Here is a 57,671-nt window from a genome sequence, read left to right on the forward strand (position 1 = left end):
AGACGAAAGCGGGACACAATCTTCCAGAAATAAGTTCCTTAACGGTTATCTGCAAAAGCTTTCGAGCATCGAAGAAGTCACTGGCGACGCTACGATGTTACTCGATTCTCTAGATACCAGTGATGAAAAACAGGTGCTGTTGTATGAAAGAGCTTACGCGGATCTTACAAACAGACTTGCTGAAATCGCAGGATTCAAGGTTAATTATGTAAAATACTCCAATCGTGAAAGAATAACCGGCATCTGGGAAGCTGGAAACGACTTTAAATTGAAGGTTGCGGCTTTCATTCCATTTGAGGCGTCTCAAGGGCGGGGAATTTCCAGGCATGCGCTTCTCGTGCTACCGGAACCCGTTGATTTTCAGAGACCCTTTGTGACGTTTATGAAACTTGCTGAATTTTTGAATATGGTGGTACAGATAAACCTTCCGCTTTCCACCATTGCAGGAGTGCTGTCCATAGACGATAACTATGATAAAAAGCTAGCTCCTGTAATGGAATTGAGTATATTAGCCTTCAAAAGTAAATTAGCGCCTTTCAAACGTACAGCAACGCTTCAAAGCGAATGGGATAAAGAGGAGATCCAGACACTTCTGAATAAACTAAAACCAGCTACAAGGGTATTTCTCACTATACTGCTGGATAAAGAATCCAACGCTTCCGAAATTTATGCTAAAATGAATCCCATTTTGACAGAAATGGGAGAACCAGAAGTGAAAAGTCCCATGGCGGTGGGTGCAATCATGGGTGCCCTCTCAAAACATTATGCAGGCATAAAAGAACCCCTTGTTTTTAGAAAGAATCGCCGCTATTTTATCAATGAAAAGTACCGTGAGCTACTATCGGAATTGCTAAGCAGCTTGTGAAGCTGTGTTTGGAGTGAAAGGTGTTAGAATCGATTTTGAGGCCATTGTTTCTTAGTTGAAGAGAAATTATACGTGAATCCGAAAATAATGGCCTTAAAATCGAATATAAAAGGCGCCGTCTGTAAGCTTTAATACAAGCCGTGTTTAGAAACCGTTGTTTTGGTGATGAAATATGATACAATAAAGTGGAGACATAATGTATATTACGTCTCCACTTTTGACTATTTTCAGGGGGGAACGTCATGGATTTTGAAGATGCTGTGGAAAGGTTCGCAGAATATCTGGAGTTCGTGAGAAACCTGTCGAAAAATACCGTCGAGTCATATACCCGGGATCTCAAACATTTCGGCCAGTACCTGGAAGAATACTCCCTGGATTACCGGCAGGTTAAGAGGCGTGATATCGAAAAGTTCATGAAAGAGCTGTCCCAGGGCAATTTCTCTGATTCAAGGCTCTCACCCTCTTCAGTGGCCAGACATCTCTCCACCCTCAAAACCTTCTACATGTTCCTCTACGTAAGCGGTACAGTGAATAAAATACCAACAGATCTTGTAAAAGCCCCGAAAACGCGTCGGCGCATACCTGAATACATAAGCTACGAAGAGGTCCAGAAAATACTGGAAGCCTTCCCAGAAACCCATCTTGGAAAGCGTAACAGAGCCATCGTTGCCCTGATGTATTACTGCGGGCTGCGGGTCAGCGAGGTTTGCTCCCTCACGCTCAGGGATATCTCTTTGGAGAGCGATCCCCTTGTCCGCGTCAAAAGTGGTAAAGGAGACAAAGACAGGATCGTCCCACTCACGCCCGACGCGGTTCGGATAATCTCAGATTATCTGAAACACAGGGATAGATTTCCCGACGCAAACAGGCATATTAAGCTCTTTGTAGGAATTCGTGGTGAGCCCATTACCAGAAAATCCGTGAACAAAATGCTCCAGAACCACGTGAAAAAAATATTTCCGGATAAGCACTTGCATCCGCACATCTTCCGCCACAGCTGCGCTACACACTTGCTACAACGCGGTGCAAGCATAAAAATTGTGCAGGAAATCCTTGGCCACGCCAATATATCCACCACAAGCATCTATCTCCATATCACCGACAGAGAAAAGCGCGAAGCGGTGAGGTTGCTCTCAAACGGGGAAAAGGCAGGCAAATGATCGCCGAAGAAAATATTGTACAAAATATGCAATCGATAAAACAGAACATACAGAATGTACAAGGATATAAAAGCACTATTAGTATGAGTCAAGTATTGTAGTTGATATACTAATTAGTATTATATAACGAGTACATACGAGTATAAACACAGTATACAATGTACCAAGAGAGTAAACGTGTATATTCAGCGTAGAGATAGCACGTTTTCATTTCTTCTGAACAGTGTTGAGCGCTTCGAGCTTTTTCCTGGTATCTTTGTAAAGCTTCGGTACGAAGCTGTCAGGATTTGAATTTGTTGAGGTGAATTCAATAACGTACCTGGCTTTTTCTTTGCGGTAGCGGACGATTTCACCTGTCCTCGCGATCGTTGAGAGCATCATATAGTCAAGGGCGTTTCTTGGAACAGCGTTCTGGGGCATATTGAGCAAAAAGAGAATGTCTCCTTCGGGAACTCCATAAACATTCGCACCGGAAACATGGTCTTTGTAAGCTCCAAACTGGATCGGGAAGGCAAGCGTCATCTTCATCGCTTCTCTCAGACTACCGCTGATCATTTCATCGTCATAGGTTTTAATATTAAAAGCGTGGATCTTCAGACGCGGGACCTTGTCGGTGGTTATGTCTGGAAAGTATTTATCGACAAAATCTTCCAGAGTCTTTATGGGTATTACACCATGCATCGATTTACCGAGCCTGTAAAGCGTTTTTACAAGCTCAACCGTTTTAACAAGTTTATTCCCGTCCGGATGGTGGAATGTTTTATCAATATCCTTCCAGATATGTCTCATGACACTGAACGCTCTATCTGCTGATTTGTAATATTCCGAGAAAAACAAAGGGATACAGGAAAATCCTACGCAGTGAATTTCATCTATATCAATCGTGCTTTCATTCAATGCTTTTATTGCTCCAGGTAAAGAAAGGTAAAGAATCGAATCACCGCCGAAAGCTAATCTCATTTGCCTTCCTCCTTTTGCAAAGTGCCTGCCACGCTTCTTTGTAGATTTCTCTGTAATTTTCAAAGGCGTGCCACGGGTAATTCACCCTGTGGCTGAACACAAGATCGGCATTTTCAAGCTCCTTTGATTTTATGTATTTCTCTTTCCAGCTATCCAGAAACAGAAGCAGTTCCATCTGGTCCTGAGGTTCCTTCGGCTCCTCTTTCTCAAAATTGCTGGCTACAACATAGTCTGCACCGAGCGATCGGGCCTCATCTACCGGCACCGGCCTCAACACACCACCATCAACAGTCTGGGTTCCTCCCAGCCATACCGGAGAAAAAACACCCGGAACGGAAGAACTTGCCATAACCGCTTCAACAAGATATCCCTCCGTTACCAGCATAGATTCGAGCGATACGGCATCAAAAGCCACCACCCCGAGCGGGATTTTACAGTCTGAAAAGGTCTTCTTACCGAATAAAGCTCTGAAGAAAGGGTAGTAATCTTCAAGGGTAACAAGGGACCTATGTATTATGCTCCATATGTTTGGACCTTCTATCTTCTTTAAGTATTTCTTCATCGCGGGCAATTGCTCATCTACGGCGCTGGAAAATTCCTTTAGCACCTTTTCCCAGTCCTCATAGAGCGCATATAATGCCGCGACAATTGCCCCGGCGGATGACCCGGTAACAACATCGATCTTGAAGTCGTTCTCCTGAAGCAGTCTTAATACAGCTACGTGTGCAAACCCCTTTACCCCTCCAGCAGCTAAAGCCAAACCATTCATCCAATCACCTCTTGTCAACTTTACCATTTTTGCCCTTTTTTGTCCTAAGACGTTTGATGATAATAGTAGGGGCGGGTCAATTTTCTATGGTTCACATGGGGCGAAATATATAAGAGGGTGAAAAATATGGTAGGAACTAAAAAAGACTTATTTTAAAAGCGGGAGAGTTATCGGTCTAATTCCAACTTTTGTGAGTACTAAATTATAATTTCTTCTTGACTGATTTTTTTATGCCTATGTTCCCAATTGTTCAGGCTTTCAGATATCAACAAATTCAAGAATTCCTTCGGTGTCAGACCTTCTTTATTAGCAAGCTCGTCAACTCTTTCCCTAAGTTCAGTCGGTACAACAACAGCATAATCTCCGTTTAGCGTTATCATTAATTTACCGCCAAGTGCTTCAGAAATCCTTTTAATGAACTCATATCCGGGTTTCCTTCCCATATTCTCAAAGCGCGAAATTACTGACTGGGTGGTCCCCAGTATCTTGGCGAGTTTTTTCTGACTGATTTTAAGCTCCGCTCTGCGCTCTATTACTTCGAGAATAAACTCCTCAAGAGCGTCTTCTTCAGCGGAAGGAACATATTCTTCAAGTTCAGGTTTTTCAGAAAGCTTTTCGAGCTTTTGTTTCATTTTCTTAAGTTCATTGAGTTTTTTCATTTCTGTTGCCTCCTTAATGATTTCAGAACATCTTTCTGACGGGTCAATGCCGTTTTAGTCGAAGCGGAATCCTGCTTCTTCAACTCTGCATCAAGTAAAATAAGCGCCTCTTCTTCCCATGGGCTAAACATAAAATATAGCCTTACAACACCACCCTTAGCTCTTTTGGGAACTCTCAGCTCATACAGCCCATCTCCAAGGGGGTAAATATTCTTATTCTTAATCATTTCATTAAAGATAAAGATATTTGCACGCATTAGCTTTTTGATCTGAAGATCCACCTTTTTATGAAGAGCTGGTCGCTTCTTTTTAAGATCATTCAAAAAGAATTTAACTGGTTTTCTCCTTCTATCTAAAAGTGGTTCTGGGTAGTAATAAATCTTCAGCCCCCTCACCCTTTCTCACCTAGTATATAGCCACGCGGCTATATTTGTCAAGTTAAAATTTTTCACAAGAGCTGGCACACATATTACCTAGTTAATTAATAGTGATTCCACCCTTATTTGCTTTGACTATCAGGTAATTAACAAATGCTGAACAGGAAACGAGCATAAATCTTGCATCTTCTTGATCGAGCTCTGAATCTTTATCAAGCAAAGAATGCCTTATCCCATGTTCATCGCTTGTATAACCGTATATCTTTTCGAATCCAGCTTTTAATGAGCCATGAATCTTGCATTTGCCACTTTCTTCTATGATTTTTAATGCCTTTCCTAAAGTAGCTTTGTCATCTTTAGATATCAAACGACAAAGAGCTTCAATAGCACTTATAGACTCCTTTATAGAATTTCTGTAATCGGGATTCTTTTTGTCTGAAAACAATTTAAGGGCACTTTTTAAATGAGTATTTACGCCTTCCAAGTGGCTGGTTGATTCTAAAGCGTGTTCAATCTCAGAAATTTCTATTTCGTTAGTTATCGGGGTAATAACTCCATCTACAAAGCGATATGCGGATAATTCTTCTTTCAATACCTCATTGCATAAGTCGATAAATCCTTCGTTTTGTTTTCCTTTGGGACCTTTGTCGCCAAAATTATCTACTATAAATTCTATGAAATCATATACTTCGTACCAGGGAAAACTGAAATATATTTTCCTAATTTCGCTGTATAGTTTTGGCCAATAGGTCGGCATTTCATCTATCGGTTTTTTTAGGAAATAGAACCACATTTTCCTGAAGAGGATAAATAAAGCATATTCATTTTCATATCCTCGCAATTTTTCTTTTATTAAATAACTTCTTTTCTCTGGCTCTTCCATAATTCCCCAATAAAATGAGTAAAGTAAACTCCATATTCTGTTTCTAAGATCGTCATCCATTGATTCGTATTGAATTTCTGTTTTTGGTTTTTTATATCCCATTCTTTCTGAAAATCTCATTGAAATCCCCCCTGTTTTTATTTGAGGTGTGCGTCACTTCAATTTTGGTATTTAATGATCGATCGCATCTTGCCAGTAACGACGACGACAAGAATACAAAGGAGTATTCCGATCGAAAGCGAATTTATCTGTTGACCAACTATTTCCGGCAATACTCTTAAACGATATATAATAGCGCTCACATTTCCTGCTGCATGAAGTAAAATAGCAATCATCAATCCCATAACTCCTGGTCTCTTTATACTTTTCCCAAAGCCTGTAAGCGCTACCACTGTTAATCCAGCATGTATAAAACTCACTATGAATCGTTCTCCCATGAACCCGCCAAAATAATAAAAAGGAGTACTCTGCATTCCAGGATCCTTTGCAACATTATAGGCAATATACCATATCTCGCCAAGTCCGAATCCAAAGCCAAGCATGTATGCTACCCTGAATAATGTTTTGTTGTCCATCTCCCGGATTTTCATGAATAGCGCCGGCACTATCTTCACGATTTCTTCCGTGACAGGCGGTATGAAAAGAAAGATCAAAAGAAAACTCAACGGAGTACCAAGGTCAATAGCACCCTGAATATTGAAGAGGTCTTTCAAAACTTTCAACAAAGGCATTTTAACGAAAAGATTCACTATCGGACATGACATAGCTCCTAAGGGTAAAAGAAATAAATACCTATCTAGTTTGAGGTTGAGTTCAAGAAAGTAATAATACAGTCCACCCCAAACTACTATGGAAGAAAGGGTTGTTATGATAGCCGCGATATAAATGGAGTGCATTTTCTCACTCCTTTTCGGTCAATCCCGCTTTTTGCATTAAGAACTCTTTAAATCCTTCCATATCTTTGGGCGTAATCCCAACCTTTTCTCCATTTTTCAAATACAGCAACAAGATCCTCCTATTCACTCTTCTTGCACACATGTAAACTTTTCCTTTATCCAGATATTGCACACGGCCTAAAGCGTAACCAGGAAACTTTATGAAACCCTCAGTGGAAGCCAGGGGATAAACTCTCATATTTTCAATTGCAATTTTTTCAATTTCACTGTATGGAATATCCTTTTTGTACCACCCGCATCTCAAAAGAAGATGAGTATCCGTACAAATATATTTCATTTTAAAGTAGACGATCACATATAACAAAAAGAAGATACCAAATCCACAGCCACTCAATATCGCTGGAAGAAGTGCCAGAAACAAGCGCATTGAAGGTTGAAAAAATAGAAGTATCCAAAGTGGCGTTAAGCAAATTATTGCTAATCCCAAAACAATGATCCATCCCAGAGAGGGAGGGGGTTTCACAACAAGAGTCTGTTCTTTCACAGATACACCTCCTCAAAAACGCTGAGATTCTCACGTTAAAAAGTTTTTTACACAAGGGAGTGTAATACTCTCCGAAAAACTGGACAAAAATCAAACAGATACTGAATAATATACTTGCCTTTTCTGAATGCAGGGATCTACCTCCATTTTTTTCTGTAATTCATCAATGTACCCACAGTCACTATCCCATCTCAGATCTACGTATCCTATTGCACGACAACAAGCTTTATGGTAGAGAAGCAATTTACTAATTCCTCTTTTGATTTTTGGTTCGTAAATCAGGGTTCCCCATTATCTGATGTTTGCTTCTTACATAAAATGTCGCTTTGTATCATCTATAACAAAGAACCTAAAAGACTATTTTAGTTCAGCTGTTTCGTCGCGGTTCTTTAATTACGAGGACTTTTGGTCGAATGAATAACATTTCGTTCATCTGATTAAGTAAAAAAATATCTCTGGTTGTGAAATGTCTGCAACGAAGAATAATCACAACAAACATCTATTTCGATCTGGTTCGCGTCTGTGCTACGTTTAGTTCATCAATATCTTTTATCATACTCTTAAGCATATCAAATTCATTTAGCTTAGTTCTTTTGTTGACCAAATCTTTCCTAATTTCCAATAAGAGTTTTCCCCATAAATTGAGCAATTTAACATCGTCTTTTTCTTCTTTACTTGATTCAATGTTGTAAATATACTGCATTAATGAATTCAAAGAGCGTATTACATCGTCAGAACCAACAAAGTTAAATTCAAAAGAAATCTTTCTGTAGTTTACAGATTTTATTTCCTTTATTGCTTGATTTACGTTATTAGGATTCGAAAAAGTTTTTATATATGGAGAAAGTATTTCCATATATAGCTTTCTTCGTTCTTCCCTTAGCTTTTCTTGAATGTTTTTGATCTCTTCGATTCTTGCTTTTATAAACCATACAACGGCACCGCCTAATATTGGAGGTACAAGCACCTTAACAAGTTCCAAAAATATTTCCAAAGAGTTCACCCCCATTTTTTTAAAGATTACCAAGACATTCTTCAACCAAAAGTTTATATAACGGAAGTCTTTCGAAATTAGAAAGAATACCTAAAGGAAATCCCACATTGTCGTCATCCTTTTTCAACGGGGCTAGAATCTACTTGCACGAACAGTTTCTTGCTTTTTAAGAATCATTTTTGTGTTTTTCGGCTATGTATAATAATCGAGTAGAAAATTCGGAAAGCATGTTTATTAAATTTTCTATTTCAAGTTTTCTAAGAGGGTATTTTTTGTTCAGCATGTGGGACTTTTCAGGTACCCTTTTTATGAATTCTTCATCAATTACCCCTAAGTTATGCTGAATGATGTGTCTCACTTGAAACATTTTGATTAGTTCAGTTCTATCTGAATAGGATATAATCTCAGCAACTGGGAAACAAAGCTTATTTTCAATGTGGCCAAAAAGGACTTCTAAATTTTGGAAAAGGTTTTTTGGTTTTTCTGGGAAAACACCTGGATACTTCTTCTTAAGTGATTTTCCAAATCCATCAAAAGCTGAAATAATACTGCATAAAGTGTCCTTTAGTATTGCTTCTTTCAAGTCCTCATCTTCAATTAGTTCAACGAGTTTAAGACGTTTCGAAGACACCTCTAACGATTTTTGAAATACGCTCAGGGAGTTTATCCTGCCACAATCGGGACAAGTAGCAAAAACTCCGTAGATGGCAAATTCTAATCCACAATTATCACATACTAAGTACGTCTCAACTTCCTTTCCACTGTAGTGGGATATTTCATAGTTAAGCTCATCAATATTTGAGGATACTTTCAATCTAATCAAACTATTCTTTGTTTTTTTTTTCCAAAGATTTGAGATATTCTTCTATCTTTTTCAGGCCAGGTTTTATAATTTTTTCAAAAGCCTCTTTACGGACAATAGACTCGAAATAATCTAATTGTTCTTTTGTTATAAAAGATCCTATTTCTGATTCATATTCACAGTAAGGACATTTGCAATTTCTATTTTCTTTCAAGCCCGTACCAGGTTTTATCTTGAAGTACATTCCACATTCTGGACATTGTCTATCTATATAACCATTCTCATCTTGTGGAACTGAGAGTTGGATACTAAAAGTCATGTTTTACCACCCCTTATATGTTTCAAAAAATTGTTTTTATTACTTTACTAACTCCATCGATAAGCTCTCTTACTTCATCTTTTGTTGGCTCTCGGCCTTTTGAGTGAACGCATAGATTCCTGATATCTCCAAGTCTTTGGATAAGTCTCCAATCTGGTACATCATAAATTCCGCTGTTCTTCAAAGCATCATTATAGTCAGAAATAGAAGGCTTTTTCTTGCTAAGCTTCAAATTATGTTTGTCTGAAACATGTGCCAAATGACGTTCAAGAGTAACACCAGCAAGAACACCAGGTGCTCTTACGTGTCCTTTTTCAAGTAGTTCCTTAGCAGCTTCAAGTTCGTTATCAAACAAATCAGCCTGCAGAACACCAGAAATATCTTTTAGTTTTAAATCGAGGACGGGCATTATAGATTCTAAGATCCCAATTTGGTTATTAAATTTAGTTATAAATACGGCAAACGAGTCGAAAGCTTCTTTTCCCGAAGGGTATTTTTTTGTTATACCTAAAATAAAATCGCTAATCGTGTATGAAAGAACATTAAGTTCTTTTCTTTTGCTACTTGGTTCAAAATAGCTGACAAATTCATTGTGTCTAAATGGCAAAGTTTGTTCAACCACAAGTGCTGCTTTCGAGTACCAGATATGATAGCGACTATGCAAATTCATTTTGTGTGCATCTCCTTTTTTATGGTTTTTGATGTAATCATCGAGTAGCGTTTTCCCTTCTAATATCAATTCTTCAAGTTCATCTTTTATGTCCTTTATTAGTCCCATAATGTCCTCCTTGAGTTGATGTGTTATCTTTTTTACATACCACTAGTCATTAACTGACTTAATTTGATGATTTTTCCATAGAGCCATTCCCAAAAGAAATATAGCCAACCATCTTGCTTTTGTTCCTTCTTGAAACCTACTTAAACTTTTAATCAGGTACTTTTAATCAGGTATTAGTTTTGCTCTTTCGCCGTAACTACTTTTGATTTTCTCAAAGTCAGTTCTCAATTTTGATATTATTTTTGCAGTTTGTTTTATATTGTTAATAGCTGCAGCAGTAATGTGATCTTGTTTGTAGTATCTTTCGTGAGATTTGTCAGTATTCAAGAAAACAAAAACAAGCATATGATCGGGTTCCAATGATTTCAAAATAAAGGATTCGACAATGTATTGATTCCTATATGTTTTAAAATTCCGTTTTCTTAGGCCGTAAATAAAATGATAATAAATCTTAGCACTTTCATCTAAAGCTGAAGGAGAAAAACGAACTCGTATATTATTATCAAATTCATAATCGAAATATTTATTTGTCTTATGAATCCTATCCCCGTAAAGTTTAGAATTCTTATTAACCACCAAGCCACTGAAGGTGTCAAAAACCCTTTGATTTCTAGCTATTTGCTTGTCTGAATAATTACCTACTGAGATTATCTGTTGCATCTTACTAATAGCATCAGCAAGTTTTTTTGTTTTTAAGTATGTACTGATAGCTTCTCTGGATGGATAGTATTCATTCGATCTAACAACAGTGCCACTAATAATCTTCTCGAATTCATTAACAAATGTGCCTGGAGTTGAATGCATTAGATAACCAAATTCATACGTATGAATGTCCATTCAAATCTCTCCCTCACACATGTTTTCTATCGCATTTATCTCTTTTGTTGATAAGCCGAATAGTTTGTATATAGTGTATTTCTCTACATCAGTCAGAATCTTTTTTTTATCAGAAAGTCTTTCTTCAGCAATTTTTCTTAGTTCTTTTTTCTTTGAATCCGAGATGACGGGTACCGGAATTTTGGACACATAAATTGGCTTTTGTTCCACAAATCCTCCTCGCCTTTCGATAGCAAGTTTGCGCAGAAAAAAGTCAATAACCTTTGAGTTAAGCAAGGTTAAAAGCCAGATTTCGGAGGTTGGCATTATGCATGCAGGTGCATTAACATATTTTCCGAAATTGTCGTATGCGAATGAAGCTGTTTTAGCTAGATTTCCCCATACAATCTTCGGTTTTTCGAATTCGCTGTAGTACGCGCATGGGCGAAGATTGTACCAATATTTTCCTTTGTCCCAGCGCTTTTCAAGGGCTTCTTTATATTGGCTTAAATGTTCATAAATTGCAGGATAATCATGAGGAATATCAATGCCGTCTTTTGCAAGAATTATGTACTTTCCTTTCCATTCAATTGAGTACCTCTTGATTTCTTTCCCTGTGAGGTAAGGCTTTATAATCTCTGCTGATTTGGGATCTTTCTGGATCAGCTCCTGACGTTTTGCTTCATCGATTATGAAGGCTTTGTTGTAACCAGTAACAATACCTCTGAAAATTTTTCCATTCACATATTCTCCCAGAGGGATTCCAGCAGCCTGGATTTTTTCAAGAAGTTTCAGAGAAGCCTTATCTTCCAGAACCCAACGGTCGGAATCTTTTCGAATCACAACGTTGATGCTCTTTCTTTCGATTTCTTCTCTAAGGCTTTTGTAATTAAGATCTTCGACTTTCAAATAGCGCAGGTGATTCTCTTCGCCGGGCTTGACCTTTTTCACAGTCAATATGCATGGGTAGGTTGTGGCGTCAAATACCGGGAGATCTCCGAAATCGATGATTTTCGAGATAGTGTAGTTTTTCTGAAGGAATTTGGTAAGGGCTTTTCCATATTTTGCTCTAAGAAACTTGTTTGAAGATATGTAAACAAGAATTCCACCTTCTCTGGTGAGTTCAATACCTCTTTCATAGAAGGCAACGTAGATATCTGAGGTTCCAGTCATAGTCTTGTAGTTTTTCCTGAGATATTCTTTCAGATCGGAATCAAGCGCTTCCTGCCTTATGTAGGGCGGATTGGCGATTACTATATCAAAGCCATTCTTTATACCAAACATCCATTCCGGGTCAAACCAATCGGAAGGTTTATCAGCGAATGGATCCCATTGAGAGAGTTCATGACCAAGGCTTTTTATCATCTTGGTGTTTCCCTTTTCAAAGATTTCTTTATCTATTGCTTGGGCAATTTTTTTCTGTAACTTCCTAAATTCGTCCTTCAGTCTCTCTTTTTCATCACCGTAAGAGTTAAAGAAACGTTCCATGATAGCCTTTAGTTTGAGTATGTCTTTGTCGCTGGATGTATCACCAAGTCTCTGTTGTTTATTATCTTTGCTTTCGTGTAATTTTCCGAGAGTATTCGCGCAGACGAATTTGAACTCGAGGTTGGGTAAGGGTTTTACCCCCCGGTTTTCATGAATGTTGTCGTTGACGTTGGCATCAACAATAAGGGAAAGAAAGACTCTGAGCTTTGATAGCTCGACAGCGATCTCCTGAATATCCACACCGTAGATTGAATGCTCTATTATTCCCAGTTTTCTAATGTAACTTGCGCTTTCATTCCTGAATTTTTCTTCTATAAAATTTCTGAAAACGGGATTCACAGCCCTTAGCTGGCGTTCTTTCCATTCTGTGGCATTTGGATCTAACTTATCCAGTGTGTACGCAATTTTCTGAAGTAAGCCCATCGGGAATGCGCCTGAACCGCAGGCCGGGTCGATTATTTTCAGCTCGCTTAGTGCATCAAGGATCTTTTCTTTTTCATCTTCGTTTAGGTTTAGTTCTTCATCAGCGTACGACAGCAATTTTTCGGCTTGCTTTTCTGTGATCCCGGTGCTGGAAACCAAATAATGTTTTAGACTTTCATCGACCATGTATTCAACTATTTGCCTTGGGGTATAGTAACTTCCTGTAGCTTTTCGAGCACTTTCTCCGGTTTCTGGGTTGATTTCGGCAAGAAGGTTCTCAAAGATTCTACCCAGCATTTCGGGATCAACGGAGAGCTCAACGTCAACTGGGGTGTTTTCATCTATCGTAAAGTTGAACGTTTCAAGAAGTTCAAAGAATTCTTTCAACCATTCATTAGGTACTTTGAGAGTGTTGTAGTATTGAGCATGTCTGGGATCGTCCGGTGGAACATAATAATCAAAAGTATGAGGTGAAAAAAGGCCACCATTGAGGAAGGGTATCATATCGAAAATTTTTGTTCTGAATTTAGGTTTTCTTTTATCTAATTCCGTGTTCAGCACTTCAAAAAACAGTGGTTCTATGGTGTCATGATAATAGTGTTCATTTTTCTCAATAGCTTTTTCAATAGCTACTGAAGAAAGCATTTCTTCCGGAACCAGTGGAATGCCACTTTGTGATTTTTTCTTTTTTAAAAACCAAACGAAGATAATGCGACCAATTAGCCTTACGGCAAATTCCTGGAGAATTTTGTGATCATTATGGGGATCGGTCGAAGGCAGTGTGAGGATTGGTTCGAACAGTCTATCTTTGTTGCCGATTTTCCTTTTTCCGCCAACCAGTTTGGTGAACAGCAGGGCAATCTTTTCGTAGAATTCCTTGTTCACAACCTCTACTGAGAATCTCTTTCTGAGGTCTTCAAGGTCTATTACTCTTTTTGATAGGAATTTTTCTGGAGTGTGGATCTTTGCGTCTGGACCCAGATAGAAGGAGTATCGTCTCGGATTTGAGTATTTGTTTTTGATCTTTCCATTTTCTTTGGTTAGTTCAATGGACATGTAAGAGAAACGATAATTCTCGCTGTTCGATGATTTAAATATCGCCAAAGCGTCTCGTATCCCATAGTCAGCCATTATCCTGAAGGCTTCCCTACTCAAAGAAACCCTTGGATCTTTTTCGCTATCATGTTCAAATTCGAAAACGGTTATTCCCAACGCAGGGTCTTCACCGAGTTCAAAAGCGTTCTTAATTCTGCCGTTGTTCTTTAATGCGATCTCTTCAATATTTGATACAAAGCTATCCGTAAGAAACTCTCTGCTCAGAAATTCAAGAAATTTGCTTCTGTCATATGGCTCGCTGAATTTTACATATTTCGGCATATGCTTCCCCCTACTATATGAGTTCTTCGGAAATTATAATTGTTTCGGATTGCTCACTTATTGAGTTCGCTCTGGAGATAATACTTTCCAGGTATTCATGAGGAATTTCTTTTTTGAGGAATTCTATGGATTTTCTAATTTTGTTGTCATCAGTATCCAGATTTCTGATTAGTTTTTCGTAGGCTTCGGGTAATGCACGGTAGTCAGCTATTACTTTCCTAAGGTCTTCGAGGTAATCTTTATGCGCTGGACAGTTTTCTTTAAGATAATCGATTACTTTAACAGCTTTCTGCTCGCCTTTGTTCATAGGAACTCTGTTTTTTCTCAAGAACAAGCTTTCCTTTATGCTCTGATAGATACTCTCGAAAATCTCTGAAACAGGCTCGGGTTCTTCAAACGGCTGAGCTTTAAACAATTCCAGTGCCTCTTCGCCACTTAGTACAACAGAGTTTTCAGGTGAATCTGCAAATTTGAAGATATGGTTATTGCCTTTCTTTCCAAAAACTATTACGCCCTTTTTGTCTTTTGAAACTGTTCGGCGTATTCTGGCGCGTTTGGGTATTTCTCTGGCTTTTTCAAGCAGCTCAGGTCTGGTAGCTTTAATTCTTTCAAGAAGGTCACGGTATTCGGTGTCCCAGGATTTTTCTTCGCTTTCTTTGAAAGCCTCTTTGTATTTTTCGACAAAATAGGACTTGAGTTTTTCATCTGAGGTGAGAATCTTCGTATCTTCACCGAGAACAGCATTTATCATAGCGAATTTCAGGGTGGAAATCCGCTTTATTCCTGTTTCAGCTTCTCCGGTTTCTGTGGGGAAGAAGTTATAGATATAAAGTTCGTCGAATACCTTCTTATTTATACGATTGATTCGGCCAACTCTTTGAATGACCCTTGTTGGGTTGTATGGTATGTCGTAGTTGAATATTGTTCCAGCCCTGTTGAGGTTAAACCCTTCGGAAAGAGCATCGGTGGCTATAAGGATATCGTAGTTGTTTGTTTTCTTTTTTGAGGAAGCGTCGAATTCTTCGCGTATGATTCTCTTATTTTCTTTTGTTGCGTCAGCAGCGGAATACTTGAACACTCTAAGGCGATCTTTAAGCTCTTCGTAGAGATAGTTTGCGGTGTCTGCAAACTCAGAGAAGACAACGATTTTTCTTTTCGGATCTTTTTGCAATAGTTCTTTTACGATCTTCTCGAAATGCTTTAATTTTGGATCCTCGGGGAATCCATTTTCAAACCATTTATTCTTTATCTCTTGCAGCAGTTCTATGTCTTTTATGAGATCTTTTCTGAAGTTTACACTGATTTCTTTTGCAGGGATAAAGACGTAGCCTTTTTGTCTGAGTTCATCGAGTCGGGCTTCATTGTATTCCCTGACTTCATCAGATAGCAAGGAACCATTTTCCAGTATCTGATCCACATCCGGAATGTTTCCTTTTTTGAAAATTGGGACCAATCCGGCATTATCGAACCACCCGAGTATTATTTCAGATGATTTAATCATTGTGTCCAGGGATATTTGAAAAGCTTTAATGGAACTTTCGAAACGTCTAACGAGATGCCTGCGCATGAAACTGGCCATGTTTAACTGCGATTGTCTGAAGAGTCTTTCCTCTCCGAATTGTTCCGTGATGAATTTTTTGTATTTGTCAATGTTTTTGAGATAGGCAACGGGTTTATATCTGGCACCTATGAATCCCTTTTTCTCGTCTTCAGGTGCAATTTTTTCGAGAGTCCATTTGTAGAGTTCAGTAAGGTCATCGAGTTCGTATTCAAGGAGCTCGGGATCTTTGACTTCCGGAAAGACTATTCCCTGTGCTTCGAGATCTTTCCTGTATGCTTCTATGCTCTGGAGATCAATTCGCGATCTTCTAATCATGAAGGGGGATATCAAATTTCTGATTTTGGTTGCAACGGCTTTGATTTCCCGATCTAAGGTTTCCTGATCTTTTTCGCCTTTCTTTCGACCTTTTTCGATCTCTTTATATTCTTTGATCAGCTCTTCAAATCTCAAAGAAAGGTTATCAACAGTCTGGAGCGTTGATCTTGTAGGAATCTGGAAGAGTTTTATGAGAGCAAATACATCTTGGGGCTTGTTGTTGTAGGGTGTTGCCGTTAGGAGTATGACTTTGTTTCCCTGACATAGTTTGTGTAAATTCGCATAATCTTGAGTTAGTTCGTTGCGGTATCTGTGGGCTTCATCGATTATAATTAATTTTTCTTCAGAACCAGAATGATTTTCCAGGGCGTCAGCGATCTTACCGGAGCTGTATACTCTGGCATTGAAATCGAATTCTAATCTATAATCTTCCCATTGATCTATAAGATGTGGTGGCGCTATAATCACCGTTTTCAATCTCAAAGCATGCGCAACCGAGGAAGCAACAATACTTTTTCCAAGACCGACAACATCCGATATGATTACACCGTTGTGTCTTTCGATTATTGATAGAGCCTGTGAGATTGCATCGATCTGGTATTTTAGGTTGTAGTACCTGTTGTTTGTTATTTCCGCTGGAAAGAAATAGCCATCCTGTCTTTGAACCGAGAAATACTCATCCAATACCCTCAGGTAAATAAGATAGGGCGAAGGAAGCTTGTCAAGCCAGATTTTTTGAACGACCTTTTTCTCAAAAAGATCCTTGCTTTCAATAGAAGCTATGTCAATTGATTTATCCCAGAGTTCATCAAATATGGCTTTTGCCTTTTCGTAGTTGGCATCGTCTCTCAGAATAACATCGAATTCATGGCGTCCTTTAAGGCCAGAGAATGTGAGGTTACTGGAGCCGGTTATGAGGGTCCCGGGAAAGGTGCCAGCCTGGTCATCTCTATGTTCGAAAAGATAAACTTTTGCGTGATTTGGCTTTTCAGTTTTTCTTATTTGAAGGGTTCCGTTTCTTATCTTTTCAAGGTAAATCCTGAAGGCTTCTTGTTTACGGGCGGTATCGAAGTAATCTGTTTCATTGAAGAATTCAACGAGGGTTTTGTAATAATTCTCGCGTTTTGTTTCTCTGGAACCTTCAATATCGGTTAGGAGTTCATACTCTTTAATTCTGTTCATGAAATCTCTTTCAATGTCCATTCCGACCAGTATCTTGATGTTCTTTTCTTTTATACCTTCAAAGATCTCCTCAAAGCCTGAAAAGAAGAAATACCCTACCAAGAAATAAACATTGTCACAGTAGGGAAGAACTGAATCCATAACCTCGGAAAGCAATTTTTCTTTGTTGGTTATCAGCGTTGCCAACTGTTGCCCCCCAATCCCAAAGAAATCTCACTGGTTCATTCAACAGTCTATTGTTCAATCTAATACTAACATATTCACAATTGCGCAGCAAAATTTTCAAATTAGTTTCTTTTTGTGTAAAATAAAGACAGACATGTGTGTCCAGAAGAGGCAAGCGCATTCAGTGGGAGACAACCCCACCAAGGCAAAAGCCAGAACCTTGTAGCTTGGTCAGCAAGGGGGGAGGAAAACTACTATCACGCTCTTGGGGTTGAAACAAACGATTATCTATCGAGACGAGGCGTGAGCCGGACTGTTATCTTTATTTAATCTCCAAAAGCACACTGCAGCAACTGGATGCTTAACTCCATAAAAGAAATTTCCCTTTCAATGAAAAACCTGAATTTTCTAGATAAAAGAAGAACAACGAAAAAGCAAGAAGACTAATCATAACCGTTCATATCTAGTCTTAACTGACAATATTTCCAATCCAGTGAGTTTTGGTATATGCAATTTGAGTTTTATAATGTAGATAGTTTATTCAGTGAAGAAAGAAAGTGATGGCGTGAAGAGAAGAGGTTCGAAGCATTTAATTAAGGAAATTAACGAAAAATTGATACTGAAGACTATTTATGAAAACAAAAAGATTGATAGAGCCTCCATAGCAAAATTTACCGGGCTCAGTCCCGCAGCAGTAACCAAGATAACAGCAGAACTAATAAACAGAGGTATGGTACTTGAAGCAGGTTCTGCAGAATCTTCCGGTGGGAGAAAACCTATATTGCTTTCTCTTAATCCCAAATTTGGCCAGTTTCTTGGTGTGAAAATCGGGGTCGGATATGTTGAATTGGTCATAACCGACTTTACTTGCACGATTGTTGAAAGCGCCAGATGTGACACAGAGAGTTCAGATCCTGGGACAATAGTTAACGTAATTAAAAATTGCTGGGAAAAGTGCAGACAAGAAAAACAGTCAATATTACTTGGCATAGGTATCGCTGTGTCCGGTGTTGTTGATTCAAAAGAAGGAATAGTACGGGATTCATTTTTGTTAGGCTGGAGAGATGTACCGATTGCTTCTTTATTGAAGGAAGTATTTAAATGTGAAGTTCTTGTGATGAACGATGTGGATTCATTCGCGATGAGTCATTTGTGGTTGGGAAAAGCGAAAGACCACTCTAACACCGTTGTGATTACGCTTGGTGTTGGAATCGGTGGTGCCCTGATTATAGACGGGAAAATTCACAATGCAAAGGGCGGTGTCGGGGAGATTGGCCATATGACTGTCGTCAAAGACGGTGCAAAATGTACGTGCGGAAGCAATGGCTGCCTTGAAGCTGAGGCTTCGTTCGGGGCATTGGCAAAAAAAATAAGCTCCATTACCGAAAGCAAAAAACTTAAAGAGCTATACAAGTCAGTTAAACAGTCAGAAAGCTCCGAGATAGAGTATTTAAGGGAGGCGTTGAAAAGGGATAGAAAGGCGTTTAACCATGTTTTTGAAGAATATGCTGTGCTTGTTGGTATAGCCCTGAAGAACATTATAAATATGTTGGCTCCAGATTATCTGCTTATTGGTGGCGAAGCCCTCGAATTTCAGGAAAAATTTCTCAACAAAGCTATCCAATATGCCCAAAAAAATGCATTTGGGAAATTGGGGGAAAAGGTTATGTTTAATGTTGACGACCTGGGAGAAGTAGCATGGAACCTTGGGGTAATTTTTGTACTTATGGATAATCTTTTTCTCACTACTTCTCACAATGAAAGTCGGTGAACTCAGTGAAAAGAAAAGGAGATTTAAAATACCTTATCTTCTTTTTAACTCCAAGCTTGATATTCCTATTTCTTTTCCAGATTCTTCCTATAACCTATTCATTAATGCTGAGCTTTATGCGATGGAACATAAGAACTCCTGCCGTGTGGATAGGGCTGGGTAACTATACAAATCTGTTTCATGACAAAGAGTTTTGGTTATCTGTGTGGCATACATTCCAGTATATTTTGATGTATGTTCCATTAGTTATCATCGGCGGAATGATTTTAGCTTTGTTGGTTAATAAAAAGATTAAGTTTCAAAATTTCTTTAAAGTATCTTTCTTCATTCCGGTTATTTCTTCCTGGGTCGCAGTATCACTCATTTGGAAAGGCTTACTAAATCCGAAGTACGGTTTTATAAATCAAATTCTCTCATGGTTTGGTATTAAGGGCCCTGCATGGCTCTTTGATCCTGGATGGGCTATGACCGCCATTGTTTTTGCCAGTGTGTGGAAAGATGTTGGATTTATCATGGTAATCCTTCTTGGGGGTCTTAGCAACATACCAAAGCATTTATACGAAGCCTCAGTAATAGATGGAGCTACACCCTGGAAACAGTTCTGGAGAATCACTTTACCATTGCTTACCCCAACATTATTTTTTGCTTTGATGATCACGCTTATCAATTCGTTCCAGATTTTTGATCAGGTATGGATAATGACAAATGGAGGACCTGCGGGGGCTACTTCCGTTATTGTTGAGCGAATCTATAGAAATGCTTTCAGTTACTCAAAAATGGGATATGCTGCGGCGATGTCCTGGTTTCTTTTTGCGTTAATCTTTGGCATATCTTTTCTACAAAACAGATATCAAAAGAAATGGGTGTTTTATTCATGAAAGCAAAAAAGATTGTTCTGTATGTTTTGCTATTTGCTTTTGCGATAACCACATTACTCCCTTTAGTATGGACAATATCTACATCACTAAAGACCAGATATGCTACGCTTAAATATCCTCCCGAATTTCTACCAGATGAGGTATCTTTTTCAAACTACACAACGATTTTTAACAAATATCCCTTTGGGAGATTTCTGTTTAACAGTTTTCTCGTTACCCTTTCAACTGTATTTCTTCAGGTTGTTGTTGCGGCCATGGCAGCCTATGCTTTTGCGAGATTTGACTTTAAATATAAAGAATTACTGTTTATGTTCTATATAGCCACGTTGATGTTTCCTTTTCAGGTTAAAGCTATTCCCTTATACCTTATAGTTAGAAGTTTTGGTTGGATCAATACATATCAAGGTTTAATTCTTCCCAAGGTTTTTAGTGCTTTTGGAGTTTTTCTGCTTCGACAATCTATTTTATCCACTCCAAAAGATTATGATGAATCAGCAGCGATGGATGGCGCAAATCGCATCACGATTTTTTTGAAAATTATTCTTCCACTTAATAAAGGGGCATTAGCGACATTGACTATTTTTGCATTTATGGATTCCTGGAATGATTATCTCTGGCCACTGATTGTGACTACTACTCAAGAAATGATGACAATCCCACTTGGGTTAGCGAGCTTGCAAGGAAGATGGACAACACAATGGAATTTAGTCAGTGCCGGTACTGTTGTAAGCATTATTCCTATTTTGATTGTTTATATCGTTGCTCAGAAGTGGTTTATTGAGGGCATTTCAGCAACAGGATTAAAGGGTTAATCAAACAGGAGGTGTGAGGTATGAGAAAAGTTCTTCTTTTGGCGCTTGTAATGTCATTATTGGTTGTAGCTCTTGGGGCAATAAAGATTAGTTACATGACATTCTCAGCTGTCCCAAATCATGAAGAAACTTTGAGAGAAATCGCCAAGGCTTTCGAGGCTCAGAATCAAGGGATACGGGTGAATCTGATATTTGTACCATGGAGCGACTATTTTTTGAAGTTGTCCACGATGTTTGCAGGAGGAACCCCCCCTGATGCGTTCGAGATCAACTATGAGAATTTTGTAGAATATGCAGCAGATGGACTTTTATTGCCCCTGGACGGACTAAACGAAAGCAACCAGTTCAAAGCAGTCGAAGTGTTTTCCGAAAAGGCTTATAACGCTTTTTCTTATCGAGGTAGACAGTACGGATTCCCTGAAAGTTTTTCCACAGTGGTTCTTTTCTACAACAAGGAACTCTTCGACAAAAAGGGTGTTGAGTATCCTTCACCTGATTGGAGTTGGATTGATGAATTCAATGCTGCTGTGAAATTAACGGACAAAGAAAAGGGAATATGGGGAGTCTATCAGCCAATACAATTCTGGGAATATTACAAAGTTATCGCTCAGAATGGAGGAGCAATATTCAACAGCGAAAATGAGGTCACAGTAAATAACATCGCTGGAGTAAACGCACTGAAATGGCTTATAGACAAACCAAAATACGGAATCATGCCGTCGGAAGAAGAAGCTGCCGGCCTGAGCTCAGAGGATCTTTTTGTCATGGGAAAGCTCGCAATGGTCCATACGGGAATATGGATGTTCAACAAATTTAGAGAAGAGACACGATTTGAATGGGATATAGAAGTTGAACCCGGAATGTCCACAAAGGCGACTCATTATTTCGCGAATGCAGTTGTTGCTTCTGCGAGTACTCCACACAAAGAAGCAGTGTGGAAATGGTTGAAATTCCTTACCACTGATGAATACAGCGTAAAAACAAGAATTGAAAAAGGCTGGGAATTGCCGGCAGTCAAGGATCCTGATCTCATAAGTGAGTTCCTTAAGAGTGATGTCGCACCGAGAAACAAAAAAGCCATTTTTGATTCTCTTGAATGGGCTATCGTACCACCTGTCGTTAAAGGTTGGAGTGCCCTCGCAGATGTTGTGAATAAAGAAATCGATGCAGCAAAATTCGGGATGAAGAGTCCTGAAGAAGCTTTAAATGACTTAGTAGTGTTGTTAAAGAACAAGATATCCGAATAAAGGGAGTTGAAGTTTTCATGCGGAAGATCCAGCACTTACCATTTGGAATAGATGATCCATATATAAATGCAGCATACACTGCCCAAAGGATTCCCAACGACCCTACTGATGGAGAAGATGTAATTATAAACTTCAAGACCATGCCTATGGAAGCTGGTCAGCGAGCTTGGCTTGAAGTTGTACGAAATGGCATGACTCATAGAATCAGGGCACAATATCAGTACAATGAGGGTAAATGGGCTTTGTGGAAAGCACGATTAATGCCATCATGTGCAGCATTCGAGAAAATTAAGTACAGAATCGCTTTTGGTCAGGGAAACGATTCAATGATCTTCTCCGAATGGTATTCGTTCACTGTAAAAAAATGGGTAGAAGATACATGCCTTGGATTTGATGGAAGGAACCTGTTTATCAGCCGCGAGAATGATCAAACCGAGATACCCAGGCTCATAATGTCAAGGTTTCTAACCGATGGTGAAAACATCTATGACATTGAACTTATTTTTGAAAGAAAAGAGGGCGAGAACTTGTATGGGCTTGGGGAACATTATGACTCATTGGGTCTTAGTGCTGGATCTCCGTATTATATTCATGTATTTGACCAATATAAAGTGCAGCAAAAAAGAGGATACGCGCCTATTCCATTTGTTTTCTCAAACATGGGATTTGGTTTGTTCTTAAATACCGGTTTCAGAACGAAGGTTCTCTTGAATAAAGGTGCAATAAACGTCGTTACAGAAACTCTTGGGACACCAATAAGTCCTGACAATTTCAGCGCTAAGTTATGGATTGATACAAAGCCTCTTGAGATTATTTCCGACATCTATAAAATAACATCCCCTCAGCTGCCACCAATTTGGGCGTTTGGTCCATGGGCTTCTGCAAACGAGTGGAACTCTCAAAATAAGGTAGAACAAACTCTCGAGAAGTTGAAAAAGTTCAACCTGCCAACAAGCGTGATTGTCATTGAAGCGTGGTCAGATGAACAGACATTTTATATTTTTAATGGAGCGAAATATAATCCGAAAAAAGGTAGCGATTCCTTTAGTTTTGAAGATTTTGTTTTTAAATTCCCATGGCCAGATCCAAAGGGAATGATTGATAAATTACATATGCAAGGAATTAAGTTAGTACTCTGGCAAATACCGGTTCTTAAAGATATTCCTAATCCTATTGCGCAATACAGGAATGATATCAAGTTTGCTGTCGATAATGGGTATGTCGTTTCAAAGAATGATCAACCATATAGAATTCCTGAGGGAAGATGGTTTGAAAATAGCTTTGTTGTTGATTTCTTCAATAAGGAAGCCAGAGACTGGTGGAAAAAGAAGAGAGAATACTTAGTTAATGAGCTTGGAATAGACGGATTTAAAACTGACGGCGGTGAACATCTTTGGGGGAGAAATACCTACGTATATCCAAATAAGTCCGCTGCAGAAGCCAGGAATATATATCCAGAGAAATACTTCGAATCCGCAAAGGAGATAGTGGGAGAGGATGGAGTTCTTTTCAGTCGTTCCGGGTATATAGATTCCCCGAAATTCACTCTATTCTGGGTAGGGGATGAAGATTCAGATTTTGAAGCGATGAAATCTAATCTAATTGCGGGACTTAATGTGTCTCTGTCAGGAAATCCTTTTTGGGGATGGGATATAGCAGGATTTAGTGGAGAACTCCCAGAACCGGAACTTTATAGAAGAGCGGTACAGTTGGCTACGTTTACGCCAATTTTTCAATTTCACTCAGAGGCACCTGGAGATCCTATACCAAGTGCTGAAAGATCTCCTTGGAATGTTTCCGAATATTGGGGAGCTCTAGAAATACTCAATGAGTATAGAGAACTTGTTTCTCTCAGGATGTGCCTTGTTCCATACATCTATATGGAAGCTAAGAATTCAGTGCTTAAAGGAGTTCCTTTGACGACACCGATTCAATTTAAATTCCTGGATTTAGAAATTTCTGAAGAGTCTCTTGCTTTCATGTTTGGGCAGGCATTTCTTGTAATCCCTGTGCTCGAAGCAGGGGTTAAAAACATGAAGGTTTTTTTACCAAAAGGCAGATGGGTAGATTTCTGGACAGGCAGGTGGTACGAAGGGAATACCACAATCGATATTGATGTTTCTGCTAATCGCATACCTGCCTTTGTAAAAGAAAATGCAATAATACCTTTGAGCCTTCCTGAATCTAAAAATATACTGGAACCGCATTGGGATTTCAACGTTAACGCTGTTTTGTGCATAACTGATGACATTCTCAAAGTAAGGAACAAGATTCTGAAGTTTTTGCATGAATTTTATGAAGTAAAGTGGTTTGGAATACCTGAAAGAGAGGATTCAAAAAACAAGAAGATCTTAAGTATAAAATGGCTGGATATTGAAGAAGTGCAGGGTTGAGATAATGAATAAGCTTAGCAGATCAATCAAGATTATTGAGAAGCATCAGTCTCCACAAGGAGCTTACATCGCATCACCCAATTTTTCCCAATATGGATATTGCTGGTTCCGTGATGGGTCTTTCGTTGCTGCCACAATGGCTAGAGCGGGGAAAGTAGAGTCGGCGGAAAAATTTTTTCGATGGGGATTTCAGGTAATCGCAGACCAAAAGCCGAGAATTGAAAAGCTCCTCACTACCCCAGGCGAACTAATTACCCACAAGGACTTACTACCAACTCGCTACAACCTCAACGGAACCTTGACCCAGGACGATTGGCCCAATGGACAAAGCGATGGATATGGCACATTTCTCTGGGCGCTTGGAAAATACGCGCCAAGTGAATTCATTAAAGAAAATCTAGAATTGATAGAGTTAGTCGTACGGTATCTCGAAAAGGTTTGGAAGATTCCCTGCTATGATGTCTGGGAAGAAAATCCCGATGGAATTCATACCTCCACTCTCCTTTCGATAGCAGCTGGCTTAAAGGCAGCTGAAAGGATTCTTCATAAGGAAACAGGATGGGTAGAAATCGTGAACTTCATTGAAAGAAAGCTCGTAAAGGATGGAAGGCTAAGAAAATCAACGCTCAGTGATGATGTTGACGCAAGCCTTATATGGGGTGCTGTTCCCTTCGAACTGTTTTCAATTGATGATCAGCTTGTAGTCAATACAGTAAAAGCAATTGATGAAAAGCTTTATATAAATGGTGGAGTTAAACGCTATTCTGCCGATACATATTTTGGTGGAGGCAGCTGGATTCTACTCGCGTCAAATCTTGGGCAATATTATGCTAAGACGGGTGAAAGGGAAAAAGCGGAATTTATAAAAGAGTGGGTGGAATTTCACTTCGATGCTGAAGGATTACCAGAGCAAGTGCCAGAGTTTCTCATAGACGAAAGGAAATACTCTGAATGGGTGAATCAGTGGGGAGAAATCGCTAAACCATTGTTGTGGTCGCATGCTAACTATATGGAATTGTTGCTTGACCTGAAGGGCAAAGCATGAAGAGCAGACAAGTTTTCAGCTTGATGTTTGTCGTATTACTCTCCTATTTCATACTATTTATTGAAGGGAACACATCCCTTGGGTGAAAATAGGGACATGGGTGAAAATAGGGACAGACTCTTTTTTTAACGCTCTTTTGAAAGAACGAGTAAATGACGTAGATTTGAGTAGTGGTCATATTTGAGATTTCAGGAAGTGAAAAAATATTGAGAGAGGGGTAAAAAGGGACATAATGGAGCAATAATGGGGACAACGGGGCATTAGTTGGTGTTTAATACGGAGATTAACAGAATGTAGGGGTTGGACTATGCCAAGAAAAGATAGGTGCATTCATTAATTCGAGAGCCGGTTACCGAGATTCGTAAAACCGCTTCGCGGGCGAGGCTCACGGGATTGTCAGCTGATGGAGAAATGAAATAAAACACGATACGAACCATTGCATGGTTGTTGCGAACTCTTTCAGAGTTGTCTCGAACTCCTTCTGAGTTGGAGCGAATTGCTTCGCAGTTGGCACGCGCTTTCGGTGGATAAAACTCGGAAATCGAGATCCGATGTAGGAGTAAGATAAAGGAGGCATAATGGGGACAAATGTTAGTTTATGCTGCGTTGATATGCATGCAGTTTTGTCAAAGGAAAAACGGATGCTAAAAATCATAGGTAAAACCTAGGTAATCGCACTTTAGTTGCACATCTATTGCACAGACGAATAATAGAAACAAACATGTTTCAATACATCATCCCGATCAAATACAGTGGAATAACCTGTGAATAACCACTTTCTACGCCGTCTTTCAATACAAAAGCATTCTCCTCATTTTTTATTTGCTGAAGCGTTTTTCCGGGACCACCTATTTCGAATACAATCCGTTTTCCATTAAACCTTATGGAAAAATCGCCAATGTCCGGCACAGCAATTGAATAGGAAGAAAACTGGCTGACAAAAAATGCTTCCCGTATTGTGCCAACGTTTGTTTCAAGACTCCAGATTGGCCTGCAATAAATATTTGGATTACTCAAGAACACTTTTGCTCCGCTTCTCAGGAATTTGTGCCCTATTTTCTCCGGTGGAACACGGGTGATGAGCCGAACACGCTCCATCAAATCGAGGTAGTTGTACAGAGTAGGTTTTGTTATACCTACTAAACTCCGTTGAAACCGCTTCTAACAAACGATCCTGAATCTCAAAATACACATCCAAGGAAATCATTCGATCAACTCCTAAAGTATAATACGTTTTACTACATTCCCGTTTATGGTATGCCAGACTTTACTATAATTTTGGTTATAGTATGTCATACTTTACTACTGTTATTATGATGTCTATAAAAAACAGTGAGAAACACCCTTTTTAAGTGCGAGATTTGTAGACCGTTTTGCGTATGAACCTTACGACGTTGTCAGCTGATGGAGCGATGCATGCGTGGCTGAATAAGCCCAAAAAGGTGGCGCGACCTGCTACGTTAGTGGGGAGCCAACAAAGCCGGCAAAAAATGTGGATCTTACCGATTTTATACTACACCCTTTGATTTCCGAACATCTGATTATTGGCTTTTTAGAGAGCGTATAAACCGCCTTCGTTTTCCAATTTTATGATATAATATGCTTGGTGATAAAAATGAAGAAAAATCTATCAAAAAGATGTTTTTGGGACGTTGATATCGAGAGTCTTGATATTAGAAAAAACAAAAGTTTTATTATATCAAGAATTCTGGAACATGGAACGATGGAGGATATTATTGCCCTGAAATCCATGTTTCCTATCGAAGAAATATCCGAAGTTGTTAAAAACTCGAGAAATATCTCGAGAAGTACAGCTATTTTCTGGGCAAATATTCTAGATATACCTCTTAAGGAGGTACGAGCTTGCTCAAAACTTCCACGCTTTCGCCAGATACTCTGAACCTTCTGAAAAGCCTCTCAAACGAGTTAGATAGTTTCTATTTAGCGGGTGGTACAGCTCTTGCTATGTACTATCAGCATAGAACCAGTGTCGACCTTGATTTCTTCTCAGAAGACAACTTTGATAGTTTTCAGCTTTCACACCAATTAGAAGCAAAAGGATTCCCATTAGAAGACATCCGACTTTTTCGAGGTACTCTCGAATGCCAAATAAATAATGTTAAAGTAAGTTTTTTCGAGTATCCATATAGGATTATAGGTAACTTCAGTTACTTTAACTCTTTGAAAATTGCCTCTGTGCTTGATATAGCTGCAATGAAACTTTCTGCTATAGCAGGAAGAGCAGAAAAAAAAGACTACTACGATATTGTTGAAATATTGAAAAGGAACGACTTTATTGTGATTATCGATGCTTTCCAGAAAAAATACGGAAAAGAGGTAGATCTCTACCACGTAATCAAGGCACTTTGCTATTTTGAAGATGTTGAAAATTCACCTGAACCGCTTAACGCAAAACTGACGTGGAACCAGGTAAAAGCTTATTTAATTAAAAACTGTAAAACCTTTTTCAAACTTCTCGAAGATTATTTCAAAGGCGAGTAAAGAGTCGTTGTTGCTGGGAGTTGCTTATTGCCAACATGAAAGGTACAGATTCGTGAGTCCAGAAAGGGTAGTGGGTAAGCTTGGCTTCACCAAAGGTAAGCCCAACTACGCTGGAGGTAGGTCTGACTATGTCAGGGGTGAGCACTACTTCGGGTAGTGAAGCGACTAGAACCGCTGCGCGGTTGTTACGAACTCCTGGTAAGAATCGAGAGTCCGAGAACCGAGAGGGCCGCTGTGCGGCTGGTGAGCACACTGCGCGTGGGTAAGCCCTGCTACGCTTTAGGTACGAATCCCTTCGGGATTGTAACGAACTCCTTCGGAGTTGTTCGGAACCACTACGTGGTTGCCTCGAACTGCTTTGCAGTTGAAAAAACTGTCATTCTGGAAATCTCTTATCCAGAATCTTTTTTGAAGAATGAGATCCTGAATCAAGTTCAGGATGACAGTCAAGCTCAGGATCAGGGACCCCGAGAATGCGAGAGCCGGTAGTTATGTTGTACGGTACGAAATAAAAGGAATTGACAGCTTTTTTCGAAAGTCCTGATGATCTTTTTTTACTTCAACAGTATTTTTATACTACATCGTTAACCTGTTGAACAACGTCCTCATATTTTGGAGAAAACCGACCAAACAGCAGTTCTCTCCAGTCCCAAGCAGCATATGAATACTTTTATGGATCCTTGTCGCCCGGGCTTTTGCAACTCCCGGATGATTTGAATTCTATCTTTGTAACGACTTGCAACAAGCATTTTAGATCATCTTTTTCAGAATTACCATTGATTGTACAATTAGTTGGCGTTCCATCAATCATCCGGAATGAGTTTCGCGAGTTCCTCTTTTATGACTACTGATACTGCTGCTCCCTCTTCAAAACCTCCGGAAGTTCCTGCCTCCGTTTTAACCATTATCTCGCCAAACTCCGTTTCTACATAAGATTCTACATAATTACCCAGATACACATTTGTAAGCACTCTTCCTTCGATATGTCCTTTTTTTGGAGCTGTTAGATAAAGGCCTTCGGGGCGGCATCCCAAAACGTATTTTACGTTCTCAGATATCTTTATTCCCTTTTTCAAGATCAGTTCTTTTCCTTTTATTGTTACCTTTATACTCCCCGGTTCAACAGCATTGATTTCCACAGGGAAAAACGCTATTTTTCCCATGAAACTGGCAACAAATTTGGAATTTGGTTTTTCATACACTTCATTAGGGGAACCAATCTGCATTATCTTGCCGTTATTCATAACAATAATCCGGTCAGAAAGAGTCATGGCTTCTGTTCTATCGTGAGTAACATATAAGGTGGTTATTCCAACCTTCTTCTGGATTCTTCTAATTTCGACTCTCATTTGTTCCCTAAGCAACACATCAAGATTGGAGAGAGGCTCATCGAAGAGAAGCACTGAGGGCTCTACTACAAGCGCCCTTGCCAGAGCCACACTTTGTTGTTGACCGCCGGAAAGGCTTGAGGGTGGTCTGTGTTCAAAGCCTTTTAATCCTACCAATTCAAGAATAGAGCTAACCTGTTCCTTTATCTTATTTTTATCCACTTTTCTCATTTTCAGACCGTAAGCGACATTGTTTCCAACGCTCATGTGAGGGAAAAGCCCGTAACTTTGAAAAACCATGGCTATGTCACGTTTCCATGGTGGAATAAAAGTGACGTCTTTTTCACCAATTAGTATTTTCCCCTTAGTGGGGGTCTCAAATCCGGCAATCATTCTTAAAGTAGTGGTTTTTCCACAGCCCGAAGGCCCTAAAAGGGTAACAAACTCGCCAGGGTTAACATTAAAGGATACATCGTCCACAGCCCTTATATCGTTCCCTTCAAAACCTTTAAAAACCTTTGAAATATTCTTTAACGTAACCGAAACCGACTTCATTCATATCACCCCGAAATTATGGTTTTTTCCATGTAAGAACTCTTTTTGACCAGCAATCTCATCAATCCAAACACCGCAAGGATAATTATGATAAGAGTCGTTGCAAGCACACTTGCAAGACCAAATCGCAAATTCTCTGAGAAGTTGTATATGAGAATGGTGATGTGATACCATTTTGCAGAAATAAGGAAAATCACAGCGCTCACGGCGGTCATGGATCTGACAAAAGTATATGAAAGGCTTGAGATAAATGCAGGTCTTATCAAAGGTAGCACAATTGTCCTGAAAACCGTTGGCGAATCCGCGCCCAGACTTTGAGCAGCTTCTTCGATAGCCGGATCGATCTGTTTCAAGGTTGCCACTCCGCTTTCCACCCCCACTGGCAGCTCCCTTATAACGTAATTTATTACTATTATCGCTCCGGTTCCGACCAGCAGCAGTGGTGGCCTGTTAAAAGCAATGATATAACTGATACCCACCAGTGTTCCCGGAATAGCAAAGGGCATCAAAACAAACATTTGTAAAAGCTTTTTCCCAGGGAATTTTTTCCTGACAATTATCATTGCTACTATCATGGCTAGAATTCCAGCAATAGGTGTGGCAATTGCTGCCAGCGTGGTGGTATCTATAAGGGCATCTCTGGCCCTGGACAAGGCTTCTGTGATATTCTCCAGGGTGAAGGAATAATCTATTCCCCAGTTTTTGACAAAGCATCCCGCCACTATTGTGGAGTACAGACCAATTAGAAAAGCTGAGATAAGACCCATCATGGTTGTCAGGAAGATCTTCACCGGCCTGTTGACTATTTCAATAATCCTGGCACTCGGCTTACCGGTGACTGTTACATAGGTCTTTCTGTTTACCCAGTACCTCTGAATCAAAAAGGCTGTAAGAGTTGGTATGAGCAGAAGAATGGAAAGGGCGGCACCATTTTGTAATCTGTGCATACCCGTAACTTCAAGATATGCCTCAACGGATAACACTTTGTACTTTCCAGAAAGGATTAAAGGATTTGCAAAATCCGCCATGGAGTTTGAAAAAACCAGCAACCAGGAACTGGCAATTCCCGGGATAGAAAGGGGTAAAGTTACAGTGGTAAATACCTTCCACCGATTCGCCCTCATGTTCATCGCTGCCTCTTCAAGCGTGGAGTCAATGGCTTCCAAAACTCCACTTAAAACAAGAAAAGCTATCGGAAACATACCCATTGTTTGAACAATCACTAGACCATCGAGTCCGTATATGTCAAAGGATGTCAACCCCAGCAGTCTCCGCGTGATTAGGCCGTTGTTTCCGAAAAGCAAAATGATAGACAACGTAAGCGAGAAAGGTGGGGAGATCACTGGAAGAGTGGCCATGGTTGCGAAGAATTTCTTTCCCTTTAACTTCATTCTCGTGAGGGAGAAGGCAAAGAGAAAGCCTACCAACGTTGATGTTGTGGCGGTAAGCATCCCCAACTTTATGCTTCCCCAGAGTGCCCGGGAATAATTCCTTGTGGTTAGAACTTTTTTCCAGACGTCTAGACTGAATTCTCCGTTTTGGAAAATCGTCAGCTTAAAGGCTTCATAGAGCGGATAAGCTATGAAGGTTCCTACAATAATGAATACAATGAGTATGGTAAAACCCAGCGTGGGGTCTCTCATGAAGCTTGTGATGAAAGATACCGCAAAGACGACTCCTATCAAGAGCAAGGCAAAACCCCAAATAGTTCGTATTGTGCCAAGGATTTTCGAAGCGTTGTGTAACAGAACCAACGAACCTGTCACCATGCCATATTCCGGCTCGAGAACCGGAACAAAAGTAACAAAATACTGATTGTTACCGAGTTTAAGTATGTTTTCATGGAAATAAATTTCCTCGTAAACGGTACTTTCTATGCCATAATCAAAAAAATCCATCGTTTTCAATTTTGCGAACAAATCAGCGCTTTCAGGATTCTGGTAAAAATATTCGGGTATTTCACCATATTCTTCAAGCCCTTTAATATAAATCGCTTGTATATCGGGATAATTAGCGTCTATTTCTTCCAGCCAACTCTGTATATCGTCTTCTGGAATCGAAGAGGAAATGAGGTTGGATATTTCTAGAATTCTTTCCTTTGCTGCATCAACAAACTCTCTTTCTATGCTATTGAATACCCAAAAAATCAAAACCGCAAAAAGCCCAACTGTGACTATCAGTTTTAGAATTTTGGCCTTCATAACTGATTACACCTCCGGAGATTGGCCGGTAAGTAAGCTAATAATACAAATCCCTGCACCGCTTTGCGGTGCAGGGGAGGTTTATAACCTAAAGGAAATCATCTACCTATTTCGGTGTTCCACCTATCAGTTAGCCTTTCTCTGTTTGCAGCGTCCCATACAAAGTCCTGATCAACGGTTCTAATTGCTTCAATAGGTACTTCCACTTTGTCTTTGGGAGCTTCAGGTGAAAGAGGTATTACATACCACTTTGCAATAATTTCCTGAGCTTCTTTTCCCAAAATCCAGTTGTAAAGCTTCTTTGCTTCCACGGGTTCCTTACCACCCTTAATGAGAGACATGGAAGCAATTTCAAATCCTGTTCCTTCCTCAGGAATGGTAATTGTTATAGGTGCGCCGTTCTTCTGAAGTCTTATTAAGTCGTGGAGATAACCAATAGCGATTGGAGTTTCACCAATTGCACAGTCTTTACCACCAGCAGACCCCGATTTAGTGTACATATTGACGTTCTTGTCCAAATGTTTGAGGTACATAAAAGTCAAATCTTCATTATCACCGAAAAGATGGTATATAGTGGTGATTACGTTGTACGCAGTACCTGAAGTATTAGGATTGGCCACCCTTATCATATTTCTGTACTGAGAGTCAATGATATCAAACCAACCCTTTGGTGGCTCTATTCCAAGTTCTTTAGCTCTGTTATTGTTGGTCGCAAAGGCTAGAGGGCCGATATAAAGACCAACCCAATAAAATTCAGGATCACGGTAACCGTCAGGAATTTTGAGCGCAAACGGCGATTTATAAGGAGTTGTAAGGCCTTTCAATTTTGCTTCAATATGTCCCAGACCCACTCCACCGACCCAAATGGACGCCTGCGGATTTTCCCTTTCTGCTTCAAGCCTAGCAACCGTTTCACCTGTTGAAAGTCTTACCCATTCGACCTTTATACCGGTCCGTGCTTCAAAAAGATCGAAGAGTTCCTTTGCTAAAGGTTCCTCAAGAGTTGTGTAGGCTTTGACAACATTTCCCGACAGAGCAAGAACTGAGATCACGAGTACGAGAATTAGAGCAATCTTTCTCACAAAAATCCCCCCTTATTATTGAAGTGGAAACTCATTTGGAAAGCATGTAAATAATCTATATTATATACTTAAATATGGGCAAATTTAAAGGAAATCGAAGAGTTTGTCTTCAACATCGGTAGTCTTTGCGTCAAGTCTTATATTAACTGTTCCAGGTGAAAGCTCTTCTGCTATCAGAGTAGGCTTTTATCCTGGAAAAGAAACACCCTGGAGATATGATTCGATAATAGCGTTCTTCAACGATTTCTCTACTCTTGAATATTTTTCGGTATTCAAGTTTCTTTTTCTACATAGTCGCTTTTGTTGTTCTTCCATACCGTTAGCTTGTTTATAAAACTTCGGAATTACGTGGATTCACGCTCCTCAAATTTCCGGAATTTTGTGGAGTACAACCCCTTATGTAGTTTCACAATGCAGATGTTTTAATCCAGAACCAAGTTGGCTGGAAATAGAAAGGAGTCACTGTTGTTCAAACTGTTTTTTTGCACGATACGCCATGGCAGTATCTATGTTTTCGACTTTATTTATCTCGATATTTTCAGGGAGATGTTTTTTGAACTGCTCAAGATACTGCGGCACATTGAACATTCCTCCATGCACAAATAAGCGATTTGAACCAACTGTTTTTAATACCAGGGTACATCTTTTTCCAAGAATGCTAACGCCCTCTTCTATTATGCTGCTGACAAGTGGGGAAGGAGTATTGAAAATTTCACGCGTGAAAGCAGAGATGTGTTCTTTGAAATCCGATCTGCTTTGAAGGTTTGTTAGATCCTCGAACCTCTGCACTTCATAAAAGTTCAGAATCCTGCTGAAGATAGGGTCATAATCCCTCAGGTTGTCATTGTATTTGAAGAACTCTTGCAAAATTCTCAAGGAAATCCAGAAAGCACTTCCTTCATCATCAAAAAGGTGGCCCCAGCCTCCGGAACGTTTTGTGTTCCCCTTTGCGTCTATTCCCAGAACCACAGAACCAGTACCAGCGATTACTACAACTGTGGGTTCCCCGTTATAACAGGTTAGAAGTGTCGCTTTTATATCAGTTAGAATTTCCAGGTTTTCGCAGCGGTACACTTCTTCCACAACAGATTTGAGAATGAAACGCCTTTCTTGCGTTTCTGCACCGGAGAACGAGAGTATCATCCCGTTCACTGGTCCGGTAAGTTTAAAAAGTTGTGAAAAGACATTCTTTATTTGTTCTTTTGGTTTGCTGGTTAGGTTCACGCCTTCTTTTATTAGAAATTTCTTTTCGGTATGGTTTTCAAGAAGAGTTGCTCGCAAATGCGTTCCACCACCGTCAACACCAAGAAATTTCACGTTCGGCGTACCACCTTGAATTTGTATTTGTCTCCTCTGTATATTGACAGAACATACTCGATACATTTACCGTCTGAGGTGTAGGTGTATCTTCTTCGTAATATAGCGCATTCTCCATCATCCTGGTTTAGATATCTTGCGTTTTCTCCATCGATTTTGATAAGTTCCATGATTTCTTCAGCATGCGAAAGGGAGATACCAAATTCATCTTTCAGAATTCCATACAGGGATTCTTTTTCCATGTTGTGTTCCAGAATGTTTAGCACCCTGATATCCGCATTTGGATTGAGGTAAGCCCATTCAATAGCATATGGTTCGTTATCTAGAAATCTGATTCTTTTTAACAGAACCACCATTCCTTCGCCCGGCATATCGAATACTTCTTTTGCTTCAAGAGGGATTCGAGTTAGTTTATTCGTGATTACTTTGGAGTGAGCTTTCATCCCCATTAGCTTTGCTTCTTCTGAAAAACCGGTAAGATTGCTAAGCTGTTCTTCCTTTTTGTCGAGAGTTATAAACGTTCCTTTGCCTTTGATCCTCTCGATAATTCCTTCCCTCTTGAGTTCCTCAAGCGCGCGTCTAACGGTTGTTCGACTTACATTGAACATTTCACAGATTTCTTTCTCTGTGGGGAGTTGATCCCCTCTTTTGTAGATACCGTTTTCGATGTTCTCTCTCAATTTAAGGTAAATTTGATAATGAAGAGGTACAGGTGCTTCCCTCATTTTTTATCACTCCTCAACAATTCCAGAGCTTCACTTAGAGTTTCTCTTTTTGAAAGTGCGTTCATACATTCTTCTTTGCTTTTGTTAGAAAGGATCATAAGAGCGGCCAATTTGGGACTGTTATCAGCCAATTTAAGATATTTCAGGCTCTCGTCCCGATCTATTCCCGTGATTTCCGAGATCATTCTTGCAGCTCTTGCCTTGAGCTTTTCGTTGAGTATTTTTACGTCAATCATATAGTTTTTATAGGTTTTTCCGAGTTTGATCATGGTTACTGTACTGATCATATTGAGGACCATCTTTTGTGCTGTTCCAGCTTTCATTCTGGTGCTTCCAGCGATTATTTCTGGACCGGTTCGAATGGTTACAGAGATGTCTGCTATATTCTCTAGTGCGGGATTGGCAACATTAGAAATCAACACGGTGTGACAGCCAATTCTTTTCGCTTCAAGAAGCATTCCCTTCACATAGGGGGTTCTACCACTTGCAGTTAAGCCAATCACCAGATCTTTTGAATATACGTCGTGCTTTTTGAGATCAATTTCACCTTGTTTTTCACTATCTTCAATAGCTTCGAGAGATCTGAGAAAGGCTTCTTCCCCACCAGCCATAATGGGTAAAAACAATCCTTCTGGAACACCAAAAGTGGGAACGGTTTCAACAGCATCTATTATAGCGATTCGGCCACTGGTTCCCGCGCCTCCATAGATTATTCGACCACCATTTTTAATAGCTTTAACGCACATTTCAATAACTACGGCAATCTTTTCGAGATTCTCAGCAATCGTCAGGGGAACAGTTGCATCTTCCTGATTTATGATCCTTAAAATCTCAACAATTGACATATTGTCGAAGTTTGAGGTTTTTGGGTTTGGTAATTCTGTTTCAACTTTTTCAAGCATTCGGTGCTCCTCCTCCACGAAAGCTTTTATATTTTACATGTATAAGGTTATTTACCGATTCACAACAGGTAATTTCCCTTTTGCTTTGATCTTACCGGTCAGAACTTTGAAAAGACTTTTTTGGAGCTCAGGAGTATAACCATATGAAGCTATCGCGTTTTCAACTCCTTCTATAAAGCAATCGTATGGATTTCGTAAAGCAACAATGAGTGTTTTCCCCACTTTCGATATCTCTTCTGCCAGGGCTCTCTGCCCTGGAAAGAGATGAGCGTTTTCAGTGAATATAACGTTTACCTTTCCTACGGCTTTTTTGATGTACTTGTTGATTTGATCAGGTTTTATTTTTAAGTCAAAGGTATAAAATTCTGCGTTTGTGTATTTAGCTATTTCCTGTGATATCCAGGGAATTCCCTCTTTTTCATCTTCAACTTGCACTAAACGTGAAAGAACGACCGTAAAAACATTGTCAACGTGCTGAAGAGGAATAAGATTGTCCTTGTTTTTTAAGAGCGTTATCGCTTCATCGCTTATGTGTTGCATCTCATTAATGTGCTCATCGCTACCAACCAGTTTAATTTCAATTTTTGGGGCTTTGTTGATTAGTTTTTTCATCGCTTCAATTTTGCTCAACGACTCTTCAAGGCGTTTTTGGAGTTTAGGCTCTTTTTCGATCTGCTTGACCAGGTAGTTTTTAACGGCTATTTGTATGTCATCGTTATGACATACAGTAAGTATATCCATGCCAGCGGCAAAGGCTTTCAAAGTAGCTTCTTCGACGGGAAAATAATTTGTTATTCCACCCATGAGCAGATCATCGGCAATCAAAACTCCTTTGTAATGCAGTTTTTTTCTCACAAGCTCCGTTAAGATCTCTTCGGAAAGGGTTGCGGGTATTTTCGTATGCTGCAAAGCAGGAATATATATGTGGCTCGGCATCCAGCTAAGTGCTTCAATTTTTTTAAAAGGAATAAGTTCGAATTTTTTTAGTTCATCATAAGACACATCTAAAACCGGCATATCTATATGGGCATCAACGGAAACGCGCCCTTTACCCGGAAAATGTTTCAGACATGCTATTATCCCATTTTCTTGAAGCCCTTTGGTGAATTTTCTGCCGAATTCAACAACAGTATTTACATCGCTTGAAAAACTTCGTACTCCTATGCCCGGATTGTTAGGATTGTTGTTTATATCTACTACAGGAGCAAGATCCCAATCAATTCCTACCGCGCGCATTTCTTTTGCAAGTATGCTTGCTGCTATAAAGGCATTCTCAGAATTACCCGTTGCTGCTATCGCCATGGCACCCGGTGATATGGCGAACCCCTTTGTGAGGCGTGTAACTATTCCGCCTTCCTGATCTATCGCTATCAGAGGTTTGTATCCTAAAACTCGTTTACATTCATCGATGAAGTCTTTAACCTGTGAAGGGTTTTCAATGTTGCGGGAAAAAAGGATAATCGAGCCTGGGTTCACTCTTTCGAGTATTTTCACCGTTTCAGCGTCCATACTTTTACCCGGGAGTCCAATCATAAATAGTTTGCCTACTTTTTCTTCAAGAGTCATAATATAAATTCCCTCCGTATATCAATAGATCGGAAACGGTATCTATAAACTCTTCAGCTGATTTACGCCAGACGTTGACATCAGTTTTTCCCGTAGCTATTTCTAATGCCAATTCGTCTCCCATTAATCGTGAGATATGCTTATCGATTTTCATTTCAGGGTATTTTGAGAGGTAGTGTAAAAGTGAAATCGAAACTTCAAAGAAATTATCTTCAAATTTTGGGAAAAACTCAACGCCAAAACACAATTGTTGGGCGTACTTACCAAATCTCGGGATGAACTCACGCTTTCTTAGGATAAGATTCGGGAACATATCCTTGAGAAATTCATACAGTTCGTCGTTATCAACCCAGGGGGCTCCGATATACTGAAAAGGTTTTGGTGTTCCTCGCCCTTCGCTAACGTTTGTTGCTTCAAGAAAGCAAATTCCGGCATAACATAAGGTAGCCTCGTATGTTGGAAGGGCAGGAGATGGTACATTCCATAATAAATCGGTTTGATTAAACCCTTCACCGCCCCAACCTTCAAGAGGTATTACTTTTAATTCAAGATCGAGTTTTTTCAGCCTTAAAAAGTATTGTGCAAGTTCTCCTGGAGTTAAACCATACCTCGTTGGGAGTAAATAATCACCGACGAAACTGGAAAGTTTGTCGGGGATTCTTGGACCATAGACTTTTCTCCCCAGTGGATTTATCCTGTCAAGAACAAGATAATCAATACCATTTTCGCTTGCTGCTTCCAGCGTATATGCTAGGGTATAGATAAACGTATAATATCTGAGTCCAACATCCTGTATGTCATAAACAAGTATATCGATGTCTTCCAGATCATTGGACTCAGGTTTTTTCTTCTTTCCATAAAGACTTATAACCGGGATTTTGTATTTAGGATGAAGTGTATCATTGAACGTTTCACCGTCAGGAAGCCCATATAATCCATGTTCCGGCGTGAATATCTTAACCACATTTATGTTATTTTGGATTAAAACATCCAGTCCCTGACGCATATCTTTGGTAACAAAGGAATAATTAGTGATCAGTCCAACCTTCCTTCTTCTTAAAGGCCTAAATTCGTTCTTCTCTAATACATCAATACCCTGAAGGATCATGAGCAATTCTCCTTTTAGTTTTTATCGTTCTTTATCTAGCTATACTTATTTTGCCATAATGTAATTACAATATAACCAATATAGTTTTGATTTTATTCCTGAATATCCCACGTAATATCCAAATATTAGGTGATTACTCCAGTGTATTAACTTACTTTAGTATGTTCTTCTTTTTTCGGCATAATGTTGTATTTGTTATTACAACATACAAACTTGTATAATGTTATGGGCTAGCAAAAGTGAGATTATTGAAGTTCCAGAATTGAATTTTACTTAAGGTTAGCTTTGCTGAACGTGTTTTTCCTGACAGGGTGATATTTGGAGGTGAAAATATAAATATGAAAAAATACATTATGTTACTTCTGATGCTCGCAATGTTCACGCTTTCCTTTCCTATGGCACTACCGGAGATCCCCATGACAGAACTTGAAAGAGACATTATAAATACAGCGTTGAGTATGCTTGGTGGAACCTATGGATGGGGAGAAATGGATCCGGAGAAAAGAACGTTTGATTGCTGGAATTTCGTAACATGGGTTTTCCATGAAGTGCTCGATAAAAAAGAAGGCGGCGTGAAACACATGCTTATTGGTCATCCGGATCCTTTGTGGGTGTATTTTGACGATATTAATGATTTACGTACAGCCGATGTGCTTATGAATGGTGGGGGTCACACTGTCGGTTTTCATTCGGGAATTTACTATGGCAGAGGATTTACTATAGAGGCCCGTGGGGGACAGTATGGTATTGGGATCTTCAGGTTGGAAGGATTTAATAAGCACGCACCATTTGGTGAAACCGGGTACAGGTTTTGTTATTATTCTTTGCTCGCCAGGTTGTGGTTGAATCCTCATCCGAGTTTTCCATATGTATATATGGATAGTCCGGATTCATTCGTGTATTACGAAGATGGAGCAAATCTAAAGATACATTATTTAGCTTTTCCTTTTAACGCAGGTTCCAGAATAAAAGTTTCTGTTGTGGACTATATTACCCATGAAACGTTGAAGGAAGTTTATATTGATGATATTGCTATTTTTTCATACAAGGAACAGGTTATAGATGTTCACGTTGACTTGGAAGGCATAACAAGCAGTTACGTTTATTTCAAAGTTACTTTGCTCTCACCGTCCGGTGAGCCGGTTTTCAAGTACGATACATTTATTTTGTATCCAACAGAAATTGTCTGATATCTTTGGGAGGTGTTCGTTATGAGAAGAACTCTTGTGAAGGGGTTTTTGTTGGTACTTTTATTTATTACTAGCGTTTCAATAGCAGGCGGTATAACCGTATATGTATGGGATTTTCCAGCCTGGAGTGTAGATGGTGATAATTATGCCTGGATAAAATCGATGATGAGAGAATATTCTGCGAATCATCCCGGGGTTTCGTTTAAACTTACGGAGATACCGTGGGCAGGTGGAGACAAGAAATTGGATCTTGCAGTAGCTTCGAGAAATTGGCCTGACATAACAAGAGGTCCGTTGAAGGCTCACTACGTTGTTCAGGGTGTACTGGTATCGACCGATGAGTACATAAATAAGGACGATTATTATGAACCCGCCCTAAAAGGTGCCACTTTTAATGGAAGAATCTATGGTTTTCCTTTTTATATGACTACCAAAGTTGTGATGATAAATAGAGAGATATTTGAAGAGCGCGGTGTTCGCATCCCAACTTTTGAAGATCCCTGGACTTTCGAAGAATTCGCTCAGGCTCTGGAAAAATTGACTTATGATAAAGATGGTGATGGAAGAATAGATGTTTACGGTTTTGCTGCAAGCGCTATGCCTCCCGACAACTCACATCTTTGGCCCTTCCTTCTTGCCAACGGCGGTAAGATCATAGAAGAAGAAAAGGGAAATCTTCGCTGCGTTATCAACACTCCTGAAAACGCCGAAATACTTGGATACCTTGCAGGTATTTTCAAAAAATATGCGCCCCCCTATATGGCTGCATACGGTGATGCTGACGCATATAACTTATTCAAAAGCGGCAGAGCGGCAGTTTATATGTCAGGTACATGGGCGATTCCACCGATTAGAAGAGCTGGTATAGATATAGATGTTGTTCCTTTCCCTGTTAAGAAGAAAGGTGATCGTTTTTGGAGCTTTGGAGATGTATCAAGTTATCAGATATTCATACAAAAAGATCCTAAAAAGCTCTCGATTCTCATAGATTTTGCTAAAACGATTACTTCAGTGGAACAACAGAAGAAACTTGTTGAGTATGGTCAATTCCCCACCCTTAAATCTGTTGGGAACATCTATGAGGGTGATGATGCTATGACAAAGGCCGCTATTATATCCCAGTACAATTTTATTTTCCCGCCACATCCCGCTAAAGATAAAGCCATCGAAAAGATATCCCAACAGATACAATTAGCATTACTCGAGAGAATTTCACCGGAGGATGCGTTGAAGAATGCTGAAAAAGCGGCAAATAGAATACTGTTAAGAGGAGGCAAATAGGTGAAAAAACGGCAGCTTTACGGATACCTTTTCATATTACCTGCCATGTCATTATTTGTTGTTTTTCTGTTTATACCGGTTGTAATGGCCCTTGTAATGGCCTTTCAAGAAGTTGGCGTATGGGGGTCAGAATGGGTTGGTTTTGAGAATTTCAAAGAGATTATCCATTGGGAAGATTTTTGGGTAGCATTGAGAAATACTGCATTATACACTTCGATAGTAGTTTTCAAAAACATATCTGTTGCCCTCGTAATCGCTAGTTTGTTGCTATCGTTGAAAAACAAATGGCAGAGTTTTTTTAGGGCGGCGTATTATCTTCCAACCGTTACTTCTGCCGTCGTTATATCCCTGATTTGGGGCTGGCTTTTGAATGCATCATTTGGGCCGATAAATATGTTTTTACAAAAGCTCGGGCTTCAACCTGTTCCCTGGCTGGTGGATCCGGATATTGCAATGTGGTCGATTATCTTAACAGATATGGTGATTGCGCCGGGTTCAGGGATCATTCTCTTTCTTGCAGCGATGAATAATATCCCGAAGACGTACTATGAAGCTGCCGATATCGATGGGGCTAACTGGTTTGTTAAATGGTGGAGGATCACAGTACCGCTTGTGAAACCAACCATGTTGTATCTGACCATCAGCTACACTATCGTTGCGATGAGTGTGTTCGATAAAATATACATTCTGACACATGGTGGCCCCGGGAACGCAACCATTACTTTTGTGTATTTGATATATAACACGGCCTTTAGAGATTTCAATTATGGTCTCGCTTCGGCACTTTCTGTTATATTCTTTGGAATTGCTGTGGTTATATCGTTCTTCCAATTCCGTATGATGTCACAATCATACGAATTTTAATGAGATTCGGGGAGTTGGTAGCTGGTGAACAAGAAAGCGTTGTGGATCTTTGTTATGGTTTTCCTCTTTCTATGGGCATTCATGACCTTGTTTCCAATGTATTGGATGTTTCAGACATCTTTGACACCAGAAGATGACATAAGTACTTTTCCGCCCCGACTGTTTCCAAGCCGTTTGACGTTGGAAAACTTCAAGCAATTGTTTATGGAATCCAACATCTGGACATGGACCAAGAACAGTCTGATCATCACTGTGAGTATAACCCTGTTATCACTTTTTGTTTGTTCATTAGCAGCGTATGCCTTCGCAAAAATTCCTTTCAAGGGAAGGAGTCCTATATTCACAATGGTGGTTGCCACCATCATGGTTCCAGCGCAGGTGACGCTCCTTCCAACATTTATACTTGTCAACAAGTTCGGAATAGTGGATACACTCTGGGCTGTAATCCTGACATCGATTGCAAGTCCTTACACGATCTTCATGATGAGGCAGTACATGATATCGATACCAATCGATTATATCGATGCAGCTAGAATAGATGGTGCCTCAGAATTCAAGATATATTCGAGCATAATTCTCCCGATGAGCAAACCAGTATTGGGGGCCAGCGCAATATTCACTTTTATCAGCACATGGAATGGATTTTTATGGCCTTTGATTGTTTTGAACTCTCCAGAGAAATATCCTCTTACCGTTGGGTTGGCAACGCTTCAAAATCAGAACCTGAACCAATATGGTTTACAGATGGCTGGAGCTGCTATATCTGCTATACCAATGATTGTGGTGTTTTTCGCTTTCCAGAGGTATTTTATGAAGGGACTGATGACCGGTGGTACGAAGGGTTAGCGTTGTCATTATCCTAATTTTTGTGACTGTATTGATAGCTTACCCTGTCGGGATTTGGGTGGTTAGAGATCAAATTGTTTCACCTGAGAAGATAGAGAATGTTATTAAAATAGCCAAAGAGGTTGGAGCAACAAGACTGTATGTACAGGTAGTTTGGCGAGCAGATGCTTATTATGAATCCGATATTCTTCCACGAGCAGAAGCGCTTGAAGGTCAACCAAAGGACTTCGATCCTCTTGCTTATGTATTGAAATTAGCCAGGTCTGAAAACTTAAAAATATCCGCATGGATAAACGCATGTTATGCATGGAATTTTGTCACGAGGCCAAAATCTCCAGAACATGTTATTAATAAACATCCTGAATGGGTAACCTACGATCAAAACGGTGTTTCAATGCTTAATTATACCGGTTCAGAGTCGTTAGATGTCCCTGGCATTTTTCTTGAGCCGGGTCTTCCGGAAGTTAGAGATTTCATCGCGAGCATTGCTGAAGAAATTGCAAGCAAATACGATGTTGACGAGATTCATCTGGATTATATAAGGTATCCATTTAGAACCTTCGGTTACCATCCAGAGGTTCAGAAAGCTTACAGAAAATGGCTTATACGTGCATTAAAAGAAAAGAGAGTAAAAAATCTTGCCAGTGCTTTTGATGACTACCGTCGAGAGCAAGTTTCTTTGCTGGTGAAAGAGATTTATGACAGGGTAACCAGCCATGGGAAACGCCTTTCTGCTGCCGTGCTTGCGTATTATGAGCAAGATGCTTATGAACAACGATTTCAGGCTTGGCTTGAATGGTTAAAAGGTGGTTATCTCGATTATGCTGTGATGATGGCATATGATCCGTATCCGGAAACAGTTAAGCATTATGTACTCTATGCCCTCGATAGACTGGGAAATCTTGAAAATGTACGAATCGGTCTTGGTGCGTACAAAGTTGTGGAAGAACCGCAAAAATTAAGGGATTTGGTGGATAGTGTTTTATATCTGAATCCAGATGAAATTGTTATTTTTTCGATCGCAAGTCTTATGGAAAGTAAGGAGATGCAAAAAATTGTGCGGGGTATCTCCCGTTAAAATTTGGGTTCAAAAAGGAGGGGTACATCATGAGAAAGCTGCTTGTTAGTGTTGTTATGGTCATGTTGCTTGTAGTGAGCGTTGTGGCTTTTGCCGATGACGCAAAGGTTGAAAGAACAGTGGTTGGGGTTGTTATGAGCGATTATTCTGCACGCTGGTTTGCTGAACTGGGCTTTTCAGGGGATCACTGGGATTATCTAGCGTTGATGAAGAATATATTCGATTTTGTAAATGGTCTCGGTTATAAAGCTGTTCCGATATTTGATAGAGATCTCGAACTTTACGCCAATCCAGAAAGTGATCCCGTCGTCAAATTCACAAGAACATATAATCTTGACCAGGTAAAACTTCTCATACTGTGTGATACCAGAAGACTCTCACCACTTGAAGTTGAGGCGGTTAAAAAGTTCATCTCTGAGGGTGGAAAGGTCCTTGCGCTTAGTCAGGTATCTTTCAGAGATCATAACAATAGTAAGTTTGATAATCCAGATGTATTCGGGCTTTCTAATGAGCTAAAGATATCCTATAGCTCCTTTGCCTGGAAACCGCCAGCGCACGGTTACATTAAAAAAGCAGCTGACCATCCAATCTGGGAAGGTTTGGACGAATTTATACCAACAACAAGACATTGGGTTATGGTTGTTAAGACACTCGAAGGCGGAAAAGTTCTTGGTGAATGGTTCAACGATGATAAGATTCTGCCAAGCCATATGCCGGATCTCAATGGTGCGATTATCGAAGCGCATAATACAATTTACATTGGTGAAGATCTCTTCCTTCCTATCAATTTTAAAGAACCGATGGTTCAGATGCTTCTCGCAAATATCATTTTATACCTGATGCAGTAATAAGCATACCGGGCGCCCGTTACAGGGCGTCCTTTATCTATCCCTTGGTCATCTTTGACAGTTCGATTTGGAGTTATTGCTGACTCAATCGAGTTGTGAAAGATGTCCTTAGGGGAATTTCCTTGGGAGGTGTGTTTATGAAGAAACTCAGTGTTTTAGTTTTTTTGCTGGTTTCAGTTATGTATTTGTCCGGAGTTCTTGATGATAAGATCATTGTAATTGATCCGGGGCATGGCGGTACCGAGAGAGGGGCCATAGCGACTCATATAGATGAAGCTACCATAAATCTAAAGGTTGGCTTGATGCTTCGAGAAATGTTGGAAGAAGAAGGAGCAATTGTTGTTATGACACGTACAAGAGATACTACCGTTTCTTTGAAGAGAAGGGCTGAAATTGCAAACATTGTTCAGGGGGATCTTTTTGTAAGCATTCATCACAACTACATGGAAACTTCTCCGGAGGCTGACTTTTCTATAGTTTATTACTCTACCCTTTCCGGTGATTATGCAAGAAATCTTGCAGATTATTTGATAGATAGCTTTGAAAAATACGTTGGCACAAAAGGCAATCCGGGACCGGGTGATGTTTACCTTATGAGAACAGTGAAAATTCCTGCAGTCCTTGGAGAACCGTGTCTAATGTCTAATGCGGAACGGGAAAAATGGTTGATGAATGAAGAAAATCTTCGAAAAGAGGCGCTGGCGTACAGAGATGCGATAATAAAGCTCTTCAGTCAAAAGATCCCGAAACTAACAATCGATACAGCAGAAGAAATCAGCAATGAATTTGCTGTTGCCTCTGATATACCACTTACTGAAATATCAGGTTTTTTGAATTCTACACCCCTTGAAAGAGTTATTGACGAAAATGGATTATCGGTGAAGTTTATAGTTCCAGAAAACATTGCGCCAGGTAGATACGAACTTGTCGTTTATGCTGTTTCAAAGGAAGGTATCAGGAGTAAAATGTATCGAAAATCCATAATTTATTCCCCAAGGGCTTCAGAAATATGGGTTCGCGTCCTTCCAACTGTTGCACCAGCAGTAGTGGGAAGCTATTTTCGTGTAGAGTATGCTGTTTACGCGGGGAAACACAGATTAGAAAGCATTCCAAAAATTATTTCCAGCAATGATTTTATCTCGGTGAGGAACGGTTATATTTTCGTTCCTTACATGGGAAAAGATAAAGTAACGTTGACACTCAGCAGTGGTTCAATCACGAAGGAACTAACTGTGACTTTTTCAGGAAAACAAAATGTCGAGGTTATTCAGGTATATTCTGAAGATGGGAAACTTCTTGATTTAATCCAGAGTTCGGGGAAAGTGATCATAGAAAAACCTGGATATGAACCGCTCGAATACATTCCACAACTAAAAGATCCTGTAAATTTTGCTACGGTTACGCTGAAAAGAACAAAGTATGGAGTGCTAAATGATCAATATGTGGGAATCGCTTATTCCGAGGAGTTTGAACAGGTTGCAAAAGATTTTGCCCAAAAAGTAGAAATGCTTGGAGGCAAACCAATTGTTTATCGTGCTTCGACAATGGGAGAAGAATTCAAAGCTGCTCGAGATTTCAATAAACACAACTGCATTGTTGTCGCGGTTTTCACCTTTAATACCAGCAGTAGGATTTCTATGCTATCGAGGGCACCGGTCGTAATTACCTCTGAAAAAGAAATTGATAAAGTGCTTGATATTTTGATTCAGCGAATCAGTAATTGAAATCGTGATATGTGTAAACGTATCGTTTGAAAATGTACTACAGCGATTTCATAAGAATATCTTGATAAAGCAATCTGATTAAATTCCAAGGAGGAGAAACAGGTGAATATAGCCGTACTCATAAAACAGGTACCCGATACAGATGAAGTGAAACTCGATCCTGAGACGGGAACCATGATAAGAGAAGGGTTGGAAAATATCATAAATCCCCTGGATTTGCACGCATTAGAAGCAGCTCTCAGAATAAAGGAAACTAACGGTGCTAAAGTAACGGTGGTCACAATGGGACCTCCGGTGGCTGAGGAAGCTTTAAGGGAAGCCATAGCGATGGGAGCAGATACCGCTGTGCTTGTTAGCGATAGGCGTTTTGCCGGAGCGGATACATATGCTACTGCCAGAACCCTGGTGGCCACCCTATGGAAACTCGGTAATTTCGATTTAATACTCGCGGGAGAAAAATCTATCGATGGAGAAACCGGACAGGTTGGTCCTGAAGTGGGAGCTCTCATGGGGATACCTGTATTATCCTATGTGTCTGATATATGTGACGTTTCTGAGTCTGGTATTGTGGCAGAACGAGAGGTGGAAGAAGGAAAAGAAAAGTGGAAGGTCAGTTTTCCCTGTTTGCTTACAGTTACAAAGGATGTAAACGAACCGAGATTGCCGACACTTTCAGGGAAGAAAAAGGCCAAAAAAGCGAAGATAGAGGTGCTCAATTGCGACATGACAGGGATAGATCCCGCTATGGTAGGGTTGAAAGGTTCGCCGACCAGAGTGGTGAAGATCAGCACGCCGAAGATTTCAAGAACGGTTGAGATGTACGAGGGGAAGAATTTGAATAAAGGTATAGACAAAGTGATAGAACTGCTCAAGCCGTTTTTGGAGGTAGAAAAATGAGTAAGGATATATGGGTTATAGCGGAGAGAAGAAACGACGAAATTCATTCCAGTACCTACGAATTACTGGGCAAAGCGAGGGAAATTGCTAAAAAAGCTGGAGACTTCATGGTTTGGGTGATCGTATTAAGTGAAAGAACGATGACTGAAACCGAGAAAGGGTTGTTGTACCGTTACGGTGCCGATGGGATTATAGCGGCTGTCCATGAAGTTTTTCAGAGGTTTAATTTTTTGGCTTACCTTGAAACCCTTGAGAAGCTTGCCAAAGAAGCTGAGCCAGAGATAATCCTGGCACCAGCCACCACTACCGGGAGAACGATTATGCCAGCGCTTGCAGGTGTTCTTGGTACAGGGTTGACGGCAGATTGTACCGGTCTGGATATCGAAGTTGAAACAGGAAACCTCCTTCAAACTAGGCCGGCGATCGGTGGAAATATCATGGCTATGATTAAAACACCAGCCCATAGGCCACAGATGGCTACCGTAAGACCAAAAACCTTTTCGGTACTGGAAGAAAAATATGATGGGCCGCGCGAATATCGCGAGATCCATCCCATTTTTTTCTCGAAGATCGATCGGATGGAACTGGTTGAATTTAAGGGCACCCCTTCAGAGATGAAAAGCATACAGGATTCAGAAATAGTCATATCCGGCGGTAGAGGGCTGCGAAAGCCCGAGAACCTGGAGCTGTTGAAAAGAATAGCGAAGCTTGTCAACGGTTCAGTGGGTGCTTCTAGACCTATCGTTGATTCTAAATGGATAGGGCACGAATGTCAGGTTGGACTCAGCGGGCATACCGTGAAACCAAGGGTTTATCTCGCTGCCGGAATATCCGGGGCTGTACAGCACATAGCTGGAATGCAGACATCAGATGTGATAGTGGCGATAAACAAAGACAGAAACGCACCGATATTCGATTTCTCTGATATTGGTCTTGTGGGTGATGCGTCTGAAATCCTTGAGACCATTCTAAAGCGGTTGGAAGCACTGAAAGGAGAGAAAGTAAGATGATTGAGATACAAGAAGAGTTGCTTAACAGTCTAAAAGAGATCTTTGGAGATAGAATGAAACTCGAAAGAGATTTCCTCGAGAAATACTCCCGGGATGAAACGGCTGAACTCGAAGGTTCGATGCCCGGGATAGTTCTGTTTCCCCTGACTCCAGAAGAAATTTCCAGTGTCATGAAACTGGCGAATCAATACAAAGTACCCGTAACGCCAAGAGGGGCAGGAACGGGGCTTTCGGGAGGAGCTATCCCGCCAAGTGGCGGAATTGTACTCTCGCTGGAAAAGATGAACAGGATAATCGAGTTCGATGAAGAAAACATGATGATAACCGTTGAACCGGGTGTTATAACCAATGAAATTCAGAAACTCGCTGACAGGCACGGCCTTATTTATGGGGGAGATCCATGCAGTAGCGATAGTTCCACAATAGGTGGGAATGTGGCTGAAAATGCCGGAGGAAACAAGGTCCTAAAATATGGCCCGACCGGTTATCATGTGTACGCCCTTGAGGTTGTACTTCCTACCGGTGAGATAGTCCAGTTTGGCGGAAAAAGGATAAAAGATGTTACCGGGTTCGATATGATTCATCTATTGATAGGTTCTGAGGGAACGTTGGGTATAGTTACAAAGATCACTCTCAGACTGCTTCCAAAACCAAAATATTCTGTTGCCCTGTTGGCACCCTTCGAATCTGTTGAGAAAGCCATAGACGCTGTTCCGAAACTCATGGTTAAATCCGGTACTATGCCTTCTTCACTGGAATTCATGGATCGATCTTCGATACAGTCTACATGTAAGTTTTTGAATATAGAATTTCCGTACAGTGATGCGGGAGCACACCTCATAATAGAAGTGGAGGGCAACAACAAAACAGCTGTTTCTGACGATTACGAAAGGATAGGAGATATCTGCCTGGAAGAGGGAGCGCTGGAGGTATTTGTAGCGGATAACAGAAACACTCGCGAAAAGCTCTGGAAGGTGAGAAAGTCGATAGCAGAAGCCCTTTCGGTGTACAGTCCGGTTCATTGTATGGAAGATGTTTCTGTTCCCATGGCAAGAATTCCGGAACTCATAAAAGGTGCGGAAAAGATTGCTGAGAAACACGGCCTTGAGATGTTGAGTTTCGGTCATGCCGGCGACGGGAATGTTCACGTGACATTTGTCAAAGGTGATAGAACGGAAGAGTACTGGAAAGCACATCTGGAACCTGCACTGATTGAATTATATGAGCTCGCCAGAGATCTGGGGGGATGTATCAGCGGTGAACACGGTATTGGTCTGAAGAGAAAGAAATACCTTCCTATAATCCTTGACGAGTCCCAGATCAGGTTGATAAAAGGAATAAAACGGATATTTGACCCGAACAACATACTCAATCCTGGTAAGATCGTGGATCTTTAATCGAAACACAACAACCCTATTTCACCATTGGTGAAACAAAAAAACATCCTTTGAATCGGTGATAATCCGCTTTTGGATGAAGTTTTTTATGATTTCTCCTTACCCTTTTACAGAACCGGCAAGGAGACCCCTAAGGAAATATTTACCTAATAAGGTGTACACCAAAAGAGTTGGGAGTGCTGCTAAAAGTGCCCCTGACATTTGAACATTCCATTCCACGACTTTACTTCCTGCGAGATTTACCAGGGCAACTGTAATTGGTTGTTTAGTGGGATCGCTGGTAACCGTAACCGCAAATAAGAATTCGTTCCAGATGTTGGTGAATTGCCAGATAATTACCACAACGAATCCGGGTATAGAAATCGGGAAAAGGACTTTCCAGTATGCTTTGAAAATTCCCGCACCATCTATGTGAGCAGCTTCTATGAGTTCTGAAGGAACTTCAGCATAATAATTTCTGAAAATCAACGTTGTTATTGGAAGACCATATATGATGTGTACCAGGACCAATCCCCAGATGGAACCATAGAGATTTATCCTTTGAAGGAATCTGATTAGGGGAAATAGAACACTTTGATATGGAATAAACATTCCAAAGAGTATCAAAGTAAATAACAGGTCAGATCCTTTGAATTTAATTTTTGACAGTACGTATCCATTTATTGATCCCACCATAGCCGAAATTATCGTTGCGGGTATCACGAGAATAAAACTGTTCTTTAGATTAGGAGAAAGCTTCTGAAAAGCCTTTATAAAACCGTAAAGAGAAGGTTTGGTAGGAAGGAACCACAGTCTTTCCAGACTCACTTCTGTCAGTGACTTAAAACTGGTTGAGAATAGAACATATATTGGCATTAAGAAAAAAGCTGCGAAGATGAGTAAAAGAATATATGTTAAGGTCGCATTTATTTTTTTCATCTGCTCACTTCCCTTTTCATGGATGAAATAAGGTACGGTACTATCACTACTGCTACCATTACAAGCATTATAATGGCGATGGCAGAGCCGGTAGCATATCTATTTGCCCGGAATGTAGTTTCAAACATATAAATTGCAGGTACATCAGTAACATTATTTGGGCCACTTCCGGTCATAGCATAAACAAGATCAAAGATCTTCAAGGAAATATGGCCGAGGATTATCATTGCGCTTAGGGTTATTGGACGCAAAATCGGAAATTTAATTTTCCAGAAAATTTGCTTGTCAGAAGCACCGTCAACTTTGGCTGCTTCAATCAGTGATTGTGGGATTCCTCTCAATCCTGCCAGATACATAGCCATTGTATAACCTGATAATTGCCAGATGGCGGCTATTATTACTGGAATTAGGGCAACGTTAAAATGTAGAAATGAGGTGGTGCTGGTGTACCATTTCCACTGCAAAGCTTCAAGTCCGAGCATTTTGAAAAGCAGGTTTATCCCCTGCGGGTATTTAGGCGGAATTCCCGGCGCAAAAATCCAGCTCCAAACAGTACCGGTAACAACAAAGGAAATGGCCATTGGAAATAAGAAGATGTTTTGAAATACCCTTGAACCTTTTAACCCTTTGTCCACAAGAACAGCGAGGATTATTCCCAACGATAGACAACCGATTATGAAAAAGAGAGTAAAGTAGAGCGTATTCCATAAGTCTGTCTGAAAACGTGGGTCTTCAAAAAGCCTCAGATAATTTCTTAAGCCGACGAATCTATATTCACCCCTTAGGAGTCTGGAAAAGCTGTTCCAATTCGAGAAAGAAACTCTTACAGTCCAGCCTATAAATATGTATACAAAAATGGTCAGTGACACAATCGTTGGCAGCAGAATCAGAAATCCTGTTAACTTCCGTCGAGTTGATCCTTTGATAGGCTTCACCCCCTAATGTGAAGTGAACAAAGAGGCCCCAGAGGGGCCTCCTTATTTTTATTCTAGATAGTCTTCAGCGGCGTAAATAATCTCTTTAAGCGCTTTTTTAACGTCTTTTCTGGTTATAAACATGTTGATAGTATCGTTGAGGGCAGTGACGAAGGCTTCAGGAGCGGCGGAACCATGAATGATCGACGGACAGAGGGCATTTGTTGCGAAATCGTCCATGGACCAGATCAAATAGTCATCGTAAAGGCTTCTGTCAGCATCGATTCTAGCAGGAATCGATCCTTTGATTGGGTTGAAAGTATCCTGACCTTCGACGGAAGATATAATCTTTAGCCATTTGATGGCATTCTCTCTGTGAGGAGCATTTTTCGGGAGCCCAAAGGTGTCTGTAACGACCATGAAAGAACCCTTCGTTCCGGGAACTACCATCCAGCCGAATTCTTTACCCGGTGTCCAACCCAATGTCTTCAGATATCCTTCAGCCCAGTCTCCCATCACATTAAAAGCAGCTTTGCCCTCAAACACGAGCAATGTGGCATCCTGCCATGTGAGAGAAGCATGGTTGGGGTTCACGTAATTCATAAGTTCCTTGAATATTTCCAGAGCTTCCTTTACTCCTTGATGCTCAAAGGAGGTTCTTCCATTCCAGAGACCGTTGTAGTTGTACGGGCCAAGAGTTGAAAGAAGTATGTCTTCGAATAAATGTGTTGCAGTCCATTTGTTCTTGTCACCTAATGCCAGAGGGATATAACCTGCTTTTTTAATTTTTTTCAGGACTTCTATAAATTCCGGCCACGTAGAAGGAACTTTTTCAATACCTACCTCTTCGAGAATCGCTTTGTTGTAGAAAACAACGTTTCCTCTGTGAACATTGACAGGGATAGAGTAAACTTCACCTTTGTAACTACAGATTTTGAGAATATCTTCCGGGAACTTATCGATTATTCCCCATTCTTCAAGTAAATCAGTTATCGGTTCCATCATTCCTGTAACCACATAGGTATCGATAAGTTCCATACCACCGTGGACCTGGAAAGAATCAGGTGGGTTCCCACCGAGCATTCTTGTTTTCAATACGGCTTTAGCGTTTGTACCAGCACCCCCGGCGACTGTAGCATTGATGATTTCTACATCGGGATAGTATTTGTGAAAGACATCAAAGAGCGCCAGCAAGCCTTCTTCTTCTCCACCGCCTGTCCACCAGCTAAATATTTCTAGTTGATTTGCTGAGAATGCGACAAAGGCCATTGAAAGAATCATCAAAAGAACAAAGAACTTTCTCATAACACTACCTCCCCTTTAAGATTTCCCCTTATGGGGTATTAAAAAAAGATTGTCCCTAATGATGTACATGTTCGATACTTTTGGCCTCTAACCATTTTGCAGTAGCGTAAATTCCGGCTCCGATTGCCACGGCATTGTCTGAAATTTCCGAAAGTTTCACGTCGGTTTCCTGATCGCCAAATAAATATTGAGAGACTATTTCTTTTACCGGTTGGATTAGATAATTACCCAATGCTGCCATTGTCCCACCAATAAAGACGGCCTGAGGATTTAATAAATGTATGACATTAAGAACGACAATAGAAAGCCACTTGGCACTATCGCGTACAATGGAATATACAATTTTGTTGTCAGCTTTGAGAAGATTCGCGACATCTTCAATACTGTGTGCATTCAATCCACATGACTTTATTTGGCTTGTCAATACATCTACTCCGTACAGATCTTCGAGATATTTAAATTGCCCATGAACATAAAATAAGCTGTGGCCTATTTCTCCAACATAGTCATGGGTTCCCTGATAAAGTTCATCATTAATTACAACTCCGGCTCCAATTCCTTCATTCACAAGTATGTATACGAAATTCTTTAGATACTTTGCGCCACCGTGCCACTTTTCCGCAAGTGCAGCTACATTCGCATCATTTTCTATCCAAACAGGCAGTTTGTATTTTTTTTGTATGATCTCTCCAAGCGGAATATTTATCCATCCCTCAAATTTCGGTGGACACTTTATAACACCAGTTTCGGGATCAAGAGGACCAGGGATTCCAATTCCTATAACTCCAACCTTAATCCCATGCTTTTCTGCTTTCTCCATAATATGATTAATATCCAGATAGAGCTTTTCAAGAACACTGTCTGGATCATTTTTTTTATAAGATAATCCATTGCTTTCCATCAGTACTTTCATACTGGCATCCATTAATACCGTTTTTATGTTGTGTCTTCCAAGATGGACTCCCAATGTGTACACAGCGTTCTTTTTGATATGCAAAGAGATAGGTGTTTTACCGACATTTCCGTTTGGCTTTGTCGGGGATTCTTCAACTATTCCAGCGGCTAAAAATTCCTTTATGATAGATGATACAGTCGTCTTAGTTAACCCTGTAATCCTCGAAAGCTCAACTCTGGAAATGCCGTCCTGTTTCAATAAAATATGAAGTAAAGTAATAGCGTTTTTAATTCGTGTATCTTTGGGTTTCAGTATAAGCATAGACTCCTCCAATGAATCAGTTTCAAGTTAACGAATAAATTAGTAAACTGGACTAACTAATTGGATTATATCAACAAAACACGGGGTCCTTTTAACACCTGGACCCCTTTGAATAGCATATAATACTTAACTACAATCAAATATATGGATTTATATCCGAATTCTGTAATTTTCTATAATTTACCATTTGTTTTTTCTTTTCATTGAAAACCGGATGTCTTATTTTTTGAGGATATACGTAGCCATTCAGGATTATTCGGAAGTAGAATAACCCCCTTTCTGCGCCTCTTTGACAATCTGAAGGGCTTTATCAAGCATGGGATCAGCTTTACCAATTAGCCAGGATATTTTTTCCTCAAGGTTCAGGTTTATGGGAATATCCGGCTCTATATGCTCTCCTTCTTCAAGAAGAAAAATCCTTTCTTTTGATAACTTCACTCTACATTTTGTGTTTGGTAGTAAGTATCCATGCTGTTTAAATCCGAAGTTTGCGGTTTCACTGGACCTTTCTCCGAGAATTGTCCCTATGCCTTTTCTGACTAGAAAACCAAGGAACATGAGACAACCGGAAAACACATCTTCATCTGTCAAAATCCACAGCTTTCCAGAAAACCGTTTTTTCGCAGGATACACATTCACACCATAATCTAAAATAGCGTATTTAACTCCTTCCTTGGTATAAGATTTCACCCCGATACCTATGGCCAGTTTAGTTGGTTTATCTACAAAATATCTCAACAAACTTAGCGCGGACCACCCTCCTGTATTGCCTCGAACGTCTATGATCAGATCAGTAATGGGGCTATCCAGAGCTTCTTCCATCCTGTCTATTATTTCTTGTTGAAACTCTCCATTAAAACTTGGAACTTTCAAGACACCAATAGAACCGTACAGTTCAAATGATGGACTTCTCTTTCTTACCGGTTGAGAGGTCCGTTTATAATCTTTTGGGGAGATAGATTCAATCTTCAGCGTCTTTTCTTCATTTTCATAAAGATAGGTGATTTCGAACTCCTCTGTTCCCCACCACTTAGGTAAAGATTGGAAGAAGTAATTAACCAACCAGTTCAATCTACTCTCTCCGGTTTCAGAAATACCATAAATCTCCAGCTCTTCAACAACATTCTCAACCGGAATACCGTTGATCTTTGTAACAATGGCTCCAACTGGCAAATCACAGATTGAATCAACCACCACGGCATACCCGTTTACCCGGCGCAATCTGAAGGGGAAAACTTTAATCTCGACATCCGACGGAGGATATAACATGGAGTGCTGGTCGTGAAGAATGGCTATTAATGGAGCAGCTATCATGTAGAATTCCGACCGTGTCATATCATGGTCTAATTGAGCTTTTTTCTCTTCGACAAGATTCCAGAATACATCTTTATCTACCTTGAGCCAGGGGTTGTAATACTCTTCAACAATTTTGGAGACAAGAAAATCTAAGTCCTCTCTCAACTGCTCGGGAGTAAAAAGCTTTTCGGCTAATGTGAAAGTGGAAATGAGCAAAAGGATTCCTATGAGTATATAGCGAGTTTTATTCACCACAATCCCTCCAAAGTTACTAAACAAATAATTTGAATCGCGTTAAACATTATTACCGCGTCAATATTAACATACTTCAAATTCAATTAACAAATTCATTTTCATAGGATCGCAATTTAATCTAACAGCATTGGAGGAGCTGGCTGACAGGATTTTTTAGGGATGTTCGATGAGAGACACCTGAACGCTTAATCGAACAGTATACTATTCAATTTATGATATAATCTGAACAGTATACTATTCAACTTAGGGGTGTCGCATATGACAGATCAAGAGTTGTTTTCTGTTTTAATTCGCTGGAACTACTGGGATAAAGGCGAAATACCGGATCTGATTAGAAGGAGAGAAGTTGAGTTTCTTCATAGATACTTTTCAGGAAACCTGGTTCAAATAATAAAGGGACCAAGACGTGCTGGTAAATCTTCGATATTAAAAGTGTTCTACAATGACCTCAGAGGATCAAGAGATCCCCTTTCGTTTCTTTTTATAAATCTGGAAGATGTATCACTTGCGCAAGAAGAGAGTTCACCACAATTGTTAGAGAGATTGTATAGGCTTTATAGGCAACGGGTAAATCCTTCTGGAAAGGCTATTGTATTCATTGACGAAGCTCAGAGAATATCAGGATGGGAAAGATGGGTTGAAACCTACAGAGAAATAGGTGAAGCTAAGTTCTTCATAACTGGTTCATCCTCAAAACTATCTTCTAAAGAATTGGGCACTTTGCTTACAGGAAGACATATAGATCTTACTCTTTATCCTTTTTCATTCAGAGATTTTGTTGCTTCTCGGGGATTTGGTTTTGATGAGTTATCACTTTATGCGAAGAAGGATCAAATAAAGAATCTGCTCTTTTCGTACTTTGAAACAGGGGGATTTCCGGAAGTTTTGCTTAATTATGGACCAGATGAAGGGATGGAGATTCTTGAGACCTATTTCGATGACATGATTTACAGGGATATCGTTGAACGTTGGGGAGTTAGAGATGTGCAACTGCTGAAAAGAATAGCGCTGTACGCGTTGAAAAATAGTGGTAATCTTATGACCTATCGCCAGCTTCAGAGACTTATTGAACAGGTTTCTGGTAAGACCTCTACTAACACGATATCAGAGCACATGTCCCATTTAATAGAGGCTTATATTGTTTTCGAACTAACCCTTTATAGTAACTCCATAAAGAAATCTATTCAACGTCCAAGAAAGCTGTACTCAGTGGATACGGGGCTCCGAAAAGCTGTTGTAAAACCGTTCACAGATGATTTTGGTCGTGATGCCGAAAATGTTGTCTTTATCGAATTGCTTAGAAGGAGATACAAAGTTAACTACTGGAGGAATAATGAAACAGAGGTGGATTTCATAGCTCTAGGAAGGAAAAGAAACGTTGCTATAAATGTGACCATGTCTAACATCGAAAGAAAAGACCTGAGAGACAGAGAACTGAAAGGACTTGTAGACTTTCCAGGCAAGGAATTTGAAAGAATTCTCATAACGGACGACCTTGAGGATGAGTTAAAAATAGAAGGAAAGAAGATAACTTTGCTTCCTCTATGGAAGTGGCTTTTGCTAGAGCAATAAAAATTTTCAACCGATCTGAATCACTCGATCGCAGAATTGCTCCAGGTCATCCTTATATGATATGTCAGGCACGAAATTCTTTTTAGAAAATATCAGCGTATCCGCTTGAAAATGAGAAAACTTTTAGCTGGAACTTCTAAGTTTTTGATCTCCATCTGGGTATTGGTAAATAGTTCATGGTAAAGACCTGGTAGTGATCCGGAAAAGGTTGCCTTTTCGTTTCCAGGATTAGCAAAAATGATGATTTCCTCATCTTCTAACGTTCTTTTATAAGCCATCAAAGTTCCATCAGTGG

50 protein-coding genes and 1 pseudogene (2 of these 51 cut by a window edge) are annotated in these 57,671 nt (G+C 40.0%); 21 read left to right on the forward strand and 30 right to left on the reverse strand.

All coding sequences use genetic code 11. The annotated features are described in order from the left end of the window. Positions 1–865, forward strand: partial view of a hypothetical protein gene (locus tag KOLE_RS09885; protein WP_041288738.1) — the 3' portion only. It extends 53 nt beyond the left edge of the window; only the last 865 of its 918 coding nucleotides appear in the window; its start codon lies beyond the left edge, outside the window; its stop codon occupies positions 863–865. 242 nt (positions 866–1,107) lie between these two features. After that, positions 1,108–2,025 (forward strand): site-specific tyrosine recombinase/integron integrase, encoded by a 918-nt coding sequence (gene xerA, locus KOLE_RS09890; RefSeq protein ID WP_015869282.1) that lies wholly within the window; start codon positions 1,108–1,110, stop codon positions 2,023–2,025. 207 nt (positions 2,026–2,232) lie between these two features. On the opposite strand, the gene KOLE_RS09895 is transcribed toward xerA, so the two are convergent. The 14 genes from KOLE_RS09895 to KOLE_RS09960 form a co-directional block, all read right to left on the reverse strand. Beyond that, the gene (locus tag KOLE_RS09895) at positions 2,233–2,985 is read right to left on the reverse strand and encodes a hypothetical protein (RefSeq protein ID WP_015869283.1); all 753 of its coding nucleotides are present in this window, start codon (positions 2,983–2,985) and stop codon (positions 2,233–2,235) included. Beyond that, positions 2,963–3,754 carry a patatin-like phospholipase family protein gene (locus KOLE_RS09900; RefSeq protein WP_015869284.1) on the reverse strand — a complete coding sequence of 264 codons (792 nt, stop codon included), beginning with the start codon at positions 3,752–3,754 and terminating at the stop codon, positions 2,963–2,965. Before KOLE_RS09900 ends, KOLE_RS09895 begins: the two co-directional genes overlap by 23 nt. A gap of 197 nt (positions 3,755–3,951) precedes the next feature. Further along, on the reverse strand, positions 3,952–4,413 hold the full coding sequence (locus tag KOLE_RS09905) for a helix-turn-helix domain-containing protein (protein ID WP_015869285.1): 462 nt from the start codon (positions 4,411–4,413) through the stop codon (positions 3,952–3,954). Continuing rightward, positions 4,410–4,808 (reverse strand): hypothetical protein, encoded by a 399-nt coding sequence (locus tag KOLE_RS09910; protein WP_015869286.1) that lies wholly within the window; start codon positions 4,806–4,808, stop codon positions 4,410–4,412. The genes KOLE_RS09905 and KOLE_RS09910 overlap by 4 nt, the downstream gene beginning before the upstream one ends. An 82-nt stretch (positions 4,809–4,890) precedes the next feature. Then, the gene (locus tag KOLE_RS09915) at positions 4,891–5,793 is read right to left on the reverse strand and encodes an AbiJ-NTD4 domain-containing protein (protein WP_015869287.1); all 903 of its coding nucleotides are present in this window, start codon (positions 5,791–5,793) and stop codon (positions 4,891–4,893) included. Between the two features lie 38 nt (positions 5,794–5,831). Further along, a complete protein-coding gene (locus KOLE_RS09920) occupies positions 5,832–6,569 on the reverse strand; it encodes a PrsW family glutamic-type intramembrane protease (RefSeq protein ID WP_015869288.1) in 738 nt (245 codons plus the stop codon). A 4-nt stretch (positions 6,570–6,573) separates the two neighbouring features. Further along, a complete protein-coding gene (locus tag KOLE_RS09925; RefSeq protein WP_015869289.1) occupies positions 6,574–7,113 on the reverse strand; it encodes a PH domain-containing protein in 540 nt (179 codons plus the stop codon). Positions 7,114–7,612: 499 nt separating this feature from the next. After that, positions 7,613–8,107: a hypothetical protein gene (locus KOLE_RS09930; protein WP_015869290.1), complete on the reverse strand. Its 495-nt coding sequence runs from the start codon at positions 8,105–8,107 to the stop codon at positions 7,613–7,615. 166 nt (positions 8,108–8,273) lie between these two features. After that, the gene (locus tag KOLE_RS09935) at positions 8,274–8,930 is read right to left on the reverse strand and encodes a hypothetical protein (protein ID WP_015869291.1); all 657 of its coding nucleotides are present in this window, start codon (positions 8,928–8,930) and stop codon (positions 8,274–8,276) included. Between the two features lies 1 nt (position 8,931). Next, complete coding sequence (locus tag KOLE_RS09940; protein WP_015869292.1) at positions 8,932–9,228, reverse strand: hypothetical protein; 297 nt, start codon at positions 9,226–9,228, stop codon at positions 8,932–8,934. 22 nt (positions 9,229–9,250) lie between these two features. Continuing rightward, a complete protein-coding gene (locus KOLE_RS09945; protein ID WP_015869293.1) occupies positions 9,251–10,006 on the reverse strand; it encodes a hypothetical protein in 756 nt (251 codons plus the stop codon). 162 nt (positions 10,007–10,168) lie between these two features. After that, positions 10,169–10,843 carry a hypothetical protein gene (locus KOLE_RS09950; RefSeq protein ID WP_015869294.1) on the reverse strand — a complete coding sequence of 225 codons (675 nt, stop codon included), beginning with the start codon at positions 10,841–10,843 and terminating at the stop codon, positions 10,169–10,171. Continuing rightward, a complete protein-coding gene (locus tag KOLE_RS09955; protein WP_015869295.1) occupies positions 10,844–14,110 on the reverse strand; it encodes an Eco57I restriction-modification methylase domain-containing protein in 3,267 nt (1,088 codons plus the stop codon). It abuts the gene before it with no gap. A 13-nt stretch (positions 14,111–14,123) separates the two neighbouring features. Further along, positions 14,124–17,354, reverse strand: coding sequence for a helicase-related protein (locus KOLE_RS09960; RefSeq protein ID WP_015869296.1), 3,231 nt, complete (start codon positions 17,352–17,354; stop codon positions 14,124–14,126). A gap of 523 nt (positions 17,355–17,877) precedes the next feature. Between KOLE_RS09960 and KOLE_RS09965 the strand changes: the two genes are divergently transcribed. From KOLE_RS09965 to KOLE_RS09990, 6 genes are read left to right on the forward strand one after another with little or no spacing between them, the layout of a single operon-like run. Then, on the forward strand, positions 17,878–19,104 hold the full coding sequence (locus KOLE_RS09965; RefSeq protein WP_015869297.1) for an ROK family transcriptional regulator: 1,227 nt from the start codon (positions 17,878–17,880) through the stop codon (positions 19,102–19,104). Continuing rightward, complete coding sequence (locus KOLE_RS09970) at positions 19,101–19,982, forward strand: carbohydrate ABC transporter permease (protein WP_015869298.1); 882 nt, start codon at positions 19,101–19,103, stop codon at positions 19,980–19,982. Before KOLE_RS09965 ends, KOLE_RS09970 begins: the two co-directional genes overlap by 4 nt. After that, positions 19,979–20,794 (forward strand): carbohydrate ABC transporter permease, encoded by an 816-nt coding sequence (locus KOLE_RS09975; RefSeq protein WP_015869299.1) that lies wholly within the window; start codon positions 19,979–19,981, stop codon positions 20,792–20,794. Before KOLE_RS09970 ends, KOLE_RS09975 begins: the two co-directional genes overlap by 4 nt. A gap of 20 nt (positions 20,795–20,814) precedes the next feature. Beyond that, positions 20,815–22,041: an ABC transporter substrate-binding protein gene (locus tag KOLE_RS09980; RefSeq protein WP_015869300.1), complete on the forward strand. Its 1,227-nt coding sequence runs from the start codon at positions 20,815–20,817 to the stop codon at positions 22,039–22,041. 17 nt (positions 22,042–22,058) lie between these two features. Beyond that, the gene (locus tag KOLE_RS09985; protein ID WP_015869301.1) at positions 22,059–24,434 is read left to right on the forward strand and encodes a glycoside hydrolase family 31 protein; all 2,376 of its coding nucleotides are present in this window, start codon (positions 22,059–22,061) and stop codon (positions 24,432–24,434) included. A 4-nt stretch (positions 24,435–24,438) separates the two neighbouring features. Further along, the gene (locus tag KOLE_RS09990; RefSeq protein ID WP_015869302.1) at positions 24,439–25,479 is read left to right on the forward strand and encodes a glycoside hydrolase family 15 protein; all 1,041 of its coding nucleotides are present in this window, start codon (positions 24,439–24,441) and stop codon (positions 25,477–25,479) included. Between the two features lie 726 nt (positions 25,480–26,205). On the opposite strand, the gene KOLE_RS09995 is transcribed toward KOLE_RS09990, so the two are convergent. Continuing rightward, complete coding sequence (locus tag KOLE_RS09995; RefSeq protein ID WP_041288740.1) at positions 26,206–26,496, reverse strand: hypothetical protein; 291 nt, start codon at positions 26,494–26,496, stop codon at positions 26,206–26,208. Between the two features lie 598 nt (positions 26,497–27,094). Here KOLE_RS09995 and KOLE_RS10005 point away from each other — a divergent pair. Next, entirely contained in the window at positions 27,095–27,379 is a 285-nt protein-coding gene (locus KOLE_RS10005; RefSeq protein WP_041288741.1) for a DUF6922 domain-containing protein, read from the forward strand. Next, a complete protein-coding gene (locus KOLE_RS10010; RefSeq protein ID WP_015869305.1) occupies positions 27,343–27,981 on the forward strand; it encodes a nucleotidyl transferase AbiEii/AbiGii toxin family protein in 639 nt (212 codons plus the stop codon). The genes KOLE_RS10005 and KOLE_RS10010 overlap by 37 nt, the downstream gene beginning before the upstream one ends. Positions 27,982–28,784: 803 nt before the next feature. Here KOLE_RS10010 and KOLE_RS10020 read toward each other — a convergent pair. The 9 genes and pseudogenes from KOLE_RS10020 to KOLE_RS10055 form a co-directional block, all read right to left on the reverse strand. Next, entirely contained in the window at positions 28,785–29,864 is a 1,080-nt protein-coding gene (locus tag KOLE_RS10020; protein ID WP_015869306.1) for an ABC transporter ATP-binding protein, read from the reverse strand. A gap of 5 nt (positions 29,865–29,869) precedes the next feature. Beyond that, positions 29,870–32,065 (reverse strand): ABC transporter permease, encoded by a 2,196-nt coding sequence (locus KOLE_RS10025; RefSeq protein WP_015869307.1) that lies wholly within the window; start codon positions 32,063–32,065, stop codon positions 29,870–29,872. 98 nt (positions 32,066–32,163) lie between these two features. Further along, positions 32,164–33,147: an ABC transporter substrate-binding protein gene (locus KOLE_RS10030; RefSeq protein WP_015869308.1), complete on the reverse strand. Its 984-nt coding sequence runs from the start codon at positions 33,145–33,147 to the stop codon at positions 32,164–32,166. 87 nt (positions 33,148–33,234) lie between these two features. Continuing rightward, positions 33,235–33,414, reverse strand: a pseudogene (locus KOLE_RS11780) (IS256 family transposase); the annotation flags it as partial. 192 nt (positions 33,415–33,606) lie between these two features. Beyond that, positions 33,607–34,464, reverse strand: coding sequence for a BadF/BadG/BcrA/BcrD ATPase family protein (locus KOLE_RS10035; protein ID WP_015869309.1), 858 nt, complete (start codon positions 34,462–34,464; stop codon positions 33,607–33,609). Beyond that, positions 34,461–35,189, reverse strand: a complete 729-nt coding sequence (locus tag KOLE_RS10040; RefSeq protein WP_015869310.1) for a GntR family transcriptional regulator — start codon at positions 35,187–35,189, stop codon at positions 34,461–34,463. Before KOLE_RS10040 ends, KOLE_RS10035 begins: the two co-directional genes overlap by 4 nt. Further along, positions 35,186–36,091: an N-acetylmuramic acid 6-phosphate etherase gene (gene murQ / locus KOLE_RS10045; protein WP_015869311.1), complete on the reverse strand. Its 906-nt coding sequence runs from the start codon at positions 36,089–36,091 to the stop codon at positions 35,186–35,188. The genes KOLE_RS10040 and murQ overlap by 4 nt, the downstream gene beginning before the upstream one ends. Positions 36,092–36,142: 51 nt before the next feature. Further along, a complete protein-coding gene (nagZ, locus tag KOLE_RS10050; protein ID WP_015869312.1) occupies positions 36,143–37,657 on the reverse strand; it encodes a beta-N-acetylhexosaminidase in 1,515 nt (504 codons plus the stop codon). Continuing rightward, complete coding sequence (locus KOLE_RS10055; RefSeq protein ID WP_015869313.1) at positions 37,647–38,765, reverse strand: DUF1343 domain-containing protein; 1,119 nt, start codon at positions 38,763–38,765, stop codon at positions 37,647–37,649. Before KOLE_RS10055 ends, nagZ begins: the two co-directional genes overlap by 11 nt. A gap of 338 nt (positions 38,766–39,103) precedes the next feature. On the opposite strand from KOLE_RS10055, the gene KOLE_RS10060 reads away from it, so the two are divergent. The 10 genes from KOLE_RS10060 (at position 39,104) to KOLE_RS10105 (ending at position 49,900) form a co-directional block, all read left to right on the forward strand. Further along, positions 39,104–39,955 carry an NlpC/P60 family protein gene (locus tag KOLE_RS10060; protein ID WP_015869314.1) on the forward strand — a complete coding sequence of 284 codons (852 nt, stop codon included), beginning with the start codon at positions 39,104–39,106 and terminating at the stop codon, positions 39,953–39,955. Positions 39,956–39,976: 21 nt separating this feature from the next. Further along, positions 39,977–41,236 (forward strand): ABC transporter substrate-binding protein, encoded by a 1,260-nt coding sequence (locus tag KOLE_RS10065; protein ID WP_015869315.1) that lies wholly within the window; start codon positions 39,977–39,979, stop codon positions 41,234–41,236. Then, positions 41,237–42,100, forward strand: coding sequence for a carbohydrate ABC transporter permease (locus KOLE_RS10070; RefSeq protein ID WP_015869316.1), 864 nt, complete (start codon positions 41,237–41,239; stop codon positions 42,098–42,100). A 24-nt stretch (positions 42,101–42,124) separates the two neighbouring features. After that, on the forward strand, positions 42,125–42,946 hold the full coding sequence (locus KOLE_RS10075; protein WP_015869317.1) for a carbohydrate ABC transporter permease: 822 nt from the start codon (positions 42,125–42,127) through the stop codon (positions 42,944–42,946). After that, a complete protein-coding gene (locus KOLE_RS10080) occupies positions 42,930–44,024 on the forward strand; it encodes a glycoside hydrolase family 10-like protein (protein ID WP_015869318.1) in 1,095 nt (364 codons plus the stop codon). The genes KOLE_RS10075 and KOLE_RS10080 overlap by 17 nt, the downstream gene beginning before the upstream one ends. A 29-nt stretch (positions 44,025–44,053) precedes the next feature. Further along, positions 44,054–44,872: a type 1 glutamine amidotransferase family protein gene (locus tag KOLE_RS10085; RefSeq protein WP_015869319.1), complete on the forward strand. Its 819-nt coding sequence runs from the start codon at positions 44,054–44,056 to the stop codon at positions 44,870–44,872. Between the two features lie 137 nt (positions 44,873–45,009). Then, positions 45,010–46,596: an N-acetylmuramoyl-L-alanine amidase family protein gene (locus KOLE_RS10090; protein ID WP_015869320.1), complete on the forward strand. Its 1,587-nt coding sequence runs from the start codon at positions 45,010–45,012 to the stop codon at positions 46,594–46,596. 102 nt (positions 46,597–46,698) lie between these two features. Further along, positions 46,699–47,493, forward strand: coding sequence for an electron transfer flavoprotein subunit beta/FixA family protein (locus KOLE_RS10095; RefSeq protein ID WP_015869321.1), 795 nt, complete (start codon positions 46,699–46,701; stop codon positions 47,491–47,493). Further along, positions 47,490–48,503: an electron transfer flavoprotein subunit alpha/FixB family protein gene (locus tag KOLE_RS10100; protein WP_015869322.1), complete on the forward strand. Its 1,014-nt coding sequence runs from the start codon at positions 47,490–47,492 to the stop codon at positions 48,501–48,503. Before KOLE_RS10095 ends, KOLE_RS10100 begins: the two co-directional genes overlap by 4 nt. Next, positions 48,500–49,900, forward strand: a complete 1,401-nt coding sequence (locus KOLE_RS10105) for an FAD-binding oxidoreductase (RefSeq protein ID WP_015869323.1) — start codon at positions 48,500–48,502, stop codon at positions 49,898–49,900. Before KOLE_RS10100 ends, KOLE_RS10105 begins: the two co-directional genes overlap by 4 nt. A 99-nt stretch (positions 49,901–49,999) precedes the next feature. Here the strand turns inward: KOLE_RS10105 and KOLE_RS10110 are convergent, their stop codons facing one another. The 5 genes from KOLE_RS10110 to KOLE_RS10130 form a co-directional block, all read right to left on the reverse strand. Then, positions 50,000–50,818: a carbohydrate ABC transporter permease gene (locus KOLE_RS10110; RefSeq protein ID WP_015869324.1), complete on the reverse strand. Its 819-nt coding sequence runs from the start codon at positions 50,816–50,818 to the stop codon at positions 50,000–50,002. After that, positions 50,815–51,753 carry a carbohydrate ABC transporter permease gene (locus KOLE_RS10115; RefSeq protein WP_015869325.1) on the reverse strand — a complete coding sequence of 313 codons (939 nt, stop codon included), beginning with the start codon at positions 51,751–51,753 and terminating at the stop codon, positions 50,815–50,817. Before KOLE_RS10115 ends, KOLE_RS10110 begins: the two co-directional genes overlap by 4 nt. A gap of 48 nt (positions 51,754–51,801) precedes the next feature. After that, entirely contained in the window at positions 51,802–53,037 is a 1,236-nt protein-coding gene (locus tag KOLE_RS10120; protein ID WP_015869326.1) for an ABC transporter substrate-binding protein, read from the reverse strand. Positions 53,038–53,092: 55 nt separating this feature from the next. Beyond that, positions 53,093–54,253, reverse strand: coding sequence for an ROK family transcriptional regulator (locus tag KOLE_RS10125; RefSeq protein ID WP_015869327.1), 1,161 nt, complete (start codon positions 54,251–54,253; stop codon positions 53,093–53,095). A 252-nt stretch (positions 54,254–54,505) separates the two neighbouring features. Then, positions 54,506–55,801 carry a S41 family peptidase gene (locus KOLE_RS10130; protein WP_015869328.1) on the reverse strand — a complete coding sequence of 432 codons (1,296 nt, stop codon included), beginning with the start codon at positions 55,799–55,801 and terminating at the stop codon, positions 54,506–54,508. A 261-nt stretch (positions 55,802–56,062) separates the two neighbouring features. Here KOLE_RS10130 and KOLE_RS10135 point away from each other — a divergent pair, with 261 nt between their 5' ends. After that, positions 56,063–57,376, forward strand: a complete 1,314-nt coding sequence (locus tag KOLE_RS10135) for an ATP-binding protein (RefSeq protein WP_015869329.1) — start codon at positions 56,063–56,065, stop codon at positions 57,374–57,376. Positions 57,377–57,468: 92 nt separating this feature from the next. On the opposite strand, the gene KOLE_RS10140 is transcribed toward KOLE_RS10135, so the two are convergent. Beyond that, positions 57,469–57,671, reverse strand: partial view of an alpha-amylase family glycosyl hydrolase gene (locus tag KOLE_RS10140; RefSeq protein ID WP_015869330.1) — the final stretch only. The gene runs 1,789 nt beyond the window's last position; only the last 203 of its 1,992 coding nucleotides appear in the window; its start codon lies beyond the right edge, outside the window — the gene reads right to left on this strand; it ends in the stop codon at positions 57,469–57,471.

Origin of the sequence: Kosmotoga olearia TBF 19.5.1, from assembly GCF_000023325.1 — a bacterium.
GTDB classification, from domain to species: Bacteria; Thermotogota; Thermotogae; order Petrotogales; family Kosmotogaceae; genus Kosmotoga; species Kosmotoga olearia.

Excerpts from the sequence above, each read along its gene's own strand:
- KOLE_RS10055 (WP_015869313.1), bottom strand. The coding sequence starts at position 38,765 with ATGATCCTTCAGGGTATTGATGTATTAGAGAAGAACGAATTTAGGCCT.
- KOLE_RS09955 (WP_015869295.1), bottom strand. The coding sequence starts at position 14,110 with ATGCCGAAATATGTAAAATTCAGCGAGCCATATGACAGAAGCAAATTT.
- KOLE_RS10100 (WP_015869322.1), top strand. The coding sequence starts at position 47,490 with ATGAGTAAGGATATATGGGTTATAGCGGAGAGAAGAAACGACGAAATT.
- KOLE_RS10020 (WP_015869306.1), bottom strand. The coding sequence starts at position 29,864 with ATGAAGTCGGTTTCGGTTACGTTAAAGAATATTTCAAAGGTTTTTAAA.
- KOLE_RS09940 (WP_015869292.1), bottom strand. The coding sequence starts at position 9,228 with ATGACTTTTAGTATCCAACTCTCAGTTCCACAAGATGAGAATGGTTAT.
- KOLE_RS09900 (WP_015869284.1), bottom strand. The coding sequence starts at position 3,754 with ATGAATGGTTTGGCTTTAGCTGCTGGAGGGGTAAAGGGGTTTGCACAC.
- KOLE_RS10065 (WP_015869315.1), top strand. The coding sequence starts at position 39,977 with ATGAGAAGAACTCTTGTGAAGGGGTTTTTGTTGGTACTTTTATTTATT.
- xerA (WP_015869282.1), top strand. The coding sequence starts at position 1,108 with ATGGATTTTGAAGATGCTGTGGAAAGGTTCGCAGAATATCTGGAGTTC.
- KOLE_RS10110 (WP_015869324.1), bottom strand. The coding sequence starts at position 50,818 with ATGAAAAAAATAAATGCGACCTTAACATATATTCTTTTACTCATCTTC.
- KOLE_RS10060 (WP_015869314.1), top strand. The coding sequence starts at position 39,104 with ATGAAAAAATACATTATGTTACTTCTGATGCTCGCAATGTTCACGCTT.
- KOLE_RS10120 (WP_015869326.1), bottom strand. The coding sequence starts at position 53,037 with ATGAGAAAGTTCTTTGTTCTTTTGATGATTCTTTCAATGGCCTTTGTC.
- KOLE_RS09990 (WP_015869302.1), top strand. The coding sequence starts at position 24,439 with ATGAATAAGCTTAGCAGATCAATCAAGATTATTGAGAAGCATCAGTCT.
- KOLE_RS09980 (WP_015869300.1), top strand. The coding sequence starts at position 20,815 with ATGAGAAAAGTTCTTCTTTTGGCGCTTGTAATGTCATTATTGGTTGTA.
- KOLE_RS10090 (WP_015869320.1), top strand. The coding sequence starts at position 45,010 with ATGAAGAAACTCAGTGTTTTAGTTTTTTTGCTGGTTTCAGTTATGTAT.
- KOLE_RS10125 (WP_015869327.1), bottom strand. The coding sequence starts at position 54,253 with ATGCTTATACTGAAACCCAAAGATACACGAATTAAAAACGCTATTACT.
- KOLE_RS10005 (WP_041288741.1), top strand. The coding sequence starts at position 27,095 with ATGAAGAAAAATCTATCAAAAAGATGTTTTTGGGACGTTGATATCGAG.
- KOLE_RS09975 (WP_015869299.1), top strand. The coding sequence starts at position 19,979 with ATGAAAGCAAAAAAGATTGTTCTGTATGTTTTGCTATTTGCTTTTGCG.
- KOLE_RS09920 (WP_015869288.1), bottom strand. The coding sequence starts at position 6,569 with ATGCACTCCATTTATATCGCGGCTATCATAACAACCCTTTCTTCCATA.
- KOLE_RS09945 (WP_015869293.1), bottom strand. The coding sequence starts at position 10,006 with ATGGGACTAATAAAGGACATAAAAGATGAACTTGAAGAATTGATATTA.
- KOLE_RS10135 (WP_015869329.1), top strand. The coding sequence starts at position 56,063 with ATGACAGATCAAGAGTTGTTTTCTGTTTTAATTCGCTGGAACTACTGG.
- KOLE_RS09905 (WP_015869285.1), bottom strand. The coding sequence starts at position 4,413 with ATGAAAAAACTCAATGAACTTAAGAAAATGAAACAAAAGCTCGAAAAG.
- KOLE_RS10085 (WP_015869319.1), top strand. The coding sequence starts at position 44,054 with ATGAGAAAGCTGCTTGTTAGTGTTGTTATGGTCATGTTGCTTGTAGTG.
- KOLE_RS10105 (WP_015869323.1), top strand. The coding sequence starts at position 48,500 with ATGATTGAGATACAAGAAGAGTTGCTTAACAGTCTAAAAGAGATCTTT.
- KOLE_RS10025 (WP_015869307.1), bottom strand. The coding sequence starts at position 32,065 with ATGAAGGCCAAAATTCTAAAACTGATAGTCACAGTTGGGCTTTTTGCG.
- nagZ (WP_015869312.1), bottom strand. The coding sequence starts at position 37,657 with ATGACTCTTGAAGAAAAAGTAGGCAAACTATTTATGATTGGACTCCCG.
- murQ (WP_015869311.1), bottom strand. The coding sequence starts at position 36,091 with ATGCTTGAAAAAGTTGAAACAGAATTACCAAACCCAAAAACCTCAAAC.
- KOLE_RS09895 (WP_015869283.1), bottom strand. The coding sequence starts at position 2,985 with ATGAGATTAGCTTTCGGCGGTGATTCGATTCTTTACCTTTCTTTACCT.
- KOLE_RS09950 (WP_015869294.1), bottom strand. The coding sequence starts at position 10,843 with ATGGACATTCATACGTATGAATTTGGTTATCTAATGCATTCAACTCCA.
- KOLE_RS09985 (WP_015869301.1), top strand. The coding sequence starts at position 22,059 with ATGCGGAAGATCCAGCACTTACCATTTGGAATAGATGATCCATATATA.
- KOLE_RS10040 (WP_015869310.1), bottom strand. The coding sequence starts at position 35,189 with ATGAGGGAAGCACCTGTACCTCTTCATTATCAAATTTACCTTAAATTG.
- KOLE_RS09915 (WP_015869287.1), bottom strand. The coding sequence starts at position 5,793 with ATGAGATTTTCAGAAAGAATGGGATATAAAAAACCAAAAACAGAAATT.